We start from the raw sequence: 42,464 nt of genomic DNA, 5'->3' as shown, positions 1-42,464 counted from the left end.
GCATAAGTCACCGCTTCAACCAAGACCCATCCCACGCCGCTTCGCGCCGCGGGATGCTGCCGCGTATCTGGTCACGGTCGATTTTCGAGTTAGGCGGGCGGGATGAGGCGGCCACCGGTCCAGGCCAGGCCCATGCCGGCCGCGAGCAGCAGCAGCGCGCCGATGGTGGGGAACGGCTGGACCGCGTACGAGCCGGCGCCGATGGACACCGCGGCCAGCATCAGCAGCACACCGTCGGCCGGGTTGACCAGGCGGCTGCGGAAGACTGCCCAGCCGAGCAGCAGCCAGCCGGCGCCGAGCACGGCCGCGCCGACCATCGCCGCGGTGTGCATGTCGCCGCCGGTCAGGGTGCTGCCGTCCGGCGCGACGCCGGCGGGCAGGGCCGAGATGGGCAGCAGGATCGTGGCGCCGGCCAGGCCGATCAGGAGCCCGGTCAGGGCGGGGCGACGGGTACGCGAGCCGGCCAGCAACGCCGCCAGCGCGATCATCGCGATCGTGGAGCACCATCCGGCCGCGAGCCGGACGACGAGCGGGCCGGGCGGGGTGGCCACGCCGAGCCCGGACCAGCCGAGCAGCAGCGCGCTCACCGGCAGCGCCCACAGGGCCACCCGGGCGTAGCGGCGGACCGACCAGATCCACACCGCCTCGCGTACGGGCAGCAGGTGGTCGTCGGAGGTCGCGGGGACCGGGCGCGCGGCGCCGACCCAGGCTGGTGTCACTCGGAGCGGGCGTCCGCTCGCGGTCTGCCGCTGGCTGATGCTCATGGCGCGTTCCCTCGCTCGGGTCACGGCCGAGCGGCTCGGGGGCACCGTCGGTGGGTCCTCTGCGGACAGCCTCGCAGACGATCTGATATTCCGACGTGAAACCCCCGAAAAGGGACACAAGTTTCCGGTGGGGCGGCCGGTGAGGGCCGCGGTTGTCCGGTGGGGCGGCCGTCACCGGCCGCCCCATCAGAGGATCAGGCGCGTTCCTGCTGCTGTGCGCCGTTGTAGTCGGCGCCGCCGAGCGCCGCCGACGGCGGGACCGGGTCGGGAGCCGGGAGGCTCTTGGGCGCGTTCTGGTCGCCGGAGACCTGAGCCTCGGCCTCCCGCACCTGCCGGCCGACCGCTGCCGCCTCGGCCGCCGCGGCCTCCGCCGCTTCGACCGCCTCGCGCTCGACCGCGCCCGAGTCGATGTTCTCGGTGGGCTTGTCGTTGGCCATGTTGGCCAGCCCGCCGAGCGCGCCGCCCAGACCGTCCAGGGCCTTGGTCAGCTCGGTCGGCACGATCCAGACCTTGTTCGCCGTGCCGTTGGCGATCTGCGGCAGGGCCTGAAGGTATTGGTAGGCCAGCACCTTCTGCGACGGGTTCGAGGTGTGGATCGCGTCGAAGACCATCCGGATCGCCTTGGCCTGACCCTCGGCCTGGAGGATCCGGGCCTGCCGGTCACCGTCGGCGCGGAGCACCTGGGACTGCTTCTCACCCTCGGCGGTCAGGATCGACGCCTGCTTGTGGCCCTCGGCGTTCAGGATGGTCGCGCGGCGCTCCCGCTCGGCGCGCATCTGCTTCTCCATCGAGTCGCGGATGCTCGGCGGCGGCTCGATCGCCTTGATCTCGACCCGGGTCACCTTGATGCCCCAGCGACCGGTGGTCTCGTCGAGCACGCTGGACAGGTGCCGGTTGATCTCCTCGCGGCTGGTCAGGGCCCGCTCCAGGTCGAGCGAGCCGATCACGTTACGCAAGGTGGTGACGGTGAGCTGCTCGATGGCCTGCAGGAAGTTGTTGATCTCGTACGTGGCCCGTACCGGGTCGACCACCTTGAAGTAGAGGACCGTGTCGATCGAGACCACCAGGTTGTCGGACGTGATGACCGGCTGCGGCGGGAAGCTGACCACCTGCTCGCGCATGTCCACCTTGCTGCGGACCGCGTCGACGAACGGCACGAGCAGGTTGAGTCCGGGCGACAGGGTCCGCTTGTACTTGCCCAGCCGTTCCACCACGTCCATCCGCTGCTGCGGCACGATCCGCACCGACCGGATGAGCGTGATGACGGCGAACAACGCGATGATGAAAATGAGAATGCCGACGACAGCGTCCATAGCGCCCCTCAGATATCTGGCATGTCATCGCGCCACACGATGGCCGTGGCGCCGGTGACCTTGACGACCCGGACCCGCTGGCCGGGTTGGTATTTCTCGGTGTGGTCCATGACGCGGGCCTGCCACAGCTCCCCGTCGATCTTGACCAGACCGTGCTCGGTGTCGACTTCCTCGAGCACGGTCGCCCGGGAGCCGGCGATGGCCTCCACCCCGATCGGGGTCTCGCCGGACTCCAGTGCGGACCGCTGATGTCGCATGATGATCGGCCGGACCGCCCCCACCGACAGGGCCGAGACGACCGCGAAGACGATCGCCTGGACCAGCACCGGCGCGCCGAGCGCGGCCGCGCCCGCGGCGGCCAGAGCGCCCACCGCGAAGAAGATGATCAAGAACGTCGCCGTGAAGGCCTCACCGATCGCTAGCGCGATGGCGAGGACCACCCAGAGCACGGCTTCCATACCTGAATCGTGACACGTCTACGCACGGACTGCGCATCCACCTCATGCCCGAAGACGCACCTCGAGGCTCAGACCGTCCAGCCGAATCTCAGCTTCGCCGGTCAGCTCTCTCCACTGGGCGACGGTGCGGGCCCGGCGCCGCAGCCAGCTCAGCGTCAGCCGGGTGAGCGCCGCGTTCACGGCGCTCAGTCCCATCGCGGCGACCTCGGCGGCGATGTCGGCCCGGGTCGCTTCGGAGTTGAGGTCCTGGATCACGGCCAGACCGCCGGGCCGCAGCACGCGGCGCATCTCGTTCAGCGCGGCCGTCGGGTCGAGGAAGTTCTTGAACGCGGCCTGGCAGACGACCAGGTCGAACGAGCCGTCGCCGAACGGCATCGCGGTGGCGTCCCCCGGCCGGAAGTCCACATCAACGCCGGCCCGGACCGCCGTCTCGCGCGCGATCTCGACCATCGTGTGGCTGATGTCGAGCCCGGTCACCGGGTGACCCAGGCGGGCCAGTTCGACGGCGTGGTAGCCCGGACCGGGCGCCACCTCGAGCACGGTCGCGCCCGGCGCCTCGGCCGACAGCTTCGACGCCGACCGGCGGTAGGCCGACATCTGTGGCGCGCTCCCGCGCTGTTTGGCGTACCACCGCGCGGAGCGGCCTTCCATCTCGGGAACCCGTAGCTTCATCACTTGTCCTCCAGCAGCGCCCGGAACTCCGGCGGCGCCTCACCGCCGGATTCGTGCCAGGCCTGCCAGTCGGCCAGTCCCGGCAACGTCTTGTCGCGGAGCTCGCCCAGCAGCCCGCGCACCCACTCGGCCTCGGCGGCACGGACCGCGAGGCCGAACTCCTCCTCGATCAGGAACAGCCGCGGCACCGTCGCGGCGTCGATCTCGAGCGTCGACCGGCGGACCGTGATCTCGCGGTCGAGCGCGGCCAGGCGCACCTCGAGCAGTGCGGCGGCCTCGGCCGGGCTGAGCACGCCGAGCACGGACAGCGCCGCGGCGAACCGGGGCCGGTCCTCGGCCGGGTCGCTGACCAGCTCGGTCATCCAGTCGTGCAGCTCGGTGCGGCCGGCGTCGGTGATCGTGTAGCGGGTGCGCTCGGGGCGGCGGCCGGCCCGGCCGGTCTCGACCGGCTCGATCAGCTCGTGCTTGGCCAGGTTGCCGACCACCGTGTAGAGCGAGCCCCACTTGATGGCCATGTCGTGCTCCTTGCCGGTGCGGCGGAGCACGGTCGCCATCTCGTACGGATGCATCGGCTCGCCCGGCGACAACAGCGCGAGCAGCGCCAACGCCGTCAGATTGCCCACCTTGCGCGTCTTCTTCGCCACCGAGATCCTTATCCGCCGCCGAATATTCGTTGCCGAGTATACGCACGAATCTCCGTAGCCAGAACGGGCCGAGGCAGTTAGACATGGAAATCCCGACCGAAAGGCCACCCGTGACCCTGCTGCCGGAATCCGTGCGACGTGTCTCCGAGATCACCGCTGCCGCGCAGTCCTCGGGCCGGGTGCCGTCGGTCGCCCTGGGCGTGGTGCGCGACCGGGCCGTGCTCCACTTCGCGGCGGCCGGCGAACATCCGCGGCCCGACCCGAAGACGCAGTACCGGCTCGGGTCGATCACCAAGACGTTCACCGCGACGATGATCATGCAGCTGCGCGACGAGGGGTCCTTCGCGCTCGACGACCTGCTCTACCGGCACCTCCCGGGCACCCCGGTCGGCGGCATCACCCTGCGCCAGCTGCTCGGGCACGTCTCGGGCCTGCAGCGCGAGCCGGACGGCCCGTGGTGGGAGCGCAACGACGGCGGCACCGTCGAGCAGCTGCTGGCCGGGCTGGCGCCGGAGAAGCTGTCCGGCCGCCCGTACCGGGCATTCCACTACTCCAACCTGGCCTACGGGCTGCTCGGCGCCGTGCTCGAGAAGGTCGCCGGCGAGTCGTGGGCCACCCTGGTCGGCAAGCGGGTGCTCGATCCGCTGGGGATGAAGCGGACCACCTACGCGCCGGTGGAGCCGTTCGCCCGCGGCTACGTCGTCGACCCGGTGCACGGAACCCTGCACGAGGAGCCCCGGCCGGACGCCGGCGCGATGGCCCCCGCCGGCCAGCTCTGGTCCACGATCACCGACATGGCCAAGTGGGCGGCGTTCCTGGCCGACCCGGCGCCCGCGGTGCTGGGCCGGGAGACGGTCGACGAGATGTGCGTGCCGGTCTCCCTCTACGACCTCGAGTCGTGGACCGGCGGGCACGGGCTGGGGCCGGAGCTCTACCGGGTCGGCGAGCGGGTGTACGTCGGGCACGGCGGCTCGATGCCCGGCTACGTCGCCACCCTCGCCGTGCATCGCCGCAGCCGCCTCGGGGTGATCGCGTTCGCCAACGCCTACGGGCTGAGCCGCGGTTCGATCCAGCAGGTGGCTCTGGACGCGCTGACCGCGGTGCTCGACACCGAGCCGGAGGCCGTCAAGCCGTGGCGTCCGGCCGCCCCGCCCACCCGCGAGACGGCCGAGCTGTCCGGCCGCTGGTGGTGGATGGGCCGCGAGCTCGAGATGCGCGCCGACGGCGACGACCTGGTGATGGCCGTGCCCGGCGAGGAAGACTGGCGCTTCGTCCGCGAGGGCGGCGACCGCTGGCGCGGGGTCAGCGGCGAGCAGCTGGGTGAGATCCTCCAGGTGATCCGCGCGGTCGACGGCGCGGTCGAGGCCCTGGACATCGCCACGTTCGTCTTCCGCCGAGACCCCGCCCACCTGGCGTGACCGTGCTCCTTTTTTGAGATCAAGACCGTTCTCCGGGTACGGGCACAGCACGTGCCCGTGACCCGGGAGCGGCCGCCGTCGTGGTCACCCTCCGCGTCCACCGCCGGGTTGTCCCGCGTCCACCGCTCCCGAGTTCCGCGGCAACAGTTGGCGCGGGATCGGCCGCGGCTTTCGGGCAACCCGGCGACGATGGCGCACGGTCAGACCGCAACTCCCGGCTGACCCGGCGGCGATGGCACGAGGCCGACCGCAACTCCCGACTGGCCCGGTGACGTTGACGCGGGGCCGGGCCCGACTTCCCGGTGACCCGATGACGGTGGCGCCGGGTCGGCGGCGGGTGGCGCGGCTGGGCCGGAGCGGGTCGGCATGCCGATGGCCAGGCCGGTCGCGACCAGGGCGATGCCCGCCCAGACCAGGGGGCCGGGCATCGGCTCGCCGAGGGCGACGCCGGCCGCGGCGGCCGCGATCGGGGCGACGCCGGTGAGCAGGCCGGCGCGCCCGGCGCCGAGGCTGTGGACGGCCGAGTACCAGAGCACGAACGCGCACGCGGTCACCCCGACGGCCAGATAGGCGCCGGCCAGGATCTCGGCGCCGGTCAGCGTGGTCACCGCCGACGGCCCCTCGGCGACCAGCGCGTACGCGCCGAACAGGGCCGCGGCCAGCCAGGTGGTGTGCACCGAGACACCGACCGGGCCGTGCCGGCCGAGCAGCGGAACGGCCAGCAAGGTGAACCCGGCCTCGCAGGCAAATGTGACAACCGCCCAGCCGATGCCGACCGCGTCGGCGCGGCCCGCGCCCTCCACCAGCACCGCTCCGACCGTCACCACCGCGGCGGCAGAAAGAACGCTCTTTCTCGCTCCCCCGCGGCCGCCGAGCGCGGCGAGCACGATCGGGACGCAGGCGACGGCCACGCCCAGCACGGCCGGTTCGGCGTGCTTCGAGCCCTGGACCAGCGCGATGTTGAAGAGGACGAGGCCGGCGCCGGTGACGCCGAGCAACCAGAGCCACTCGCGGCCGCGCGGCCTCTTCAGGGACCGGCCGGTGAGCCGGGCATAGCCGACCAGCAGCAGGGCCGCGGCGGCGTAGCGCAGCGACTGGATGGTGGCCAGCGGCGCGGCGGCGAGCGCCCCGGACACCGCGACGCTGCCGCCGACGAAGACCATGCCGGCGGCGCCTGAGGTGATGCCTTTTCCGTTCACACGGTTCATGCTGGTCAGGCGAATGGTCCGGGTGAAGGACCAATCAGGGCTTCGGGAGGTGGACCATTCCAGAATCGGACTTCGGCCGGCCCGCGACGGCGCAGGGCAACGGCCCCGACTTTCCGCAGCCACCGCCCGCGACGGCACCCGGCAACGGGTCGGATTTTCTGCAGCTGCGGCCCGAGACGGCGCCGGGGAAGGGGCTGACGGCGTGGCTGGCTGACGGGTTGCGGGCGGCGATCCGGGCTGGGCGGCTGGCGCCGGGTGTGCGGGTGCCGGCCAGCCGGGTGCTCGCCGCCGACCTGGGCGTCTCGCGGGGCGTGGTGGTCGAGGCGTACCAGCGGCTGCTCGACGAAGGGCTGGTCACCGCCCGGGCCGGCGCCGGCACCGTGGTCAGCACGCTGGGTGCGGCGGCGCCGCCGTCGGGGGTGACCACCGATCGGCGTACGGGGGCCGGCATCCGGCTGCCCGTGCCGGTTCCGGCGGGCATCCGCTACGACCTCTCCCCGGGCGTGCCCGACCTGTCGGCGTTCCCCCGCGCGGCCTGGTTGCGCGCCGAGCGGGCGGTGCTCGACGGGTCGACCGGCTCGGATCTCGGCTACGGCGACCCGGGCGGTCATCCGGTGCTGCGCCGGGAGCTGGCCGGGTGGCTGGCGCGGAGCCGCGGGGTGCGCGCCGAGCCGGACGACGTGATCGTGGTCAGCGGCGTCGCCCAGGCGCTGGCGCTGCTCATGCAGACGTTGCGCGCGAACGGGACGACCGAGGTCGCGGTCGAGGATCCGGGGTCGCGCGGGGCGCGCGACCAGATGGTCCACTGGGGTGTGCGGCCGGTGGGGGTGCCGGTCGATGACGAGGGGGTACGGGTGGACGCGCTGCGCGCCGCCGGTGTGGACGCGGTGGTGCTCACGCCGGCCCACCAGTTCCCCACCGGGGTGGTGCTCAGCCCGGCCCGCCGCCGCGATCTGCTGGACTGGCCCGGGCTGGTGATCGAGGACGACTACGACGCCGAGCACCGGTACGACCGGGCGCCGGTCGCCGCGCTGCAGGCCTCGGCGGCGGCGCGGGTGGCGTACGCGGGAAGCACCTCGAAGTCTCTCGCCCCGGGCATGCGGCTGGGCTGGCTGATCGCGCCGGCCCGGCTCCGCCCCACGCTGCTGGCCGCCAAGCACGCCAGCGATCTGGGCAATCCCACGCTGCCCCAACTCGTGCTGGCGCGGCTGCTGGCCACCGGCGACTACGAGCGGCACCTGCGCGCCGTCCGCACCCGCCAGCGCCGCCGCCGGGACGCCCTGCTCGACGGCCTCCGTTCGCATCTCCCGTCGGCCCGGGTCACCGGCGTGGCGGCGGGCCTGCACCTCGTGGTCACCCTGCCCGGCGACACACCCGATACGGAGCTGGCCCTGGCCTGCGCCGCCGAGGGCGTGATGGTGCAGCCGCTCTCCTGGCACCGCCACGCCCCGGGCCCGCCGGGCCTGGTCCTGGGCTACGCCGCGTCCACCCCCGACCGCCTGCGCGAGGCCGCCGCCCTGATCGCCTCAGCGGCCGGCCGCCGGCAATGAGATCGCGGCAGCAGCCGGCACCCGGCACCCGGCACCCGGCACCCGGCACCCGGCACCCGGCAACGAGGGTGACCGGCAACCGGCAACGAGGTGACCGGCAATGAAGGTGACCGCTCACGTAGCTGAAGCGAGGGCATCCGTGGCGGGAGGGCCAGGCTTCTTGATCATGGCAATCGTCGCGGCCGCCGCCCGCCTCCCCCGCCCTTGTGGGTGGGCGGAAATGTAGCCGACGGGTGTGACGGTTTCCGGCGGTTGTCCACAGGCGCGGCGAAAAGGAGGGTGACCAATTACGCAGATGAAGGGTGGGGGGCTCTGTTCTGGCCGCCCCGCGGCCTTGGAGCCGCCCACCCGGCCTCGGCGGGAGCTGCGGTCTGTACGCCCCACCCAGGTACGACATCTGTCATCTCTTGATCTTGATCTGGGGCCGGACGATGTGACCTCGGCGGGAGCAGCGATCTGAACCACCCACCTCGCTACGACCGGAACTTGATCTTCAGAGGTACGGCTCGGTCACGAAGTCGATCAGTCGTTCCATCGAGTTGATGAGCGGCGTCTCGACGTCCTTGTAGCTGCTGACCGAGCTGAGGATGCGGCGCCACATCTCGTAGGGCTCGCGCACCCCGACGGCGGCGCAGACGCCCTCCTTCCAGGGGCGGCCGGGCGGGATGACCGGCCACGCGCGCAGGCCGACCCGCTCGGGCTTCACGGCCTGCCAGACGTCGATGTACGGGTGACCGGTGACCAGCACGTCCGGGTCCTTGACCGAGGCCACGATGCGGCTCTCCTTGGAGCCGGGCACGAGATGGTCGACCAGCACGCCCAGGCGGGCCTTCGGGCCGGGGCCGAACTCGCGCACCGCACCGGGCAGGTCGTCGATGCCGTTCAGCGGCTCGACCACGACGCCCTCGATGCGCAGGTCGTCGCCCCAGATGCGTTCCACCAGGGCGGCGTCGTGGACGCCCTCGACCCAGATGCGGCCGGCCTTGGCCACCCGGGCCTTGACGCCGGCCACCGCGGTCGAGCCGGACGCGGTGCGGGTGTGGGCCTGCCTCGGCGGCGCGGGGGGCGGCTTGCGGAGGGTCACAGTCTGGCCTTCCAGCAGGAACGCGGCCGGCTCCAGCGGGAAGTTGCGGCGCTTGCCGTGCCGGTCCTCGAGCACCACCGCGCCGTACTCGAAACCGACCACCGCGCCGCAGAAGCCGGAGTCCACATCCTCCACCACCAGGTCACGCTCGGCGTCCACCTCGGGCACCACCTTGCGCCGCCGCCAGTTACCGGATAGCACGTCCTCCCCATACATGGGACGCACCGTAACCCGTGTCATCTAACACGCCGTATCTGACGCTCCGGCCGAGACAAGGCTGTCGGACGGCACGTACCCTTGCCGCATGTCCCCCGCAGCCAACGCGGCCACCCTCACCGCACGCCGGTCGACCCGGTTCGTGACCTGGGTGCGCGCCTGGCGGGCCGGTCTCGTTCCCTTCGACGAGCTCGACGGCGAGATCGCCGGCGACGAGGAACACCTGGTCGCCGACGCTCCCGGCACGTGGACCGACGTCCCGCTGGCCCAGGCCCTGCCCGTCTTCGCCAAGTTGCATCCGGACGAGATACGCCTCGTCCTGCCCGCGCCCGGCGACCCGCGCGGCCTGGCCGGGCCCGGCCCGCTGACCGGTGCGGCGATGCTCGCGGGCGAGGCGGTGATGACGCCGTCGTTCGGTGTGGTGCCCGAGGTCCGCACGCACACGTCCGGCTCCGGCGTCACGTTCGAGACCGTGCTGTGGCGGGTCATCCCGACCGAGTCCTACCGCCCGGGCTTCCAGATCGGCGCGGCCGAGGCCGAGCAGGAGCTGACCCAGGCGCTGACCGACGCGACCACGGCACTGACCCGGCTCGACGTCGCCCAGTGGCGGCCCGAGCTGGCCGGCGCGCTGCAGGCGTTGCGGCGCCCCGACAGCACGGCGACGCTGCCGCCGGGCTTCGACCCGCGGGCGCGCCGGGTGTTCGCCCGGGCCAGCGTGCTCGACCAGGTGCTGACGCTGGCCGAGCACAACGCGCCGGGCGGGGCGGTCAACACGTACGAGGCCCAGCAACGCGATGTGGCCCTGCGCCCGCTGACCGCCGCGTGCCGCCAGGCCCTGGTCGCCGCCTGCAACTCGCCGCTGGGCTGAGGCGTGCAAGACCGGCTCGCCCACTGCACCTTCTGCGGCGCGCGTTTCACCCCCAACCAGGCCTGGCCACGGCGCTGCGCCGCCTGCGCCGAGATCAGCTACCGCAACCCGCTGCCGGTGGCCGTGGTGGTCCAGCCGGTCGGTGACGGCCTGCTGGTGGTACGGCGCGGCATTCCGCCCGCCCGCGACCGGCTCGCCCTGCCCGGCGGTTTCATCGAGGTGGGTGAGACCTGGCAGGAGGCGGCGGTACGCGAGCTGAAGGAAGAGACCGGCATCGTCCAGGCGGCGTCGGACGTCCGGCTGTTCGAGGCGTTGAGCGCCCTGGACGGCATCCTGCTGGTCTTCGGCGAGCTCCCGCCGCTGCTGTCCCTGCCGTCCTTCGTCCCCAACGACGAGACCCTGGCGCTCGAGGTGGTTGCCGGGCCGGTGCAGCTCGGTTTCCCGCTGCACACCGAGGTGGCCGACACCTGGTTCGCGCGCCGCAACCGAGCCACTACCGGCTGACTTCTCCGGCGGATGGGTGACGCGCCGATCTTCCTGGCGCCCAGATCAACCCACCCAGGCGAAGGTGCACGGACGCACATGACCTCTCACCTGCGGCTCCGCCGCGCCTCCACCGCCCTGCTCGCCGCTCTCACCGGGGCCGGCATCGCTGCTGCGCCGGCCCAGGCCGCGGCCCCGACCGGGCGCTACATCGTGGCGCTGCACGCGTCGCTCGGGCTGAGCGCGGACTCGCTCGGCTCCGCGGCCGACCGGCTCGCCGGCGACCGGGTGGGTGACACGCTGCCCAGCGTCTCCGGGTTCACCGCCATGCTGACCGCGGGCGACGCCGCCCGGATCGCCGCCGACCCGGCCGTGGCCATGGTCGAGCCGGACCGTCGCGTACGCGTCGCCGGCACCCAGCGCGACCCCAGGTGGAACCTGGACCGCATCGACCAGCGCGCGCCGAGGCTCAGCGACACCTACACGCCGTCGAGCGCGGCCTCGGCGGTGCACGCGTACGTCATCGACACCGGCGTCTGGCTGACCCACGACCAGTTCCGGGGCCGGGCCACCAGCGGGTACGACTTCGTCGACAACGACCGCGACGCCACCGACTGCGACGGGCACGGTACGCACGTGGCCGGCACCATCGGCGGCCGGACCACCGGCGTGGCCAAGGGCGTGCGGCTGGTCGCCGTGCGGGTGCTGGACTGCAACGGCGAGGGCTACACGTCGGACGTCATCAAGGGCATCGCCTGGGTCACGGCGCACGCGAAGAAGCCGGCCGTCGCCAACATGAGCCTCGGCAGCGAGCCGGACGAGCTGGTGGACCGGGCCGTCGCCAAGTCGATCGCGTCCGGTGTCACGTACGCGGTGGCGGCCGGCAACGAGGGCGCCAGCGCCTGCCTGTCATCGCCGGCCCGGGTCGCCGCCGCGATCACCGTGGGCGCCGCCAACGCGAGCGACCGCCGCGCGTCGTTCTCCAACTACGGCCGATGCGTCGACCTCTTCGCCCCCGGCGTCGGCATCGTCTCGTCCTTCCCGGGCGACTACGACGGCGACGATTCCATGTACGCCACCATGGACGGCACCTCGATGGCCAGCCCGCACGTGGCCGGCGCGGCCGCGATGCTGCTCGCCGCCACCCCGTCGCTGAGCCCGGCCAAGGTCGCGTCGCGCCTGCTCGCCGCGAGCACCCGCAACAAGATCCCCAACGCCGGCACCGGGTCGCCCAACAAGCTGCTCTTCACCACTCCCCCGCCGGCCGCCACCCGCATCGCCACCGCGACGTTGCCGGCCGCCGCCACCGGCCACGCCTACCGGCAGCAGCTCGCCCGCACGGCCAACCTGACCGGCGCCTGGACCCTGGCTTCCGGCACCATGCCGCACGGCCTGTCCCTGACCCGCGCCGGCGTCCTCTCCGGCACCCCGGCCACGGCGGGCAGCTACAAGCTGCGGGTCCGCTTCACCGACTACGTCCCGAGGGCGGTCGAGCGCACGCTCACCCTGACGGTCAAGTAGAGCCGCCGGCCGCGATCACCGGCCGGTCATGAAGCGCGCAGGGGCAGCGGGTGGCCGCCTCGCCGGCGCCGCGCGGGCGGCGGGACATCCGGCGTACGGCGATCGGCACGATGACCGGCACCCGGGTGAGCAGCTTCAGCAGGCCGTTGCGTCGTAGCTCGCCGAAGACGGCGGTTCGGGCGATACGCAGGACGGCGACCAGAATCTTGTCCGGGCGGCGCCGGCGGACGCCGAGAACGAGCAGGTAGCCCAGGCAGAGCAGCTCTCCACGCCAGAAAGCGGTACGCCGGGCGGCGTCGAGCGCACCGGACGCGATGCCCTCGGCTTGACGCAGGTCGCCCTCGGCCGCCTTCAGCGTGGCCTCGGTGAGTTTCACCTGAAGCCAGGCCGAGCTGATGTTCGAGCCGGCCTTGACCAACCGCTGTGCCTCGGCGATGTGGTGTGCGGCCGGGTCGAGAGCGCCGGCCGCGATGAGCGGCTCGGCGATCCGGAGGTGGATGAACGCGTTCGAGCCGACCTCCTCCGGGCATCGGTCCTGGAACGCCTGGCCCGCCAGGTAGAGGTCGACCGCGGTCTGGAACTGCCGATCCACCTCGGCGATCCGCGCCAGGAAGTGGTACGCCGTGGCGATCCAGCGCGCGATCACCAGGTCGTCGGCCGATGCCTCGTACTCGCGGGCTTCGAGCAGGACCGCCCGGGCCCGGTCGACATCCTGGAACGAGGTGAACAGCGCCATCCCCTGGTAGACCAGGGAGGCGCAGCGATACTTCTGCCGGTACCGCTCCGGGGGCATTCCGGTCCGCAACCGGTCGACGGTCGCGATGACGTCGTCGTACCGGCTCACCTCCAGCTGGTAGCCGGCCAGCGTGACGATCGCCGTCGCCCATTCCTCCGAGCCCGGCGGCGCTCCCTCGACCGCCGTCCTGATCGCGTCCAGACGCTCGTCGCTCTCGATCTCGACGGATCCGAGGTACGCGGCCTTGGCGAGCCACAGCCCGGTGATGTCGGCGTGGTTGGCCCGCTGCACCTCGATGGCGCGCTCGAGCCCTTCGGCGACCTGCCGGTCGTTGGCGGGCTCACCGAGGTTCGCCGCGAGCCGGCCGAACTCCGTGAAGAACGCCGCGAGCATGTCCGCGTCGACGACGCCCGGGCGCTGGGCCATCTCGTCGACCGTGAACACGTACGTGGGGAACTCTTCCCGGATCTCGGCCGCCTTCTTGGTCCGGGCCGCCTCGATCAGGCCTTTGACGTCGTTCGTCCACCAGTCCCGGCTCCCGGTCAGCCCGCCGAGCCGGCCCTGCCAGGCCTCGGCGTCGAGAGGTCGCGTCGTCATCACGCCGAGCAGGGCCGCTGCTGGGCGCAGAAGAACTCCCGGAGCAGCGAGTGGACGGTGAAGCGCTCGTTGTTGCGTACCGACTTGACGAGCGCGAGCCCGCAGGCCATCGCCCGGGCTCGGAGGAACTCGTCATGGTCGGCGATCGTGCTGAGCCGGTAGAACTCCTCGGACGTGACGCTGGTGCCCGCCGGCCGGGCGCAGAAGACGGCCATCAGCCTGGTGACCAGAGCGACGGCCCGTTCCTGAGCGACGTCGGCGGGCAGGCCCGGGTCGCGGAGTCGCTGTTCGAGCACGTTCAGCGAATTGACGTAGCAGAACGTCCACACCGCACGGCCGAGGTCGCCGGTGACATCACGGAGCCGGCCGATCACCTCGCGGATCGGCAGTCGCTCGACCCGGGCCTGGTTGATGATGATCTGGATGAGCAGCGGTGTGCGCTCGGCGGCCCGGACCACATCCTCCAGGTCGCTCTTGCGAGGGTCGAGGGTTCGGTCGTCGGCCGCCAGGTAGCGCGCGTACTCCGTGGCGGCGTCGTGGTCAGGCCCGTCCCAGGTGCGTTCCTTCAGGCGGCCGACCCGGACTCCGGCGACGGACTCGCGCGTGGTGATCACCACCTTGTGCGGCCCCAGGATGCCGGAACCGGCCAGGTACCGGACGGCGACCTCGGCCTCCTCGGTCTCCAGGTTGTCCACGACGATGAGGCAAGGGTCGGCCGGCAGCGCGGCCGGGAGCTGTTGCTCGATGAGGATCTCGTTGAAGTCCTTGCCGGGCGCCAGCTGCTGGGCCAGATCGACCAGGATGGCGTGCCAGTCGATCTTCTCCCGTTCGGCGTCGCGTTCGAGATGGCCGACCCGGTCGATGCGGCTGAACTTCGCGGTGACGCTCGCGACCCGGTGGAAGCCGGCCGCCTCCGCGTGCCGCCGGACCAACTCGTAGGCGAGGGCGGTCTTGCCGACGCCGGCCGCACCGAAGATCGAGATGATCGAGGCGCCATCCGGGTTCCGGAGGCTCTCACCCAGGTGTCCGAGCTCCTCGTCGACACCGAACAGCCGCTCGTGGTCGACGTTGGTGACATCGCGGAGCCGGAGCAGGTCATCGGCGAGCGGCGGCCGCCCGGGAGCCGGCGGAGCAGGTGGCGGCTGCTTCGGCGCGGCGCGCGGCCCACGATCGCGGAGCGCCACGACGAGGCTGGCGACGGCGACGAGGAGACCGGCCCCGGTGAGCACGGCCGACGTGACGCTGGCGACCTGGTCGGCCCGCTCCAAGGTGATCACGCCGACGCCGAGCACGCACAGGCCGAGCACCGCCAAGGTGGCGCCGACGATGAGCAGATGCCACCACTTCGGCTGCTTCACGACCTCAATGTAGGGGCGGAGCGGTGCCTGACGGCCGTACCGGGCGGTGATCGTTTTGGGTCAGGCCGACCGTACCTCGAAGGCGGACCGAAAGCGGGCTTGCGATCTTGGTCGTACGACGGGGGATCCATCACCTGGTCCGAGCGGCTGTTCGGACGCGGTTGACCGCGACCAGGGCCAGGACGCCGGCATCGACGGCCCAGGTGGCGCCGTAGTAGAAGGCGTGGCGCACCGGGTCGGGCCGGCGCAGGCCGTGGCGGAACCCCAGAGCGGCGCCGGCCAGGGTGGCCAGGGCGATCACGGCGGCCGCCACGGGACGGCGCGGCAGCGAGGGTTGGTCCGGCAGCGATTTCCGGCGCCGCCACGCCCAGGTTCCGATCGCCACGGCGCCGGCCGCGCCGCTCGCGTATTGCGCCCACTCGTAGGCCGGCAACGGGCCGATCCGGGCGTTCAGGGCGGGGACCAGCCGCACACCCCAGCCCCCGGCGTGGGTGAACGAGTCCCACACGATGTGGGTGACCGCCCCCAGCGCGAGCCCGGCGACCACCCGGAGAGCATCGGGCCGGGCCAGTGTGACGCGCCGCCCGAGCACCGACCCGACGGCCGGCCCCAGCACCCGCAGCCACGCCTCGTGCACCAGCAGGCCCGCGGCCACGTCGACCGTGACCACGCCGAGGAGCCGGTGGCTGAGCGCGCGGCCGTACGGCACCGGCAGGTAGAACGGCAGGTCGGGCACCATGCTGCCGACGACCAGCGCGGACAGGGGCAGCGGCGTCCGGCTGAACGGCAGGACCGCGGCCGGATGGGATCCCGTGAACGGCACCCCTTGATCATCCCGGATGAGGGGTCCGCGCAGCGGACGAAGCGCAACCGCTCACGCACGTGGAGCGCAGCGACCCTCGGCGGGAGCGACGGTCAGCACCCACCACCCGGCTACGACCGGACCTTGATCTAGATCTCGTCGATCAGGTCGGCCACGCTGTCGATCACCCGGGACGGCCGGTACGGGTAGCGCTCGCTCTCGGCGCGATCGCTGATGCCGGTGAGGACCAGGATCGTCTCCAGCCCGGCCTCCAGCCCGCACAGCACGTCGGTGTCCATCCGGTCGCCGATCATCGCGGTGCTCTCCGAATGGGCCTCGATCGTGTTCAGGGCCGAGCGCATCATGACCGGGTTGGGCTTGCCGATGAAGTACGGGTCGACGCCGGTCGCCTTGGAGACCATGGCCGCCACCGAGCCGGCCGCCGGGAGGGCGCCCTCGTTCGACGGGCCGGTGGCGTCGGGGTTGGTGCAGATGAACTTGGCGCCGCTGTCGATCAGCCGGATGGCCTTGGTGATCGCCTCGAAGCTGTACGTGCGGGTCTCGCCCAGCACCACGTAGTCGGGGTCGAACTCGGTCAGCACGTAGCCGGCCGCGTGCATCGCCGTGGTCAGGCCGGCCTCGCCGATCACGTAGGCAGTGCCGCCGGGGCGCTGGTCGGCCAGGAACTGCGCGGTGGCCAGCGCGGACGTCCAGATCGCCTGCTCGGGGACGTCGAAGCCCATCCGGTTGAGCCGGGCCTGGAGGTCGCGCGGGGTGTAGATGGAGTTGTTGGTCAGGACCAGGAACGGCTTTCCCGACGTCTTGAGTTTGTTCACGAACTCGGGGGCGCCGGGCACCGGCACGCCCTCGTGGACCAGCACGCCGTCCATGTCGGTGAGCCAGCTCTCGATCGCCTTGCGCTCGGTCATCTCGGTCCCCCTCGGGTGGGCGCCGGGCAGCAGTCGGTCTGACAGATGTCCCAGACCGGGAGGGTACCGAGCCGCTGTTGCGGCGCGTTTGCGGTGCGTTCCAGGACCAGTTCGCGGATCATCGCGACGAACGCCGGGTCGGTGCCCGGCGTGCCCGCGCGGACATAGCCCAGGCCCAGGTCACGAGCGGTTTCGAGAGCCTCGTTGTCGAGGTCCCAGAGCACCTCGAGGTGGTCGGAGACGAAGCCGATCGGGCTGACGATGACGTCGGTCACGTCCTTCTCGGCCAGCACCCTGAGGTGGTCGTTGATGTCGGGTTCCAGCCACGGGACCTGCGGCGGGCCGGAGCGGCTCTGCCACACCAGGTCCCAGCTGAGCTCGGGCGCGGCGGCCGCGTGGACCAGCGCCGCGGTCTCGTTGAGCTGGGCGGTGTAGCGGCCGCCGGTCGGGCCGGCGTTCTCGGCCATGGTCGTCGGGATGGAGTGGGCGGTGAAGACCAGGCGGGTGGTGGCGTGACGGGCCGGGTCGATCTCGGTCAACGCGGTCCGGACAGCGGAGACGTGGGGCCCGACGAAGCCGGGGTGGTCCCAGAACTGGCGCAGCTTGGTGATCTTGGGCGCGCCCGGCCCGACGTGTTCGACGGCGGCCGCGATGTCCTCCCAGTACTGCCGGCAGGACGAATAGCCGCCGTACGCGCTGGTCGCGAAGCCGAGCGCCGACTCGACACCGTCGTCACGCATCTGGGCGACCGTGTCGGCGAGCATCGGCGCCCAGTTCCGGTTGCCCCAGTAGGCCGGCAACGAGATCCCGTGGGCGCCGAAATCGGCCCGGACCGCGGCCAGCAGGTCGCGGCACTGCTGGTTGATCGGGCTGACCCCGCCGAAGTGGTAGTAGTGCTCGGCGACCTCCAGCAACCGCTCCTCGGGCACGCCGCGCCCACGCGTCACGTTGCGCAGGAACGGCATCACGTCGTCGGGGTGCTCGGGGCCCCCGAAGGAGAGCAGAACAAAGGCGTCGTATGGCACGACGCCATTGTCCCACCAATGGTCAGAGAGCTCCGTCGGGCTGCGGACCGGCCGGTTGCGGACCGCCAGGCGGACCGCCCTACGCTCCGAGCGCGTGATAGCCGCCGTCGACGTGCACGATCTCACCGGTGGTGGCCGGGAACCAGTCGGAGAGCAGGGCGCAGATCGCCTTGGCGGCCGGCTCCTTGTCCGCCAGATCCCAGCCCAGCGGCGCGCGCTCGGTCCACGCGTCCTCGAACTGCTGGAAGCCGGGGATCGACTTGGCCGCCATGGTGCGCAGCGGGCCGGCCGACACCAGGTTGCTGCGGATGCCCTGCTTGCCCAGGTGCAGCGCGAGGTAGCGGGACGCCGACTCCAGCCCCGCCTTGGCCACGCCCATCCAGTCGTAGACCGGCCACGCCTTGGTCGCGTCGAAGGTCAGCCCGACCACGCTGCTCCCGGCGCCGAGCAGCGGCAGGCACGCGGTGGCCAGCGCCTTGTACGAGAACGTGGACACCTCGAGCGCCTTGGCCACGTCGGGCCAGCCGGCGTTGAGGAACTCGCCGCCCAGCACGCTCTGTGGTCCGAAGGCGATCGAGTGCACCACGCCGTCGAGCCCGTCCACGTGCTCGCGAACCTTCCCGGGCAGCGCCGCCAGGTGCTCCTCGCTGGTCACGTCCAGCTCGATGACCGGGGCCGGCCCGGGCAGCCGCTTGGCGATCCGCTCGACCAGCGACATCCGGCCGAAGCCGGTGAGCACCACGGTCGCGCCCTGCTCCTGCGCGATCTTCGCGGCGCTGAACGCGATCGACGCGTCGGTGATCACCCCGGTGATGAGCAGCCGCTTACCGTCCAGCAGTCCGGACAAGGTCCCTCTTTCCGTTGTCGCTCTGGGAGAAGCTTCAGTGGCCCATGCCGAGGCCGCCGTCGACCGGGATGACCGCGCCGGAGATGTACCCGGCGGCGTCGCCGGCCAGCCAGGCCACCACGGACGCCACCTCGTCGGGCTGGGCCAGCCGGCCGGCCGGGATCGCGGCCAGGATCTCCTTGCGCCGCGCCTCGGTGAGCGCCTCGGTCATGTCGGTGTCGATGAAGCCCGGCGCCACCACGTTCGCGGTGATGTTGCGGCTGCCCAGCTCGCGGGTGATCGACCGGGCCACGCCGACCAGGCCGGCCTTGCTCGCCGCGTAGTTCACCTGGCCGGCGCCGCCGGCCAGGCCGACGACCGACGAGATGAAGATCATCCGGCCCCACTTGGCCCGCAGCATCTTGGACGACGCGCGCTTGGCGACCCGGAAGGCGCCGGTCAGGTTGGTGTCGAGCACCCGGGTGAACTGGTCCTCGGACATCCGCAGCAGCAGCGTGTCGTCGGTGATCCCGGCATTCGCGACCAGCACCTCGACCGGGCCGAGCTCGGCCTCGATCGCGCCGAAGGCGGCGTCGACCTGCTCGGAGTCGGTGATGTCGCATCGCACGCCGAACATGCCCTCGGGCGCGCCGCTGCCCCGGTGGGTGATCGCCACCCGGTCACCCTGCTTGACGAACGCCTGCGCGATGGCCAGGCCGATGCCACGGTTGCCGCCGGTCACCAACACGGTGCGGGCCAACGGGAGCCTCCCTCATGTCATACCCAGGTATGAGAACGATGAGCAGACCACGGGCCGACGCGAGCCTCGCGCCATCGCCGTAACCTGCTGGGAATGGAGACTAGCGGCCTGGCCGCCGCCCCCGAAGCCACGGGCCCGTTCGGTGGTCTGCGTCGCCTCTGGCTCGGCCCGACCACCCGGCTCACGCCACCACGCGACAACACCTTCCTGCGGTACGCCGTGCCGCTCGCCGTCCTCGGGCTCATCGGCCTGATCGTCGCCAACGCCGCCTTCCTCCAGGACAGCCGGGAGATGTCCGGCTGGTCGGCCCTGCTGCTCTCGGTGCTGACCGTCGGGCCGATCGTCATCGCCGTCCGCAACCCGGTCGTCGGGTGGCGGTTCGCCTACCCGATGCTCATCGTGGGCGCGATCGGCGCGAAGTCCACCGACGCGTGGCCGTGGGCGCCGATGCACATCATCGCGTTCCTGGCCGGCATGCTGCTGATGGCCTTCACCCAGGACACCTCGATCACCATCTGGGCGACCGGGTTCAACATCGTGGTGCCGTTCCTGTTCGCCGACACGGGCAACGCGTACGGCGTGGCGGTGCTCTTCGCCGCCGTGGCGTTCGCCGGCGACATGGTCTCCCGGCGGCGCCGCAGCAAGAGCCAGCTGGCCGAGCAGGCCGAGCTCACCGAGCTGGAACGCGCGCGGCGGGCGGTCCTCGAGGAACGCACCCGGATCGCCCGCGAGATGCACGACGTGGTGGCCCACCACATGTCGATGATCGCGGTGCAGGCCGAGACCGCGCCGTTCCGGGTGGCCGAGCTCAGCGACCCGGCCCGGGCCGAGCTGGCCACCATCGCCGAATCGGCCCGGTCGGCCCTGTCCGACATGCGCCGCCTGCTCGGGGTGCTGCGGGCCGACGACGAGAAGGCGCTCAAGGCGCCGCAGCCCGGGCTCGACGAGCTGTCGGTGCTGGTCGACAAGGCCCGGCAGGCCGGGGTGGAGCTGAGCGTCGAGGCGACCGTGCTGACCACGGTGCCCGAGGCGGTCGGGCTGGCGGCATACCGGATCATCCAGGAGGGTCTGGCCAACGCGGCCCGGCACGCGCCCGGCCGGCCGGTCCGGCTCGAGGCCCGCGCCGAGGACGAGCAGCTCATCCTGGTGATCCGCAACGAGAGCGACCATCCCGACGCCGTGGTCGACGGCGAGGGGCACGGCCTGCGAGGAATGCGGGAACGCGCCGAGCTGCTGGGTGGGACCCTGCGGACCGGGCCGGACGGCGCCGGTGGGTTCCGGGTCGAGGCCACCCTGCCGTACACGTCGGAGGACACCCCGAAATGATCAAGGTGCTGATCGTCGACGACCAGGCGATGGTGCGCCAGGGCTTCGGGGCGCTGCTGTCCGCACAGACCGACATCGTGGTGGTGGGCGACGCCGAGGACGGCGAGGCGGGCCTGGCCAAGGCCCGTCAGCTCGGGCCCGACGTGGTGCTGATGGATGTCCGGATGCCGCGGATGGACGGCCTCGAAGCCACCCGGCGGCTGCTCGGCGGGCGTCCGGCCGGGGACGAGCGCGGCCCGAAGGTGCTCATCCTCACCACCTTCGACCTCGACGACTATGTGTACGAGGCGCTCCGCGCCGGGGCCAGCGGCTTCCTGCTGAAGGACGCGCCGGCCGCCGACCTGGTCAACGCCGTGCGCGTGGTGGCGGCCGGCGAGGGCCTGCTCGCACCGACCGTGACCCGCCGCCTGATCGCCGAGTTCGCCGCCCGCCCGCACACCGACCGCCCCCGGCCGACCGCGCTGAACGCCCTGACGCCACGGGAGACCGAGGTGCTGCGGCTGATCGCCCGCGGCCGGTCCAATCAGGAGATCACCGAAGATCTGGTGGTCGCCGAGCAGACCGTGAAGACCCACATCGGACGGATCCTGGCCAAGCTCGGGCTGCGCGACCGGGCCCAGGCCGTGGTGTTCGCGTACGAGTGTGGTCTGGTCGCCGTCGGCGAATAGCACCCCGGTACGACGCCGTGGTTCCGACTCCGGTGTGACGATCGTCGACCGGCCGCGGCCGCACATTGCGGCCCATGTCCAAGCCGCTGCTGAGTGCCGCCGCCCTGCTCCTCCTCACCGCGCCGATCCCGGTCCATCCCGCGACCGCGGCCCCGGCCCCGGTGCCGGCCCTGCCGTCGTTCGCGGTGGCCTACCGGGACTCGGCCGCGGCGATGCAGCGGGCCGGCGGGCCGTACGCCACCTGGGCGGGCCGGCGCTTCCTGTCGTTCGACCCGGCGGGCGACGGCACCGCGGTCGAGGTGGTCGGCGACCTGACCAAGGCCGACCGGGTCGTAATCCTGGTGCCGGGGGTGGACACCACGCTGAAGAACTTCGACCGCGGCCTGGGCGGGGTGGCCCGCCGCGCGCCGGCCGTGCAGGCGCGGGCCGTCTACTGGAAGCTGCGCACCACCGACCGCAAGGCGAAGGTGGCCGTGGTCGCCTGGCTCGGCTACGACCCGCCGGAGGGCATCGGCCTCGCCGCCGTACGCGAACAGCGCGCCCGGGCCGGCGCCCGCGCCCTGGCCGGCTTCGTCGAGGGTGTGCGCCGCCAGCGCCCGCGGGCCTCGGTGACCCTGGTCGGGCACAGCTACGGTGCCATTGTGGTCGGTCTGGCCGCGCCCCGGCTCCCGTTCGTGCACGACGTGGTCGCGCTCGGCGCCCCCGGCATGGGCGCCGCCCACGCCTCGGATCTCGGCGGCGCGCGGGTGTGGTCGGCGCTGGCGCCCGCGGACTGGATGCGGCGCATCCCCCAGCTGCGCGTCTTCGACCTGGGCCACGGCCGCCGCCCGTCCGACCCGTCGTTCGGCGCCTTGCCGCTGCCCACCGACGGCGTGGCCGGGCACGACTACTACCTCACCCCCGGCTCGGCCACCCTCGACGCCGTCGCCCAGGTCGCCCTCGGAACGGAGACAGCATGACCACCACGGACCTCCACCCGGTCACCGCCGGGCGTGACCACAGCATCGATGTCGTCCGGGCGATCGCGGTCGTCGGCGTGGTCGGCGGCCACTGGCTGGTGACCGGCCTGGTCATCGGCGACGGCGGCGCCTGGCACCAGGCCAGCCCGCTGCGGGCGATGCCCGGTCTGGCCCCGGTCTCGTGGTTCTTCCAGACCCTGGCCCTGCTGTTCTTCGCCGGCGGTTTCGGCGCCGGCCGCCGCCGCGATCCCGGCTCGGGTGCGGGCCGCCGGAGCAGGCCCGGCCCCTTTGCTCTGAGCGCGTATCGGCAACACCACTCAGAAGCTGCACCTCGGCGACGCGGCGCGCTGCGGAAGCTGGCCCTGCCGGTCGCGGTGCTGCTGGCCGGCTGGGCCGTGGTGCTGCTCGTGGCCACCCTCGCGGACGTGCCCTGGGGAACCCGGCGGACCATCGCCATGCTCGTGATCAGCCCGCTCTGGTTCCTGCTCCCCTATCTCGCCCTGCGGGCCGTGACCCAGCCGCTGGCCCGGGCCGTCGACCGCGTCGGCCCGCTGCCCCTGGTGGCGCCCGGGATCGCCCTGGTCGCCCTCTCCGACGCCGGCCTGGCCCCGCTGTGGCTGGCCGTACCCGCCGCCTGGTCGGTCCCGTGGATCCTGGGCATCGCCGTGGCCCGCCGCGGCCGCTCCAGCCTGCCCGCCCGCACCCTGATCGTGGCCGGCGTCGCCGCGATGGCCGCGCTGGTGCTGATCCTCGACTACCCGGCCTCGGCGGTGGGCGTGCCCGGCGACGGTCGTTCCAACCTCTCGCCGCCGTCCCTGTTCGCCGTGGCCCTCGGGCTGGCCCAGATCGGCCTCTACCTGATCATCGCCGGCCGGGCCGGGCGGCTCGATCGGGGTAGTCCGAACGGCGTGGTCCGGTCACTCAATCGAGCCGCCCTGCCGATCTATCTCGGACACCAGTCGGTGCTGGTGGCCACCACCGGCGTGGCCGCGCTGATCGCCGGCGGACCCGTGAACGGCCTGCTCAGCGCCCCGACCGGACCCCACTGGATCATCACCCGGCTGGCGTGGCTACCATTCCTCGCGCTCGTCCTCGCCGGCCTGATCCGGGTCGCGTGGCCGACGACACGACGCTCCCGGGGCGGCTTGGTCCGCGATTAAGCGGTAAGCTCCCCAACGGCCCGAAGACCGCTACGACTGACGGAGGTGATCGCTGTGCGAGATAGCGATCCTCCCAGTCGTGGCCGGGCCGCTCGTCCGCGTGTCTGACCCGCTGACGTAGAACCCGTCCTCTCCCCCGCCGTGCCGCCCTGCCGGGCGGAAGCGGTGTTCGTCGTGTGCGCCGCGACCCTGGGGAGGTGGACGCCGGCCGCGACGTGACGTGCGCGCTTTCCGAGTGCTGAAAACCCTACGGAAGGTACGTCCGATGAGCCGTTTCGTTGCGCCTCTGACCTTCACCATGGCCGCCGCCTGGGTGGTCGTCGTCTTCGTCCTGCTGCACGGCAACTCCTGAGCCGCCGCGCAGCAGGCAAGACCCGAAATCTACGGCAGGCGGGAAGTCCACAGCAGACTCATCGCGGCCGCCACCAGGCCGAAGGCCAGCGCCGCGCCCGCGTACCACTGGGTGACCTCGCGTGAGGCCACCCGGTGGCCGATCGACGAGCCCATGTCCTCGTAGACCTTCTTGAGCTCGCTGACCGAGGCCGCCTCGTAGAAGTAGCCCTTGGTGGACTCCGCGAGCTGCTGCAGCGACAGCCGGTCGACCGGCACGCGCTGGAGCTGCCCGCGGATGTCCACGACGCCGGTGTCGGTGCCGAACGCGATGGTCGACACCGGCACGTTCGCGGCCAGCGCCGCGGCGCCGGCGTCCTCCACCGAGCGCCCGGACGTGCGGTAGCCGTCGGACAGCAGCACGATGCGGGCCGGCGGGGCGCCGTCGGCGCCGTCGGCGGGAACGGATCGGATCGCGTCCAGCGACGTGAACACCGCCTCGCCGGTCGCCGTCGCCTCGGCCAGGGTCAGACCCTCGATGCCGGCGATCACCGAGGACCGGTCCTTGGTGGGTGGCACGACCACGTTCGCCGACTTGGCGAAGGACACCAGCCCGAGGTTGTAGGTGGGCGGCAGCTCCTGGACGAACGCCTTGGCCGCCTCCTGGGCCGCCTCGAGCCGGTTGGGCGCCACGTCGTCGGCCTCCATCGACAGCGACACGTCGATGGCGAGCATGACGGTGGCGCGTTCCAGCGGCTCTTCCTTGTCGATCGAGGGCCGGGCCATCGCCGCGCCCAGGGCGACCAGGCTGAGCAGGAACGCGCCGGCCGCCGCGTGGCGACGCCAGCCCAGCCCGCGGGGCGCGAGGGTGCGCAGCAGGTCGACGTTGGTGAAGCGCATCGCGTACTGCCGCTTGCGGAACTGGCGCCAGACGTAGACGCCGGCGACCACGATCACCGGCAGCAGGGCGAGCAGCCAGAGCGGTTGCAGGAAACGGATCATCGTGTGGTCCCCCGGGTGCGTGCGTGCCGCTGGGCGGCGACGAATCGGACCGTGTCCAGGAGCCAGTCGGTGTCGGTGCGCAGCCGCAGGTGGGCCGCGCCGGCCGCGCGCAGCGCCCGGGCGATGGCGTTGCGCTGCTCGCCGGCCGCCTCCGCGTACTTCTGGCGCAGCGCCGGATCGGACGTCTGCACCTCGTGCAGCTCGCCGGTCTCGGGATCGGCCAGGGCCAGCACCCCGACATCCGGCAGCTCCAGCTCGCGTGGGTCGACCACCTCGATGGCCAGCACGTCGTGGCGCACGCCGAGCTTGCGGACCGGGCGCGCCCACGAGTCGACCGGCGCCAGGAAGTCGGAGATCACCACGGCCACACCGCGCCGGCGCGGTGGGCGGTTGAGCCGGTCGATCAGCTCACCCAGGTCGGTGCGGCCGGGCTTGATCTGGGTACGGGCGATCGCCCGCAACAGGCCCTGAGCCTCTTTGCGGCCGGGCCGGGCGGGCAGCCGCACGATGCCGTCGGGCTGGCCGTCGGGCTGGCCGGCGGGCTGTTCGGCCGGTGCCGCGGCCGGGGTGGAGCGCCGCCAGCGCCCGAAACCGCGTCCGCCCTGGCGTACCGGAACCCCGGAACCCGTGCCCACCACCGCGCCGATTCTATTGCCGCCGCGCACCGTCAGGTGTGCCATCGCGGCCGCGGCCGCGATCACCAGGTCGCTCTTGAGCCACTGGGCGGTGCCGAAGGCGAGGCTGGCCGACAGGTCGATGGCCATCCAGGTCTCCAGCTCACGGTCGGCCACGGTCCGCCGGACGTGCGGCGTCGTGGTGCGGGCGGTGACCGGCCAGTCCATCCGCCGGACGTCGTCGCCGGCGCGGTACTCCCGGGACTCGCCCGCCTCGCTGCCCGGCCCGGGCAGCAGTCCCGCGTAGTCGCCCTGGAGCAACCCGTCGAGCTTGCGCGTGACCAGCAGCTGCAACCGGGACAGGACGGCCTCGGCCCGGGCGGTGCCGCCGTCCGTCGCCGCCGGTAGTCCCGTGCCGTTCTGGGTCATTGCTGGCCCGGCCACACGTTTCCAGGCTGGTGGGGCTGGTGGGCCGGGTCGGGGATCGCCGAGGCGGGTACGCCCGAGACGGGCTGCGGCTGGTGGCCGTTCGGCGAGGCGCCCTGTCGAGCGGCGACCGACGGCATCGGGACGCTCTGCATGATGCGGGCGACGATGTGGTCGGCCGGCACGTCGTCGGCGAGCGCGTCGTAGCTCAGCACCAGCCGGTGGCGCAGGATGTCGGGCACGATGTCCTGCAGGTCCTGCGGCAGCGCGTAGTCGCGGCCGCGGAGCAGGGCCAGCGCCCGGGTGGCCCGGACGATGCCGAGCGAGGCGCGCGGGCTGGCGCCGTACTGCACGAGCTGGGCCACGTCGGGCATGCCGTGCTGGGCCGGGGCGCGGGTGGCCAGCACCAGCCGGACCGTGTAGTCGACCAGCGCGTTGTGCACGAACACCTGGTCGGCGCGGCGCTGCAGGGCGACCAGGTCTTCCGGGGTGAAGACCGCCTTCGGCTCGGGCGGGCTGACGCCCATCCGGTAGACGATCTCGCGCTCCTCGGCGTCGGTCGGGTAACCGACCAGGATCTTCATCAGGAACCGGTCGCGCTGGGCCTCGGGCAGCGGGTAGACACCCTCCTGCTCGATCGGGTTCTGGGTGGCCATCACCAGGAACGGGTCGGGCACGGCGTGGCTCTCGCCGCCGATCGACACCTGGTGCTCGGCCATCACCTCGAGCAGCGCCGACTGCACCTTGGCCGGCGCCCGGTTGATCTCGTCGGCGAGCAGGAAGTTGACGAAGACCGGACCGAGCTCGACATCGAACTTCTCGCTCGACTGCCGGTAGATGCGGGTGCCGACGATGTCGGAGGGCACCAGGTCGGGCGTGAACTGGACCCGGGAGAACGTGCCGCCGACCACCCGGGCCAGCGTCTCGACGGCCAGCGTCTTGGCGACGCCCGGGACACCCTCGAGCAGGCAGTGGCCGCGGGCGAGCAGGGCCACGAACATCCGCTCGACCATCCGGTCCTGTCCGACGATGACCCGCTTGACCTCGAACATGGCCCGCTCGAGCTGGGTCGCGTCCTCGGCCGGCGTCACCGGGGTCGAACTGGTCGGATTGTCGGGCGTGGTCGGCTGGGCCACCGGTCCTCCACAGCGGGGTTGGGTCGTGCCGGCTCGGGTGCCGACGCTCAAGGTTTACACGAGCATCCTGGGAGCGTACGGGCAGGCGCTGTTTTACGCTCCGACCGGCATGACCACCATCAACCTCAGTGTCGATCTTTCTGCGCGATCCGCCGGAACTCCCACGCCCTCGGGGGTGGACGGGCCTGCCGATCACCCGTGTAATATTCGATGCGCCGCCGGGCGACTTCCCCCGTGGTCGCCCGGCGGCGAAAGCCTTGAGGCCCTGTGTCCGCAGAATGCGCAGACCGGGGCCTTTCGCATGCCGGTCTGGGGGCCGCGCCCCCAGACCCCCGGCCACGGGGAGCCGTCAGTGATCCCGGCCTATGGTTGACGGGTGGCTGAGGCAGACATCCAGTGCAGCGCCAAGGGCTGCCGTGCGCGCGCGTCCTTCGAGCTGCTGTGGCAGAACCCCAAGATCCACACCTCGGACCGGCGCAAGACATGGCTGGCCTGCGACGATCATCGTCAATCGCTCGGCGACTTCCTGGACGTTCGGGGCTTCCTGCGTGAGGTACGGCCTTTCACGCCGATATCTCCTAGGCTCTAGGCGTGAACCAGCCCTCTGTGATCGATCCGTTGGAGCCCTGGCCCGACTCTGTCGAATGGCGCCGGGTCTCCCCCAAGTTGATCACTGTGGAGCTGATCAGCCGGGGCATCATGGTGCTGATCGTGATGGCCGGGTTGCTGGTCGGCTGGCTGCTCACCGACTTCTGGCTGTTCCCGGCGCTGATGGGGGCCAACCTGCTGCTGGCCGTCTGGCGGGCGTTCATCACGGTTCGCGCGGTCAAGGCCTGGGGGTACGCCGAACGCGACCACGACCTGCTCGTCCGCCACGGCCTGCTGATCCGCCGCCTGTCCATCGTCCCGTACGCCCGCATGCAGTACGTGGACGTCACGGCCGGCCCGCTGGAGCGCGCGTTCGGCCTGGCCGGTGTGCAGCTGCACACCGCCGCCGCGGCCAGCGACGCCAAGATCCCGGGGCTGCCGCCGGAGGAGGCGTCGCGGCTCCGCGACCGGCTGACCGCCCTGGGCGAGGACCGGGCCGAGGGCCTGTGAGCACCGACCCGCACCCTTCCCCTTCGGTCGCGGCCGGCGATCACCCCGCGGTCGCGGCCGAGGAGCCCCGGCGGCGGTTGCATCCGCTGAGCCCGGTGCTGCACGGCGCCAAGTCGATCGCGGTGATCGTGGTGGCGCTGTCCTGGCAGACGCTGGCCCAGATCGGCTTCGAGCGGTTCGCGCTGGTCGTCCTCGGCCTGGCCGTCGCCGTGGTGATCTTCTCGCTGATCAACTGGCTGAACACCGGCTACCACGTGGTCGGCAAGGAGCTGCGGATCCAGGACGGTCTGCTCTGGCGGCGCAACCGGGCCATCCCGCTGGAACGGCTCCAGGCGGTGGAACTGCGCCGCCCGCTGCTCGCCCAGCTGACCGGCCTGGCCGAGCTGCGGCTCGAGGTGGTCGGCGGGGGCAAGACCGAGGCGCCGCTGGCCTATCTGACCGTACGGGACGCCGGCGCCCTCCGTGAGCGGCTGCTCGCGCTGGCCGGGCGTACCCAACCGGGCGAAGCCGTGGCAACGCCCGGCGCGACCGGCGCACCGGCCCTGGAACGCCCCCTGCTCCGCGTGCGCAACCACGACGTCGTGCTCAGCCAGCTGCTCACCCCGCAGGCGTTCTTCCTGCCGTTCGGTGTCGCCTTCGTGGTCATGCAGACCGTGCTGGAGGGCAGCTGGACCTTCATCGGCATCGCGTCGACGATCACCGCGATGGCCGGTGTGCTGCTCCAGCCGGTGCGCCGGGTGCTGCAGGACTGGGACTTCCGGCTGGCCCGGGACGCCGGCGGCCGGCTGGTCGTGCGCTACGGGCTGCTGGAGACGCGCAGCCAGGTGGTGCCGCTGCACCGGGTGCAGTCGGTGGGCGTGACCTGGCCGCTGCTCTGGCGCAGCAAGAAGTGGCTCAACCTGCGGCTCGACATCGCCGGGTACGCCGGGCCGCAGGGCAGCGGCGACAGCAAGCGCTCGGACCGGCTGCTCCCGGTCGGCGACAACGAGACCGCCCGCGGGCTGATCTGGGAGGTGCTGCCGGGCGTCGACCTGCTCGCGCTGCCGACCACGCCGCCGCCGGACCGGGCCCGGGCGCTGCACCCGTTCGCGCTGCGCCGCTACGGCGTGGGGCTCACGCCGGAGGTGTTCGTGACCCGCTGGGGGCTGCTCACCCGGCAGATGTCGCTGGTGCCGTACGCCCGGCTGCAGAGCGTCCGGGTCATGCAGGGCCCGATCCAGCGCCGTCTCGGCCTGGCCACGCTCTACGCCGACACGGCCGGCGGCCGGGCCGGTGTGGCCCACGACCGCGACCTGCGCGAGGCCTACGCCCTGGCCGACGAGCTGGCGAACCGGGCCCGCCTGGCCCGCAACCCGGCCCCTCTGGCCACCGGCGAGGTCGCACCGCCCGCCCCGGAACCGGAAGCGGGCCTGACTCCGGCTCCGGCCTCGGACGACGAGGTCTGGCAGCGTCCCTAGACTCACCGGCATGGAATTCCCGGAGTTCGCTCCCGGCCTCAGCGCCAAGCTCGAGCTGACCGTCACCGATGCCGACACCGCGCAGGCGGTCGGTTCCGGCGACGTGCCGGTGCTGGCCACGCCGCGGGTGCTGGCGCTGGCCGAGGCGGCCACGGTCGCGGCCACCGCGCGGCAGATGCCCGGCGGGGTCACCACGGTCGGCACCCGCGCCGAGGTGGAACACCGTGCGCCCACCCCGCTCGGCCGCACGGTCACGGCGACGGCCACGCTGGCCAAGGCGGACGGCCGGAAGCTGACCTTCGACGTGACGGTCCGCGACGGCGAGCAGGTGGTGGCCGAGGTGCGGGTCGAGCGGGTGCTGCTCGACCGCCAGCGCTTCATCGAGCGAGCCACCGGGGCGTAAGCATTTGCCTAAAGCGTTTAGGCAAAGTATGAATGCCTTATGGCACGGGCGGGTCTCACCACCGAGAAGCTCGTCGTGGCCGGCGCCGAGCTGGCCGACGAGGTGGGCTTCGAGCACGTCACCGTGTCGGCGGTGGCCCGCCGGTTCGACGTCAAGGTGGCCAGCCTCTACTCCCACCTGAGCAGCTCCGACGACCTGAAGACCCGGATCGCCCTGCTCGCCCTGGCCGAGATGGCCGACCTGGTGGCGGCGGCGCTGGCCGGCCGCTCGGGCAAGGACGCGCTGTCCGCCGCCGCGAACGTCTACCGCGACTACGCCCACGAGCACCCCGGGCGGTACGCCGCGGCCCAGCTGCGCCTCGACCCGGCGACGGCCGCGGCCAGCGCCGGGCCCCGGCACGCCGAGATGATGTTCGCCATCCTGCGCGGCTACGACCTGCCCGACGCCGAGCAGGTGCACGCCGTCCGGCTGCTCGGCAGCGTCTTCCACGGCTACGTGCGGATGGAACTGGGCGGCGCCTACGACCACCGCCGGCCGGACACCGACGCGAGCTGGCCCCGCATCCTCGACGCCGTCGACGCGGTACTCCGGAACTGGCCCTCGCCCGAGAAAGGCTGATCTCCCATGCAAGAGTTTCTCAAAGGCGCGATCGAGGTCGAGCGGACGCCCGACGGCCTCGTGCCCCACCGGCTGCCCGCCTGGGCCCGCGCCCAGTGCCCCGACCCGCAGCTGGCGATGGTGGAGAGCCAGCCGTCCGGCGTACGCCTGGAGTTCCGTACCCGGGCGACCTGGATCGAGCTCGACGCCCGCCGCACCGTGATCAGCCTGGCCGGCGCCCCCGCCCGCCTCGGTGGCGTGTTCGACCTGGTCGTCGACGGCAAGCTCGCCGGGCAGGCGACCGCGACCGGCGGCGACCTGGTGACCATCGACATGGCCACCGGCACCGCGCAGACCACCCGCGGCCCGGTCGGCACCGCGCGTTTCGCCGACCTGCCCGAGGGCGAGAAGGACGTCGAGATCTGGTTGCCGTACCAGGAGACGACCGCCCTGGTCGACCTGCGCGCCGACGCCCCGATCGAGCCGTTGCCGGACCGCGGCCGCAAGGTCTGGCTCCATCACGGCAGCTCGATCAGCCACGGCTCCAACGCCGCGAGCCCGACCGCGATCTGGCCGGCCCGGGCGGCCGCCGCGGCCGGCGTCGAGCTGGTCAACCTGGGCCTGGGCGGCAGCGCGCTGCTCGACCCGTTCACCGCCCGGGTCATGCGGGACACCCCGGCCGACCTGATCAGCGTCAAGATCGGCATCAACATCGTGAACGCCGACCTGATGCGCCGCCGCGCCTTCGCCCCCGCCGTGCACGGCTTCCTGGACACGATCCGCGACGGCCACCCGGACACGCCGCTGCTCGTGGTCTCGGCGATCTGGTGCCCGATCCACGAGGAGACCCCGGGCCCGGGCGACTTCGACCCGGCCGCGCTGGCCGAGGGCCGGTTCGGCTTCCGCGCCACCGGCGACCCGGCCGACGTGGCCCGGGGCAAGCTCACCCTGGGCGTGATCCGCGAGGAGCTGGCCGCCGTGGTGGCCCAGCGCTCGCCGGGCGACCCGAACCTGAGCTACCTGGACGGCCGCGAGCTCTACGGCCCCGACGACTACGCCGAGCTGCCGCTGCCCGACGAGCTGCACCCGGACGACGCGGCCCACGCGCGCATCGCCGAGCGCTTCGTGACGGCCGGCTTCCTCCAGGTCTAGACGGGTCTAGACGGGTCTAGACGAGCGCGCCCCAGCGGGCGGTGAGCTCCTCCTGGGTGGGCATGGCCACGGCGCCGCCGGGGCGTTCACAGACCAGGCCGGCGACGGCGAGGGCGAAGCGGACGTTGCGCTCCCAGCCGGCCAGGCCGGCCGGGAAACCGTCGGAGAGCAGGCGGCGGATCAGGGCGGCCATCACCGAGTCGCCGGCCCCGGTGGCGTCGACCGCGTTCACGGACGGGGCCGGCAACATCGAGCCGCCTTCGGGCACCGCGGCGTAGGCGCCCTGGGCGCCGCAGGTGACGACGACGGCCCGGGCCCCGAAGGCGAGGATGCGTTCGGCGGCGGTCTGTGCGGAGGCGCCGTCGTAGAGCACCTCGGCGTCGGCCAGGCTCAGCTTGACCAGGTCGGCGCGGGCGAAGAACTCCTCGGCCAGCTCGCGCTGGGCGTCGACGGCGGCCCGGTCGGGCAGCAGGGTCGGGCGGACGTTCGGGTCGAAGACGCGCAGCGGGCCGTCGACCCGCCAGGCGGCCCGGGCGGCCTCCCGGAACGGGTCGCGGAGCAGGCAGATCGAGCCGGCGTAGACCACGTCGGCGCCGGCCAGCAGGCCGGTGTCCAGGTCGGCCGCCTCCAGCAGGACGTACGACGGGGGCTCGCCGTAGAACGTGAAGGTCGGCTCGGCGCCCTCGAAGGTGGTCACGGCGAGCGTGGTCGGTACCGGCACCCGCTTGAGCAGCCGGGTGCCGACGCCGGTGGCGCGCAGGAACTGGGCGATCCGGTCGCCGAGGATGTCGTGGCCGAGCGAGCCGGCGAACTGCGTCTCGCCGCCGAGCCGGGTGACCCCGACCGACACGTTCAGCGGCGCCCCGCCGATGGCCTGGCGGTAGATCAGCTCGCCGTCCCGATCGGTCTCCAGCAGGTCGACCAGCGATTCACCGAGCACCACCGCGTAACCCATGAACGACCTCCCGTGTCATCTGACCGTAAGCCTTACCGGCGGCGGCGGCGAAAGCCAGGTGCGTGCCCTTTTAGATCGGTTTTGAGATGATTCGGACATGCGCCGCTTGTTGATCATCCTGCCCGCTCTGGTCGTTGCCGGGTGTGCGGCCTCCCCGTCCGACCCGGTGGTCGTGCCGTTCGAGTCGCCGGCCGCGATCCAGGCCAAGCCGATGACCCCGGGACTGTTCGCGTCCGGCGGCGCGCAGACGGGCATGGCCGACACGATCGCCGAGGGCACCTTCGAGGCGAAGAGCACGACCGCGATCACGTACGAGCCACGAATCGTCCCGGCCGGCGCGGCCGCCCATGTCACGATGACCCCGGTGGCCACCGGCATGCAGGTGCGGCTGGCGGTGACCGGGATGCTGCCGCGTCGCACGTACGGCGCCCACCTGCACACCATGCCGTGCGTGGCCGGGGCGCCGGCCTCGGCCGGACCGCACTACCAGCACAACGCCGACCCGTCGAAGCCCTCGGTCGACCCGTCGTTCGCCAACCCGGCCAACGAGGTGTGGCTGGACTTCACCGCCGACCGGCTCGGCGCGGCCACCGCCACGGCCGTGCTCACCTGGGCCTTCGACGAGCTGAAGCCGCCCCGGTCGCTCGTCGTGCACACCGCGCGTACGCGTACCGAAGAAGGTTTTGCCGGAACGGCCGGAGAGCGAGTGGCCTGCCTGACCCTGCCCGGATGACGGTACGGTCAGAGGTGGACCGAGACGGGAGGACCCCCAGCATGTCCGAGCAGCAATCCCAGCCGCCCCAGGCGAAGACCGAGAGCCACGACCCGGACTACCCCGAGGCGTTCCTGCAGTTCATGAGGACGGGCTGGCGTGATGACGCTCTGGCCGTGACGCCGCGGGCCGAGGGCCCCAACCACGCCAAGCGGCGGGCGGCGCTCTCCGACGCGTTCCCGGACGAGACGCTGATCATCCCGAGCGGCGTCGAGAAGGTGCGGGCCAACGACACCGACTACCACTTCCGGCCCGGCAGCGACCTGGTCTACCTGACCGGCGACCGCGACCCCGAGAGCGTGCTGGTGCTCCGGCCGACCGGCTCGGGCCACGACGCGGTGCTCTACACCCGGCAACGGAACTCCAAGGAGACCGACGCGTTCTTCCGCAGCCGCGACGGCGAGCTGTGGATCGGCCGGACCCACACGCTGGCCGAGAAGTCGACCGAGCTGGGCGTCGAGACGGCGCCGTACGCGGAGCTGGGCCGTGCCCTGGCCGAGGCCGCGCCGGCCCGCACCCGGGTGCTGCGCGGGCTCGACCCGAACGTCGACCGGGCCGTCCTGGCCTACGAGCCCGACCCGGCCAACCGCCGCGACCGCGACCTGGCCCGGGCGATCTCCGAGCTCAAACTGGTCAAGGACGAGTGGGAGATCGCCCAGCTGCAGGACGCGATCGACGCCACCGTGCGCGGCTTCGAAGACGTCGCGCGGGTGCTGCCGGCCGACCGCCCGGTCAAGGAACGCCTGCTCGAGGGCGTCTTCGGCCTGCGCGCGCGCCATGACGGCAACGACGTCGGCTACACCTCGATCGTCGGCGCCGGCCCGCACGCGACCATCCTGCACTGGGTGCGGAACACCGGCATGACCACGCCGGGCGAGCTGCTGCTGATGGACATGGGCGTCGAGGGGCACAACTTCTACACCGCCGACGTGACCCGCACGGTGCCCGTCTCGGGCTCGTTCACCCCGCTGCAGAAGCAGGTGTACGACATCGTGCACGCGTCGCAGCAGGCCGGCATGGACTACATCCGGCCCGGCGTGGTGCACCGCGACGTGCACCAGGTCTGCATGCGGGTGCTGGCCGAGGGGCTCCACGATCTGGGCCTGCTGCCGGTGAGCGTGGACGAGGCGATGGAGAAGACGTCCACGGTGTACCGGCGCTGGACGCTGCACGGCTTCGGCCACATGCTCGGCCTCGACGTGCACGACTGCTCGTCGGCCCGCAAGGAGAAGTACACCGACGGCCCACTGGGCGAGGGGTACGTGCTGACGGTCGAGCCCGGCCTCTACTTCCAGCCGGAAGACGACCTGGTGCCCGAGGAACTGCGCGGCATCGGCGTCCGCATCGAGGACGACGTGCTGGTCACCTCGGACGGTTGCAAGAACCTGTCGGCCGGGCTGCCCCGCAGCTCGGACGAGGTGGAGAAGTGGCTGGCCTCCCAGCGCGAGGCCGGCCCGCGCCTCCCCGGATAACACTCACGGGCCCGGGGCGTACTCGCTGACCTTGAAACAGGTCGCCCCGCCGTTCTCCTCCTCGGCCCGGTTGACGACCACCGCGATCGGGTGGCCGTCGGCCGGGTCGAAGGACATGGTCGCGTCGGCGCCGTCGTCGATCGCGGTCTGCGCCAGCTCGACCATGCCGCCGAGCGTGGGCACCTCGACCTCTTCCTCGCCCTGGGTGGCCTTGCCGTCGGTCCGCTCGGTCTTCGCGATCTCGCCACCGGCCACCGTGATCCGGAACTTGCCGGTCGACGTGGTGCCGTCGCAGGTGCGGTCGGCCACGAAGGAGTAGTTCGCCGGCTCGGTCCACGGCGGCGGTGACCCGGCCGTGGCCGGCGACGGTTGCGGGTCGCCCTCGTCGGCGGTGCATCCCGCCAGGAGAAGGAGAGCCGCCGCGACGGGGATGATGCGCTTCACGGCGGCACTCTAATCGGTGGTGGCCCAGGCCGGTATCCGCGGCCCGGATGCCGCCCTGGGCTACCACTGTCGGGCGACCACGGTCAGGCGACGAACACCGCGACCGTCCGCCCGGGGACGGTGATCTTCCCGCCGGCCGCCGTCGCCTCCCGCAGGAGCGGATCGGCCGAGGACACCAGGGACGGGTGCAGCCGCAGGCCGTCGGGCGCGTCGGTGGTGAAGACCGACGACGTGGCGTTGAAGACGACCAGGTGCTGCCGCCAGCGCTGGTCCAGCCCGGTCCCGTCCAGGGCCATCACGATCACCCCGGGCGTCTCGCCCGGCCCGCCCAGCGGGAAGCTCACCCGCCGCTGCACCTCGTCGGCCGTCGGCAGCCCGAACACCGGCGCCTCCCGGCGGATCCGCAGCAGCTCGCGATAGCGTTCCGCGGTCATCGCCACAACATCGGGTGGCGGCACCAGCGACGGGTCGCCGAGCAGCGGCCGGGCCAGGTGCCAGACCGCCGCGTTGTCCGGCGCCGGCGGCAGGCCCGCCCCGAAACCGTTGCCCTGGGCCGGATCCCAGCGGATCTGGTTGAACCAGTCCCCCGAGTCGTACGAGTTGCGGTCGAGCGACTTGGACCGCAGCCGCTCGCTGCCCAGCGCGATGAAGCCCACGCCCTGGCTGAGCACCACCATCGACAGCGCCAAGACCTGCATCCGGGCCCGTTCGACCGGCGGGAGCGAGGGTGGCAGCTTGTAGACCAGCGCGTCGTACAGGATCTCGTTGTCGTGCGCGTCCACGTAGATCACCGACTCGCCCGGCGCGGCCGCGTAGCCGCTCGGCGAACCGTGATGATCGACCTGCGCGCCGGACCGCTCCTGGCCGGTGTGGGTGACGAACCGGTACGACGCGAGCCCGCCGGCCAGCCCGACCTTGATCGAGTCGTGCAGCCACAGCGGCGTGCGTGACCCCAGCCCGGACGCGAAGCCGGGCACCGTCGGGTCGCCGTGCGCGCTGCCACCCCGCACGGCGTCGCGCAGCCGGTCGTTGAACGTGCCGATCCCGGTGCCGGCCATGTTCACCTGGGTCGCCTGGGCGAACCGCTGGTCGTACGCCACCTCGCCGAAGTTCCAGCCCTCGCCGTACAGATAGATGTCCTTGCCGGAGACGCCCTCCACATCGGCGGTCAGGTGGTCGAGCGCGACCCGCACCTCGAGGATGTTGGCCCGCGGGTGATGCCCCATCAGGTCGAACCGGAAGCCGTCGACCTTGTAGTCGCGGGCCCAGGTGACCACCGAGTCGACCACCAGGCGGCCCATCATCATGTGTTCGGGCGCGGTGTTCGAGCAGCAGGTGGACTCGGCGACCGTGCCGTCGGCCAGCAGCCGGTGGTAGTAGCCGGGCACGATCCGGTCGAGCACGCTCATCCGGTGCAGCCCGTCGGCCATCGTGTGGTTGTAGACGACGTCCATCACCACGCGCAGCCCGGCGGCGTTCAGCGCGGCGACCATCTCACGGAACTCGCGGATCCGGGCCGGGCCCTCGGGCTGCACCGCGAAGCTGCCCTCCGGCGCGGTGTAGTGCCACGGGTCGTAGCCCCAGTTCCAGCCGTCCTCGGCCGCCACGGCCAGCACCGCCCGCTGCTGCTCGGGCGAATCGGGGGGCAGAGCAGCAAGATCACATTGGGGTACGGCCTGAGCCGCGCGCCGATCGGGAACGGTGGAGAAGTCGAACGCGGGCAGCAGATGCAGGTGGGTGAGCCCGGCGTCGGCCAGCGAGCGCAGGTGGCGTGTCCCGGCCGACTCGGCGGCGAACGCGGCATAGGTTCCGCGCTGCTCCGGCGGCACCGACTCGTCGGCGATCGAGAACTCGCGGACCGACACCTCGGCGATCTGCATCCGGGCCGGCTCGACCGCGGGCGGCTTGTCGAGCAGGTCCCAGCCGGGCGGGGCGAGGGCCGGGTCGGCCAGGTCGGCGATCAGGCTGTGGGTGGAGTCGACGGCCAGGCCCACCGAGTAAGGATCGGTCACGCTCGTGGTGACCACGGCCTGCGCCGCCGGGTGCCACACCTCGACCCGGAAACGGTAGTAGCGCCCCAGCCACTTGCGCTTGCCGGCGATCGACCACACGCCGGTGACCGGGTCGCGGTCCATCGGCAGAACCTTGGGCTCGGCATCCGGCGTCTTGAACAGCTCGAACGCCACCGAGCGGGCGGTCGGCGCCCACACCGACAGGACCGGCTTCTCCTCGTCCATCACCGGCCCGAGCGGCGCCTCCCGCGCGTCGGCGTAGAGGTCGTCGAGCACGCCCGGCAGCTGCACGCCGGTCAGCACGGTGAGCCGGCCGTCGTCGTCCCGGCCGGCCACCAGCAGCTGGCCCCGCAGCAGGTGGGCCAGCGACCCGGTGCCCAGCTCGCGGACCGCGAACGCGGCGTAGGCGCGCAGATGGGGGAACTTGATGCTCTGCGACTGGAACAGGCCGCCCGGCCGCGCGGTGAGCGGCAGCGTGCTGTGCTCGCCGGTCAGGTCGCCGCCGTCCCGGCGCAGGCCGCCGTCGGCCGCCGCGACCAGGGCGAAGGTCGAGGCGCGGGCAGCGAGCTCGGCCGGGAGGGCGATGGTGGTGCGGTCGGCGAACACGGCGAGGGCGCGGGCCGGGTCGAGCTCGGGTCCGAGGGTACGCAGGGCCGGCCGCACCGGCGCCGGCTCGCCCGCCAGCAGCCACACCTCGCGGGTCTCGGTCAGGTCGAGGCGCTGGTCGTCGGGCAGGTCCTTGTGGTCGCCGCGGTGCAGCACGAAGCGCAGGCCGACGGCATCCGGCCGGACCGGCACCCGGAAGACCGCCCCGAAGCTGTCGTGCGAGAGCGGGCTCAGCGGCGTACCCCAATCGGGTTTGCTCGTCGTTCCCTCCCAGGCGTGCAGGCCCCACCCGCCGTAATCCCCGCCCGGCCGCCGATAGTGGATGACGACGTCTTCTGGTCTTTCGGTGGCGGGTCTTTCGGTGGCGGGCGGCGAGGTGCCAACTGTCGCGTCACCTTCGGTGAGCCAGATCTCCGGGCTCACCCCGGGATCGACCAGCCGATCCGCCGGCACGTCCTTGGCGCCCGACCGGTCGACCACCAGGAAGCCGACCTGGTGGGCGTCGTCGTCGAGCCGCACCCAGGCGAACCGGCCCCACGCGTCCTCGCCCGCGAACGGGTGCCCGCCCGGGTACCCGGTCATCTCGCCCGGCGCGATGTCGCCCCACGCGTGCAGGGACCACGCCGAGTAATCGCCGTCGGCCCGCCGATAGTGCACGACAAGCCATTGAGGCCTGCTGAGGTGCTGTTTCGCCGGGGCCGGGATGATCGCGGTCGTGGTCACCCGGCCACTATCGCACCGGGGTACGTCGATTTTTCATCGTGTCGCGATCACCGTGGTGATTCGTGGTCCCTCGGTGTCCGCCCTGACCAGGTATCGGTAGCTCTCACCGGGGACGGCCCGGCCGGCCGAGTCGAGGTACTCCCACTCGACCGCCACCATCGCCAGCGCGTCGCTGAGCCGCTGCACGTCCAGGATCTGGGCGTGCGCGGCGACAATCTGTTGCTCCTGGTACGCCGGGGCCGCCCCGAGGAACGACAGCGCCACGGCGGCCGGCGAGGCGAACGTGAAACTGTACGTATCGGCCACCACCATTCCCGGCAGCGCGTAGCACCTCGCCACCGCGGTCACGTCGCCCCTGGTCAGGGCCGCGCCGTACCGGTCGAAGAAGTCCGTGAGGTGGTCCAGATCCGTGATCGCCTTCACGGAACGCGATATTTCCACAGCGTGACAAGGCGAAACGCACGTTTGTGCGACTGTCACCCTGACTTGCGGAAAAATACAAGACGGACGTACGGTTTACTGGATTACGAGGGACCCTCAGTTAGGTCGACCTAACTGGAAACGGGCCGTGACCGGTGCGAAAGACTGCTGAGGACGACTCACGGTCGGGTGTGCGCGAAGGGAGCTGACGTGGCCAGCCTGGACACCTTTGGTGCGAAGAGCGAGCTGCGCGTCGGGGACGCGAGCTACGAGATTTTCACGATCGACAAGGTGGAGGGCCACGAACGGCTGCCCTACTCCCTGAAGATCCTGCTGGAGAACCTGCTGCGGACCGAGGACGGCGCGAACATCACCGCCGACCACATCCGCGCGCTGGGCGGGTGGGACTCCTCCGCCGACCCGAGCGTCGAGATCCAGTTCACGCCGGGCCGGGTGCTGATGCAGGACTTCACCGGCGTCCCCTGCGTCGTCGACCTCGCCACCATGCGCGAGGCCGTCCGTGACCTGGGTGGCGACCCGGCCAAGGTGAACCCGCTGGCCCCGGCCGAGCTGGTCATCGACCACTCGGTGATCGCCGACCTGTTCGGCCGCGCCGACGCCTTCCAGCGCAACGTCGAGCTGGAGTACCAGCGCAACCGGGAGCGCTACCAGTTCCTGCGCTGGGGCCAGACCGCGTTCAACGAGTTCAAGGTCGTCCCGCCCGGCACCGGCATCGTGCACCAGGTCAACATCGAATACCTGGCCCGCACGATCATGGCACGTGCAGACTCGGCTGGCGTTGTTCAGGCGTACCCCGACACCCTGGTCGGCACCGACTCGCACACCACCATGGTCAACGGCCTGGGCGTGCTGGGCTGGGGCGTGGGCGGCATCGAGGCCGAGGCCGCGATGCTCGGCCAGCCGGTCAGCATGCTGATCCCGCGGGTCGTCGGCTTCAAGCTGAACGGCGAGATGCCGGCCGGCACCACCGCCACCGACCTGGTCCTCACGATCACCGAGATGCTCCGTGAGCACGGCGTGGTCAGCAAGTTCGTCGAGTTCTACGGCCCCGGCGTGAGCGCGGTGCCGCTGGCCAACCGGGCCACCATCGGCAACATGTCGCCCGAGTACGGCTCGACCGCGGCGATCTTCCCGATCGACCAGGAGACCATCAAGTACCTCCAGCTCACCGGTCGCTCGTCGGAACAGGTCGCCCTCGTCGAGGCGTACGCGAAGCGCCAGGGCCTGTGGCTTTCTCCCGAGGCCGAGCCGGACTACTCCGAGCGCCTCGAACTCGACCTCTCCACCATCGTGCCGTCGCTGGCCGGCCCGAAGCGGCCGCAGGACCGGGTTCCGCTGAACAACGCCAAGCCGATGTTCCGGGACGCGCTGGCGAACTACGTCTCCGCCACCGGCCCCACCGACGAAGCGTCCGAGGAGTCCTTCCCCGCGTCCGACCCGCCCGCGAATCATGTGTCTGACAATTCCGATAAACCGCACATCTTCTCTGCGGCGAACGGGGCTGACGGACGCCCGTCCAACCCGATCCGGGTGACCAACGAGGACGGTGTCGAGTTCGAGCTCGACCACGGAGCGGTGGTCATCGCCGCCATCACGTCCTGCACCAACACCTCGAACCCCCAGGTCATGATCGGCGCGGCGCTGCTGGCCAAGAACGCGGTCGATCGCGGCCTGACCAGCAAGCCGTGGGTCAAGACGACCCTGGCGCCCGGGTCCAAGGTGGTCATGGACTACTACGACCGGGCCGGCCTGACTCCGTACCTGGACAAGCTCGGTTTCAACCTGGTCGGCTACGGCTGCACCACCTGCATCGGCAACTCCGGCCCGCTGCCCGAGGCGATCTCGGCCGCGGTCAACGAGAACGACCTCACCGCCGTCTCGGTGCTCTCCGGCAACCGCAACTTCGAGGGCCGGATCAACCCCGACGTCAAGATGAACTACCTGGCCTCGCCGCCGCTGGTGGTGGCCTACGCGCTGGCCGGCACGATGGACCTCGACATCACCACCGAGCCGCTCGGCACCGGGTCGGACGGCCAGCCGGTCCACCTGGCCGACATCTGGCCCAGCGCCAAGGAGATCGACGACGTGATCGCCTCGGCGATCGGCGCCACCGGCTTCTCGGCGGCCTACTCCGACGTCTTCGCCGGCGACGAGCAGTGGCAGTCGCTGCCGACCCCGACCGGTGACACCTTCGAGTGGGCGCCCGACTCGACCTACGTGCGCAAGCCCCCCTACTTCGAGGGCATGTCGGCCGACCCGACCCCGGTGAACGACATCTCCGGCGCGCGGGTGCTGGCCAAGCTGGGCGACTCGGTCACCACCGACCACATCTCGCCGGCCAGCTCGATCAAGCCCGACTCCCCCGCCGGCCAGTACCTCGCCGAGCACGGCGTCGACCGTCGCGACTTCAACAGCTATGGCTCCCGCCGCGGCAACCACGAGGTGATGATCCGCGGCACCTTCGCCAACATCCGGCTCCGCAACCAGCTGGTGCCCGGCGTCGAGGGCGGCTTCACGGTCAACCACCTGACCGGCGACCAGAGCACCATCTACGACGCATCGGTGGCCTACCAGGAGGCCGGCGTGCCGCTGGTGATCCTGGCCGGCAAGGAGTACGGCTCCGGCTCGTCACGGGACTGGGCGGCCAAGGGCACCATGCTGCTCGGGGTGCGCGCGGTGATCGCCGAGTCGTACGAGCGCATCCACCGCTCCAACCTGATCGGCATGGGCGTCCTGCCGCTGCAGTTCCCGCCCAAGACCAGCGCCGAGTCGCTCGAGCTGTCCGGCACCGAGACCTTCACCATCACCGGCGTGACCGCGCTCAACGACGGCACGATCCCGCCCACGGTCACCGTCCGCACCGACACCGGCGTCGAGTTCCAGGCCGACGTCCGCATCGACACCCCCGGCGAGGCCGACTACTACCGCCACGGCGGCATCCTCCAGTACGTCCTCCGGAAGATGCTCAACAGCTGAGTCGGCTCTCTCTTTGCGGCCCGTCGCTCCCTCATCCGGAGCGGCGGGCCGATCTTTTTGGCACGTCGTAGCCGGGTGATGGGTGCTGACCGTCGCTTCCGAGCCGCCTTCTGGAAGATCAAGAGCTTGATGTCGTAGCCGGGTGGTGCGTTCAGACCGCTGCTCCCGGTACCCCTTTGTCAAGGGGTGCTGGGAGTGTGGGGTGGTTTAGGCTTGGGGTGGCGGGTCCGGGTTGTGACTTGTCCGAAGTGTCGATTTCGGGGTTGAGTCGGCCGCGCTGGATTTCAGAGTCGCCCCCGGGTGTCCTCCCGGACCCGTCCGGGGTCGTGTCGTTGGGTGTGGTTTTGGTGGTGTCGGTGGTCATCTGTCGCCAGACGAGGTCGGACAGGCGTCGTTTGAGGGCGCGGATGGCTTCTTTGGGTGTTTTGCCTTGGGCGAGTTTGCGTTGGTAGTAGTCGCGTCCTTCGCTGTTGTGGCGGATTTGGGCGAGGGCGGCGATGTGC

39 protein-coding genes and 1 pseudogene are annotated in these 42,464 nt (G+C 72.0%); 18 read left to right on the top strand and 22 right to left on the bottom strand.

From position 1 onward, the window contains the following. Window positions 1–89 precede the first annotated feature (89 nt). From AB0M54_RS45400 to AB0M54_RS45380, 5 genes are all read right to left on the bottom strand, one after another. On the bottom strand, window positions 90–764 hold the full coding sequence (locus AB0M54_RS45400; protein ID WP_364479087.1) for a hypothetical protein: 675 nt from the start codon (window positions 762–764) through the stop codon (window positions 90–92). A 194-nt stretch (window positions 765–958) separates the two neighbouring features. Continuing rightward, window positions 959–2,077: an SPFH domain-containing protein gene (locus tag AB0M54_RS45395; protein ID WP_364324924.1), complete on the bottom strand. Its 1,119-nt coding sequence runs from the start codon at window positions 2,075–2,077 to the stop codon at window positions 959–961. 8 nt (window positions 2,078–2,085) lie between these two features. Next, window positions 2,086–2,535 carry an NfeD family protein gene (locus tag AB0M54_RS45390; RefSeq protein ID WP_364324927.1) on the bottom strand — a complete coding sequence of 150 codons (450 nt, stop codon included), beginning with the start codon at window positions 2,533–2,535 and terminating at the stop codon, window positions 2,086–2,088. Between the two features lie 42 nt (window positions 2,536–2,577). Continuing rightward, window positions 2,578–3,207: a class I SAM-dependent methyltransferase gene (locus tag AB0M54_RS45385; RefSeq protein WP_364479084.1), complete on the bottom strand. Its 630-nt coding sequence runs from the start codon at window positions 3,205–3,207 to the stop codon at window positions 2,578–2,580. Next, a complete protein-coding gene (locus tag AB0M54_RS45380; RefSeq protein WP_364324933.1) occupies window positions 3,207–3,851 on the bottom strand; it encodes a PadR family transcriptional regulator in 645 nt (214 codons plus the stop codon). The genes AB0M54_RS45385 and AB0M54_RS45380 overlap by 1 nt, the downstream gene beginning before the upstream one ends. A gap of 110 nt (window positions 3,852–3,961) precedes the next feature. Here AB0M54_RS45380 and AB0M54_RS45375 point away from each other — a divergent pair, with 110 nt between their 5' ends. After that, window positions 3,962–5,269, top strand: a complete 1,308-nt coding sequence (locus AB0M54_RS45375) for a serine hydrolase domain-containing protein (RefSeq protein ID WP_364325517.1) — start codon at window positions 3,962–3,964, stop codon at window positions 5,267–5,269. A gap of 200 nt (window positions 5,270–5,469) precedes the next feature. Here AB0M54_RS45375 and AB0M54_RS45370 read toward each other — a convergent pair whose 3' ends face one another. After that, window positions 5,470–6,477: a DMT family transporter gene (locus AB0M54_RS45370; protein ID WP_364324936.1), complete on the bottom strand. Its 1,008-nt coding sequence runs from the start codon at window positions 6,475–6,477 to the stop codon at window positions 5,470–5,472. Between the two features lie 218 nt (window positions 6,478–6,695). Between AB0M54_RS45370 and AB0M54_RS45365 the strand changes: the two genes are divergently transcribed. Continuing rightward, a complete protein-coding gene (locus tag AB0M54_RS45365; RefSeq protein ID WP_364479081.1) occupies window positions 6,696–8,027 on the top strand; it encodes a PLP-dependent aminotransferase family protein in 1,332 nt (443 codons plus the stop codon). Between the two features lie 493 nt (window positions 8,028–8,520). Here AB0M54_RS45365 and AB0M54_RS45360 read toward each other — a convergent pair whose 3' ends face one another. Beyond that, window positions 8,521–9,327, bottom strand: coding sequence for a DUF3097 domain-containing protein (locus AB0M54_RS45360; protein WP_364479079.1), 807 nt, complete (start codon window positions 9,325–9,327; stop codon window positions 8,521–8,523). An 88-nt stretch (window positions 9,328–9,415) separates the two neighbouring features. Between AB0M54_RS45360 and AB0M54_RS45355 the strand changes: the two genes are divergently transcribed. The 3 genes from AB0M54_RS45355 (at window position 9,416) to AB0M54_RS45345 (ending at window position 12,199) form a co-directional block, all read left to right on the top strand. Then, on the top strand, window positions 9,416–10,195 hold the full coding sequence (locus tag AB0M54_RS45355) for a hypothetical protein (protein WP_364324945.1): 780 nt from the start codon (window positions 9,416–9,418) through the stop codon (window positions 10,193–10,195). Between the two features lie 3 nt (window positions 10,196–10,198). Continuing rightward, window positions 10,199–10,699 carry an NUDIX domain-containing protein gene (locus tag AB0M54_RS45350; RefSeq protein WP_364324948.1) on the top strand — a complete coding sequence of 167 codons (501 nt, stop codon included), beginning with the start codon at window positions 10,199–10,201 and terminating at the stop codon, window positions 10,697–10,699. Window positions 10,700–10,777: 78 nt separating this feature from the next. Next, window positions 10,778–12,199 (top strand): S8 family serine peptidase, encoded by a 1,422-nt coding sequence (locus tag AB0M54_RS45345; RefSeq protein ID WP_364479076.1) that lies wholly within the window; start codon window positions 10,778–10,780, stop codon window positions 12,197–12,199. Here AB0M54_RS45345 and AB0M54_RS45340 read toward each other — a convergent pair. From AB0M54_RS45340 to fabG, 7 genes are all read right to left on the bottom strand, one after another. Then, a complete protein-coding gene (locus AB0M54_RS45340; RefSeq protein WP_364479073.1) occupies window positions 12,192–13,532 on the bottom strand; it encodes a hypothetical protein in 1,341 nt (446 codons plus the stop codon). The two genes, AB0M54_RS45345 and AB0M54_RS45340, sit on opposite strands and share 8 nt — an antisense overlap. Further along, window positions 13,532–14,890 carry an AAA family ATPase gene (locus AB0M54_RS45335; RefSeq protein ID WP_364479070.1) on the bottom strand — a complete coding sequence of 453 codons (1,359 nt, stop codon included), beginning with the start codon at window positions 14,888–14,890 and terminating at the stop codon, window positions 13,532–13,534. The genes AB0M54_RS45340 and AB0M54_RS45335 overlap by 1 nt, the downstream gene beginning before the upstream one ends. A 130-nt stretch (window positions 14,891–15,020) precedes the next feature. Next, window positions 15,021–15,713 (bottom strand): DUF4184 family protein, encoded by a 693-nt coding sequence (locus AB0M54_RS45330; protein WP_364479067.1) that lies wholly within the window; start codon window positions 15,711–15,713, stop codon window positions 15,021–15,023. A gap of 128 nt (window positions 15,714–15,841) precedes the next feature. After that, entirely contained in the window at window positions 15,842–16,621 is a 780-nt protein-coding gene (locus AB0M54_RS45325; protein WP_364324963.1) for an HAD-IIA family hydrolase, read from the bottom strand. After that, the gene (locus AB0M54_RS45320) at window positions 16,618–17,646 is read right to left on the bottom strand and encodes a ferrochelatase (RefSeq protein WP_364479065.1); all 1,029 of its coding nucleotides are present in this window, start codon (window positions 17,644–17,646) and stop codon (window positions 16,618–16,620) included. The genes AB0M54_RS45325 and AB0M54_RS45320 overlap by 4 nt, the downstream gene beginning before the upstream one ends. Before the next feature lie 79 nt (window positions 17,647–17,725). Next, window positions 17,726–18,493, bottom strand: a complete 768-nt coding sequence (gene fabI / locus AB0M54_RS45315; protein ID WP_364479062.1) for an enoyl-ACP reductase FabI — start codon at window positions 18,491–18,493, stop codon at window positions 17,726–17,728. 34 nt (window positions 18,494–18,527) lie between these two features. Then, window positions 18,528–19,232, bottom strand: a complete 705-nt coding sequence (fabG, locus tag AB0M54_RS45310) for a 3-oxoacyl-ACP reductase FabG (protein WP_364324973.1) — start codon at window positions 19,230–19,232, stop codon at window positions 18,528–18,530. 93 nt (window positions 19,233–19,325) lie between these two features. Between fabG and AB0M54_RS45305 the strand changes: the two genes are divergently transcribed. From AB0M54_RS45305 to AB0M54_RS45290, 4 genes are all read left to right on the top strand, one after another. Continuing rightward, a complete protein-coding gene (locus AB0M54_RS45305) occupies window positions 19,326–20,558 on the top strand; it encodes a sensor histidine kinase (RefSeq protein WP_364324976.1) in 1,233 nt (410 codons plus the stop codon). After that, complete coding sequence (locus AB0M54_RS45300) at window positions 20,555–21,226, top strand: response regulator transcription factor (RefSeq protein WP_364324979.1); 672 nt, start codon at window positions 20,555–20,557, stop codon at window positions 21,224–21,226. The genes AB0M54_RS45305 and AB0M54_RS45300 overlap by 4 nt, the downstream gene beginning before the upstream one ends. A 74-nt stretch (window positions 21,227–21,300) precedes the next feature. Continuing rightward, window positions 21,301–22,185, top strand: coding sequence for an alpha/beta hydrolase (locus tag AB0M54_RS45295; RefSeq protein ID WP_364479059.1), 885 nt, complete (start codon window positions 21,301–21,303; stop codon window positions 22,183–22,185). Continuing rightward, window positions 22,182–23,345 carry an acyltransferase gene (locus AB0M54_RS45290; protein ID WP_364479056.1) on the top strand — a complete coding sequence of 388 codons (1,164 nt, stop codon included), beginning with the start codon at window positions 22,182–22,184 and terminating at the stop codon, window positions 23,343–23,345. The genes AB0M54_RS45295 and AB0M54_RS45290 overlap by 4 nt, the downstream gene beginning before the upstream one ends. A 381-nt stretch (window positions 23,346–23,726) precedes the next feature. Here AB0M54_RS45290 and AB0M54_RS45285 read toward each other — a convergent pair whose 3' ends face one another. The 3 genes from AB0M54_RS45285 to AB0M54_RS45275 are packed head-to-tail and all read right to left on the bottom strand — an operon-like array spanning window position 23,727 to window position 26,853. Continuing rightward, on the bottom strand, window positions 23,727–24,677 hold the full coding sequence (locus tag AB0M54_RS45285) for a VWA domain-containing protein (protein WP_364324988.1): 951 nt from the start codon (window positions 24,675–24,677) through the stop codon (window positions 23,727–23,729). Then, on the bottom strand, window positions 24,674–25,720 hold the full coding sequence (locus AB0M54_RS45280; RefSeq protein WP_364325520.1) for a DUF58 domain-containing protein: 1,047 nt from the start codon (window positions 25,718–25,720) through the stop codon (window positions 24,674–24,676). Before AB0M54_RS45280 ends, AB0M54_RS45285 begins: the two co-directional genes overlap by 4 nt. Next, the gene (locus AB0M54_RS45275; protein WP_364324991.1) at window positions 25,717–26,853 is read right to left on the bottom strand and encodes a MoxR family ATPase; all 1,137 of its coding nucleotides are present in this window, start codon (window positions 26,851–26,853) and stop codon (window positions 25,717–25,719) included. Before AB0M54_RS45275 ends, AB0M54_RS45280 begins: the two co-directional genes overlap by 4 nt. A 376-nt stretch (window positions 26,854–27,229) precedes the next feature. Between AB0M54_RS45275 and AB0M54_RS45270 the strand changes: the two genes are divergently transcribed. The 6 genes from AB0M54_RS45270 to AB0M54_RS45245 all read left to right on the top strand — a co-directional run bounded on the left by AB0M54_RS45270 (window position 27,230) and on the right by AB0M54_RS45245 (window position 31,560). Then, window positions 27,230–27,442 carry a hypothetical protein gene (locus AB0M54_RS45270; protein ID WP_364324994.1) on the top strand — a complete coding sequence of 71 codons (213 nt, stop codon included), beginning with the start codon at window positions 27,230–27,232 and terminating at the stop codon, window positions 27,440–27,442. A 2-nt stretch (window positions 27,443–27,444) separates the two neighbouring features. Continuing rightward, the gene (locus AB0M54_RS45265) at window positions 27,445–27,951 is read left to right on the top strand and encodes a PH domain-containing protein (protein WP_364324997.1); all 507 of its coding nucleotides are present in this window, start codon (window positions 27,445–27,447) and stop codon (window positions 27,949–27,951) included. A 77-nt stretch (window positions 27,952–28,028) separates the two neighbouring features. Beyond that, complete coding sequence (locus AB0M54_RS45260) at window positions 28,029–29,408, top strand: PH domain-containing protein (RefSeq protein ID WP_364479090.1); 1,380 nt, start codon at window positions 28,029–28,031, stop codon at window positions 29,406–29,408. A 10-nt stretch (window positions 29,409–29,418) separates the two neighbouring features. Beyond that, window positions 29,419–29,811 carry a hotdog domain-containing protein gene (locus AB0M54_RS45255; RefSeq protein ID WP_364325000.1) on the top strand — a complete coding sequence of 131 codons (393 nt, stop codon included), beginning with the start codon at window positions 29,419–29,421 and terminating at the stop codon, window positions 29,809–29,811. Window positions 29,812–29,850: 39 nt separating this feature from the next. Next, on the top strand, window positions 29,851–30,429 hold the full coding sequence (locus AB0M54_RS45250; protein ID WP_364325003.1) for a WHG domain-containing protein: 579 nt from the start codon (window positions 29,851–29,853) through the stop codon (window positions 30,427–30,429). 6 nt (window positions 30,430–30,435) lie between these two features. Beyond that, window positions 30,436–31,560, top strand: coding sequence for a GDSL-type esterase/lipase family protein (locus AB0M54_RS45245; protein WP_364325006.1), 1,125 nt, complete (start codon window positions 30,436–30,438; stop codon window positions 31,558–31,560). 16 nt (window positions 31,561–31,576) lie between these two features. On the opposite strand, the gene AB0M54_RS45240 is transcribed toward AB0M54_RS45245, so the two are convergent. Then, window positions 31,577–32,515 (bottom strand): carbohydrate kinase, encoded by a 939-nt coding sequence (locus AB0M54_RS45240; protein WP_364479053.1) that lies wholly within the window; start codon window positions 32,513–32,515, stop codon window positions 31,577–31,579. A gap of 97 nt (window positions 32,516–32,612) precedes the next feature. Between AB0M54_RS45240 and AB0M54_RS45235 the strand changes: the two genes are divergently transcribed. Both AB0M54_RS45235 and AB0M54_RS45230 read left to right on the top strand, forming a co-directional pair. Then, on the top strand, window positions 32,613–33,248 hold the full coding sequence (locus AB0M54_RS45235) for a superoxide dismutase family protein (protein WP_364325012.1): 636 nt from the start codon (window positions 32,613–32,615) through the stop codon (window positions 33,246–33,248). Window positions 33,249–33,289: 41 nt separating this feature from the next. Then, window positions 33,290–34,759: an aminopeptidase P family protein gene (locus AB0M54_RS45230; protein ID WP_364479050.1), complete on the top strand. Its 1,470-nt coding sequence runs from the start codon at window positions 33,290–33,292 to the stop codon at window positions 34,757–34,759. Window positions 34,760–34,762: 3 nt separating this feature from the next. Here AB0M54_RS45230 and AB0M54_RS45225 read toward each other — a convergent pair whose 3' ends face one another. The 3 genes from AB0M54_RS45225 to AB0M54_RS45215 form a co-directional block, all read right to left on the bottom strand. Beyond that, on the bottom strand, window positions 34,763–35,203 hold the full coding sequence (locus AB0M54_RS45225) for a DUF6174 domain-containing protein (protein WP_364479047.1): 441 nt from the start codon (window positions 35,201–35,203) through the stop codon (window positions 34,763–34,765). 83 nt (window positions 35,204–35,286) lie between these two features. Continuing rightward, window positions 35,287–38,544 carry a pullulanase-type alpha-1,6-glucosidase gene (gene pulA, locus AB0M54_RS45220; RefSeq protein WP_364479044.1) on the bottom strand — a complete coding sequence of 1,086 codons (3,258 nt, stop codon included), beginning with the start codon at window positions 38,542–38,544 and terminating at the stop codon, window positions 35,287–35,289. A gap of 33 nt (window positions 38,545–38,577) precedes the next feature. Then, window positions 38,578–38,967 (bottom strand): hypothetical protein, encoded by a 390-nt coding sequence (locus tag AB0M54_RS45215; protein ID WP_364325024.1) that lies wholly within the window; start codon window positions 38,965–38,967, stop codon window positions 38,578–38,580. Between the two features lie 207 nt (window positions 38,968–39,174). Between AB0M54_RS45215 and acnA the strand changes: the two genes are divergently transcribed. Next, entirely contained in the window at window positions 39,175–41,961 is a 2,787-nt protein-coding gene (gene acnA, locus AB0M54_RS45210) for an aconitate hydratase AcnA (protein WP_364479041.1), read from the top strand. A 151-nt stretch (window positions 41,962–42,112) separates the two neighbouring features. Here acnA and AB0M54_RS45205 read toward each other — a convergent pair. After that, window positions 42,113–42,464, bottom strand: a pseudogene (locus AB0M54_RS45205) (hypothetical protein); the annotation flags it as partial.

This window comes from Actinoplanes sp. NPDC051470, assembly GCF_040682035.1.
Taxonomy (GTDB): Bacteria; Actinomycetota; Actinomycetes; order Mycobacteriales; family Micromonosporaceae; genus Actinoplanes.
Note: the sequence above shows the minus strand (reverse complement) of the source record. Positions and strands in the feature narration are given on the sequence as shown.

Bases quoted from the DNA above. Each gene is read 5' to 3' on its own strand.
- AB0M54_RS45240 (WP_364479053.1), bottom strand. From the start codon at position 32,515: ATGGGTTACGCGGTGGTGCTCGGTGAATCGCTGGTCGACCTGCTGGAG.
- AB0M54_RS45250 (WP_364325003.1), top strand. From the start codon at position 29,851: ATGGCACGGGCGGGTCTCACCACCGAGAAGCTCGTCGTGGCCGGCGCC.
- AB0M54_RS45385 (WP_364479084.1), bottom strand. From the start codon at position 3,207: ATGAAGCTACGGGTTCCCGAGATGGAAGGCCGCTCCGCGCGGTGGTAC.
- AB0M54_RS45235 (WP_364325012.1), top strand. From the start codon at position 32,613: ATGCGCCGCTTGTTGATCATCCTGCCCGCTCTGGTCGTTGCCGGGTGT.
- AB0M54_RS45360 (WP_364479079.1), bottom strand. From the start codon at position 9,327: ATGTATGGGGAGGACGTGCTATCCGGTAACTGGCGGCGGCGCAAGGTG.
- AB0M54_RS45285 (WP_364324988.1), bottom strand. From the start codon at position 24,677: ATGATCCGTTTCCTGCAACCGCTCTGGCTGCTCGCCCTGCTGCCGGTG.
- AB0M54_RS45325 (WP_364324963.1), bottom strand. From the start codon at position 16,621: ATGACCGAGCGCAAGGCGATCGAGAGCTGGCTCACCGACATGGACGGC.
- AB0M54_RS45300 (WP_364324979.1), top strand. From the start codon at position 20,555: ATGATCAAGGTGCTGATCGTCGACGACCAGGCGATGGTGCGCCAGGGC.
- AB0M54_RS45345 (WP_364479076.1), top strand. From the start codon at position 10,778: ATGACCTCTCACCTGCGGCTCCGCCGCGCCTCCACCGCCCTGCTCGCC.
- AB0M54_RS45230 (WP_364479050.1), top strand. From the start codon at position 33,290: ATGTCCGAGCAGCAATCCCAGCCGCCCCAGGCGAAGACCGAGAGCCAC.
- AB0M54_RS45395 (WP_364324924.1), bottom strand. From the start codon at position 2,077: ATGGACGCTGTCGTCGGCATTCTCATTTTCATCATCGCGTTGTTCGCC.
- AB0M54_RS45400 (WP_364479087.1), bottom strand. From the start codon at position 764: ATGAGCATCAGCCAGCGGCAGACCGCGAGCGGACGCCCGCTCCGAGTG.
- AB0M54_RS45245 (WP_364325006.1), top strand. From the start codon at position 30,436: ATGCAAGAGTTTCTCAAAGGCGCGATCGAGGTCGAGCGGACGCCCGAC.
- AB0M54_RS45295 (WP_364479059.1), top strand. From the start codon at position 21,301: ATGTCCAAGCCGCTGCTGAGTGCCGCCGCCCTGCTCCTCCTCACCGCG.
- AB0M54_RS45355 (WP_364324945.1), top strand. From the start codon at position 9,416: ATGTCCCCCGCAGCCAACGCGGCCACCCTCACCGCACGCCGGTCGACC.
- AB0M54_RS45370 (WP_364324936.1), bottom strand. From the start codon at position 6,477: ATGAACCGTGTGAACGGAAAAGGCATCACCTCAGGCGCCGCCGGCATG.
- AB0M54_RS45255 (WP_364325000.1), top strand. From the start codon at position 29,419: ATGGAATTCCCGGAGTTCGCTCCCGGCCTCAGCGCCAAGCTCGAGCTG.
- AB0M54_RS45280 (WP_364325520.1), bottom strand. From the start codon at position 25,720: ATGACCCAGAACGGCACGGGACTACCGGCGGCGACGGACGGCGGCACC.
- AB0M54_RS45305 (WP_364324976.1), top strand. From the start codon at position 19,326: ATGGAGACTAGCGGCCTGGCCGCCGCCCCCGAAGCCACGGGCCCGTTC.
- AB0M54_RS45390 (WP_364324927.1), bottom strand. From the start codon at position 2,535: ATGGAAGCCGTGCTCTGGGTGGTCCTCGCCATCGCGCTAGCGATCGGT.
- AB0M54_RS45290 (WP_364479056.1), top strand. From the start codon at position 22,182: ATGACCACCACGGACCTCCACCCGGTCACCGCCGGGCGTGACCACAGC.
- AB0M54_RS45340 (WP_364479073.1), bottom strand. From the start codon at position 13,532: ATGACGACGCGACCTCTCGACGCCGAGGCCTGGCAGGGCCGGCTCGGC.